Source organism: Blautia marasmi, assembly GCF_900258535.1.
GTDB classification, from domain to species: Bacteria; Bacillota; Clostridia; order Lachnospirales; family Lachnospiraceae; genus Blautia; species Blautia hominis.
Map to the genome: position 1 here is coordinate 2,383,015 of NZ_OIWX01000001.1, position 57,671 is coordinate 2,440,685.

Here is a 57,671-nt window from a genome sequence, read left to right on the forward strand (position 1 = left end):
AAACTTTCCTCCTGCCTCCACTCATAATACGAGCTAATGTTGTTTTTTATGGATGAATTGCTGCCGAAAAATGCTGTGATCCGTCCCCCTTTCCTAAAAAAATCCGTAAAAAATACCACCGGTAATAAACTGCTGATTTCCGGCACAATTCTTCATGCGGAAATTTATAGGCAGCTATTACGGTAGCTGGTAGAGACGCTCAACCAATTATGAGCCTATATAAACTTCACAAATATTTTATTTCCATAAAAAATTTATTAAGACTTTATGATATTAGCATACTACATTTTTATTTAAAAGGCAATACCAAAACCAAGAATTCTTTCGGTTACTGTTCCCGTGCGTTACTGTACACAGGCCACTGTACCGGGAGGCGTTTTCATGCCGGAAGCATGAAAATCCCGAGGCGGCCAGCGCGATATGGTGCAGAATGCTCCATATCTGTGCATCGCGAAGCGTGTTACTGGACACGGAGTGTACAGTAACCCCGTACCGAACTGTTCAGACAGGTATGTCCATTCAATTCTTTCACAAGTGTTAGATTTCCGAAATAATGTGGTAAGAATAAAATGTTAGGATAAAGACAGAGAAAAAAACAAAAGGCTTGGCTGTCCTTATTTACCGGATATACCCGGACAGCAGAAAGGTGGAGATATGGAAGTATTAAAAACAGAGGGGCTTAGAAAATATTACGGTTCAGGGGAGAATCTGGTGAAGGCCCTGGACGGTGTTGACATGTCGGTAAAGCGGGGAGAATTTCTGGCCGTGGTGGGCACCAGCGGGAGCGGAAAGTCAACGCTGCTGCACATGCTGGGAGGACTGGACCGTCCGTCGGGCGGAAAAGTGTATGTGGATGACAAGGACATTTCCACACTGAAGGATGATGCCCTGTGTATCTTCCGGAGACGTAAGATCGGGTTTATTTTCCAGAGTTATAATCTGGTGCCGGTCTTGAATATATATGAGAATATTGTGCTGCCTATCGAGTTGGACGGAAATGAGGTGGATAAAAGTTATGTTAACCAGGTCGTTGAGGTGCTGGGTCTGGGGAGCAAGCTGAACTGCCTGCCCAGTCAGTTGTCCGGCGGACAGCAGCAGAGGGTGGCAATTGCCAGAGCGCTGGCCACAAAGCCGGCAATCATTCTGGCTGACGAGCCTACGGGCAATCTGGATTCCCGCACCAGCCAGGATGTGCTGGGACTGCTGAAAGTCACCGGGGAAAAATTTGGTCAGACAATCGTTATGATCACCCACAATGAGGAGATCGCCCAGATGGCGGACCGTATTATCCGGATCGAGGACGGAAGAATAGCAAAGGGCGGTGAGGCAGATGCGTAAAGTGAAGAACCGGAAAGCTGTCCGCCGGGTGGCTGACAAGACCAGGAAGGCGGCAAAGAGCAGAAATCTTATTGCCGTGCTTGCCATTGCCCTGACGGCTCTGCTCTTTACCTCAGTATTTACCATTGGGGGAAGCATTGTGGAGAAGCAGCAGGAGGCCACCATGCGCCAGGTGGGAGGGAGCGCCCACGGAGGCTTTAAATACCTGACACAGGAAGAATATGATATTGTCAAAAAGGATAAGAAGTTAAAAGAGATATCCTACCGGATCGTTGTGGGCGAGGCAGTAAATGACTCCCTTAAAAAATTAAGGACGGAGATAGGATATTACGAAGATTTAGATGCAAAATTCAGCTTTTGTTACCCGGAGGAGGGACGTATGCCGGAGGCTGAGGACGAGATCGTGACCAGTGACCTGGTTTTAAAAGCCATGGGCATTCCCTGCGAGGTGGGCCAAAAAGTCCCTGTGGAGTTTACGGTGAATGACAGGAAATATGAGATGACATTTACGCTGTCAGGCTTTTTCAAAGGGGACACCATATCCATGTCACAGATCATGCTAGTGTCAAAGAAACTGGCAGATAAAGTGGCGCCCACGCCGGTAGTTTCCGCCATGGAGAATGGTATAGACGCATCGGACTATGCGGGAAGGATCATGGCGGATTTTAATTTCAGCAGCAGTTTTGATTTGACAGGTAAAATGGAGGACCTTGTGAAACGGTGCGGATTTCCTGAGGAGGCGGTAGCAGAAGGCACGAACTGGGCATACCTTGGCATGGATCTTAATATAGAAGATATGCTTCCCATCGCTGCCCTCCTGCTGGTGATACTGGTGTCCGGCTATCTGATCATATATAATATTTTTTATATTAATGTATTTCATGATATCCGCCACTACGGCCTTTTGAAGACCATCGGTACAACGGGAAAACAGCTTCGTAAAATTGTGCGCAGACAGGCTTATATGCTCTGCCTCTACGGTATCCCCCTGGGACTTCTGCTGGGAGGCGTGACCGGAAAGTGGATCCTTCCTATTGTTATGAGGAATCTGGTGTTTTCCAGTACGGCAGACACGAAGGTGTCCCTGGAGTTCTGGATATTTGCGGCATCTGCACTGTTTTCTCTTCTGACTGTGTATATAAGCTGTATCAGGCCGTGCCGCATTGCCTCGTCGGTATCTCCGGTGGAGGCTCTTAGGTATACGGAGGGGCAGGATAGGATATGGAGCAGGGAAAAAGGCAAAAAGACAAAGAAGGTAAATCCCTGGACCATGGCAGCAGCCAATATGCGGAGGAATAAAAAGAAGGTGGTGATCGTGACAACCTCTCTTTCTTTGGGGCTGGTGCTGCTGAACAGTGTGTATGGGCTTGTAAATGGATTTGACATGGATAAATTCATAGCATCCTCCACAGTCAGCGATTTTTCCGTGCGGGATGCCGCTCTCGATAACCCCGCCGCCTACGACAAACCCCTGGAGGGTGTGACCGGGGAATTCCTGGACGCACTGTCAGAGCAGAAAGGGGTGGAGGATGTCTGCAATATTTATATGAATCTCATAAACAGCCCTAATTTTACGGAGGAGGAGCGGGATGCATTTTATGAAAAGATCTTAGATAATCCCAAAGCCAGGCCGTATCTGGAGGAATATTTTGGGGGTGAGGATTTTTGGAAAGCCGTGGAAAACAAATCATTTGACAACATTGACGGCAAAATATTCGGTGTGGGACGTCTTGCTTATGAGAAAATGGAACTTACGGAAGGAGAGCTGGATTGGGAAAAATTTAAGACCGGTAAGTATGTGATAACCTCAATATTCGGCTATCTGGGTTCCGGCGAAGATCAGATGAATTATTATGAGGTGGGAGATAAGGTCACGATCCGTTTGGACGACGGAACCAGCAGGGAGTACGAGGTAATGGCTGTAGGGAAGCTTCCCTATTCCTGCGAGCTGCAGAGCTACAGTGTATTTGAGTGTAATTTCGTGCTTCCGGACCGGGAGTACCTGGATCTTTACGGTGACAGGTTGCCTATGAGAACCCTGTTCAATGTGGAAAAGGATAGGGAGAAAGACGTGGAAAAATGGCTGGCGGATTACTGTGAGAATATAAATTCAGATTTGGATTTCACGTCAAAATCCACGGTGGCCGCTGAGTTTGAAGCGGATAAGAATATGTACGCCATAGTAGGCGGTCTTCTGGCACTTATCCTGGCTTTTATTGGTATTTTGAATTTTATCAATACCATGGTGACTTCGGTCCTGTCCAGAAAGCAGGAGTTTGCTATGATGGAGGCAGTGGGGATGACTGGGAAACAGCTCCGGCAGATGCTGGGGTGTGAGGGCGTGATGTATGCGCTGCTGACAGGTGCTGCCTCTCTGATCCTGGGCGGTATCCTGGATGTAACAGCTGTTCAAAGTATAGGAAATTCCCTCTTTTTCTATAGTTGGCATTTTACTGTAATGCCCATATTAGCCTGCATTCCGGTCCTGGTGGTGATCGTCCTTGTGGTTCCGGCACTTTGCTATAAGAGCATGTGCAGGACCAGTGTCACGGAGAGAATGAGAAAAGCGGAATAAAAATATTGTTATTTTCAGTCTTTTACGATATAATATCAGCAAATGGATATATTATTTGTAAAGGACTGATTTTTTTACCTGAAATCATCCGGAAAGGAGAGGTGGGTATGTGGACAGCAATTACAGCAGGGACCATATCAATCATCTGGCTGATTCTTCTGGCTGTGCTTCTGGTGATTGAGATTATCACACTGGGGCTTACAACCATCTGGTTTGCAGGAGGAGCGCTGGTGGCGTTTTTGGTATCCATAGTTGGCGGACCTTTGTGGCTGCAGATTCTATTGTTTATTGCAGTATCGGTGGTGCTTTTGATCTTCACCAGGCCGCTGGCAGTAAAGTACATGAACAGAAATGTGAATAAAACAAATGTAGACAGTCTTCCCGGCGAGAAAGCCGTGGTTACAAAAACCATAGATAATTTGAGAGGAACCGGGCAGGCTGTGGTAAACGGACTGGAATGGTCCGCAAAATCCAGGGACGAAACAATTATTGATGAGGGAGCAATCGTCAGAATTGTGGCGGTCGAAGGAGTGAAACTTGTAGTAGAGGAGGAAAAATAATATGAATGTGGGTACAGTGTTACTGATTATTGTAGTTGTGCTTTTGCTGCTGGTCATCGCGTCCTGTATCAGGATCGTGCCGCAGGCTCATGCCATGATCATTGAACGTCTCGGCATGTATAAAGAAACCTGGGGAACCGGACTTCACTTTAAGTTCCCGTTTGTAGACCGTATTGCAAAACGTGTGAATTTAAAAGAGCAGGTGGTGGACTTTGCGCCCCAGCCGGTTATCACCAAAGATAATGTTACAATGAGGATTGATACGGTTGTATTCTTCCAGATCACAGATCCGCGTCTCTTTGCTTACGGCGTTGAGAATCCGATCATGGCTATTGAGAATCTGACTGCCACCACACTGCGTAATATCATTGGTGATATGGAGCTGGATTCCACCCTGACATCAAGGGAGATCATCAATACAAAGATGCGTGCATCACTTGACGTTGCAACAGACCCGTGGGGGATCAAAGTAAACCGTGTGGAACTGAAGAACATCATTCCTCCGGCAGCCATCCAGGAAGCCATGGAGAAACAGATGAAGGCAGAGCGTGAGCGCCGTGAATCCATTCTGAGGGCAGAAGGTGAGAAGAAATCAACCATTCTGGTAGCAGAAGGTAAGAAAGCATCCATGATCCTGGATGCAGAAGGTGAGAAGCAGGCAGCTATCCTTCGTGCAGAGGCGGAGAAGGAGAAGATGATCAGGGAAGCGGAAGGACAGTCCCAGGCAATCCTGAAGGTGCAGCAGGCGAAGGCAGACGGTATCCGTTTCATCAAAGATGCCGGTGCGGATGAGAGTGTACTTACCATCAAGAGCCTGGAGGCATTTGAACAGGCTGCTGACGGCAAGGCAACGAAGATCATCATTCCGTCCAACATTCAGGGGATCGCAGGACTTGCAGCGTCTCTGAAAGAAATTGTTACGGATAAGGAAAACTGAAAATACCCGGGGCAGTAGATGATTCAGGATGTACTTCTATTGACGGGGATCAATATGCAGAGGGGCGGTTGCAGTTATGTGACAGCCTCTCTGCGGCATTTTACCCGGAAGTAATTTGGAGCCTGAGGCTGTGCGCAGGCATACAGCAGCCGGTCATAGTGCCGGTCACTGGGTTTCATCACAGGTAAGAGGAGGCATCACTCATATGAAACCGGTAATTGACCTAACAAAAGAATATGGCCTGGTCCTGGAAGGCGGAGGCGCAAAAGGCGCGTATCAGATAGGTGCGTGGAAGGCCATGCGGGAAGCTGGCGTGAGGATAAAAGGTATTGCAGGCACCAGTGTGGGAGCATTGAACGGTGCCCTCATCTGTATGGATGATCTGGCTAACGCGGAGAAGGTCTGGGAAACGATCTCTTATTCCAGCATTATGTCCGTGGAGGATGAGAAGATGGAGCTTTTGTTCCAGCAGAAGAAGCTGGATGTGGATCTGCTGAAGAGTGCCTTTGATTTTATGAAGGAAGGCGGCATTGATGTGACGCCCCTGAAAGAACTCATAGCGGAATGTATTGACGAGGAAAAGATCATCAGCTCCCCCGTGGATCTGTATATCCTTACGTTTAATGTGGATGAGAAGAAGGAGCTTGATATTGATGTGAAACAGTGCAGACCGGAGCTCATAAAGGACTTTTTACTGGCTAGCGCTTATATTTTTCCGCTGTTTAAGAATGAACGTCTTCACGGTAAACGGTATATTGACGGCGGAGCCATCAATAATGTGCCCCTGGGTTCTCTTGTGGACCGCGGATATGAGAACATTATTATGGTAAGGATTTTCGGGATCGGACGGGAGAAGAAGGTAAAGATTCCCGACGGGACCACAATTTATACAGTGGCTCCCAAGGTAAGCCTGGGAAGCATCATAGATTTTGACAGAAGAAAAAGCAGACGCCATATGAAACTCGGGTATTATGACACCATGCGGCTTATATATGGGCTGAAAGGAAAAATATATTATATTGATGAATCAGAAGAAGAGTGTTATTATTTAAAGCAACTGACAGATTTAGATGATTTGGTCTGTGAATATCTCATGGATACTTACCAGCTTTCCAGAGACCCCAAGCTGTTCCTGCGCAATATGACGGAGGTGATCCTTCCGGTTCTGGCGGAGGAGATGAAGCTTTCCAAGGAATGGGATTACCGGGAACTGTATCTGAGTATGCTGGAAGCCACTGCAAAGCTGTGCAGGGTGCCAAAATACAGGATCTATACCTTGTCCCAGCTTCAGGATGCAGTATATGGGAAGCTGTACCGGCTTCACGGTACGGATGTCCCTTCCTTTGTACAGGTGATCTCCAGGGATGTTCTGATCTGACAAAAGAGATGCGCGGCGGGACCGCGGCAAATGAGGAGGAAAAGTAAGATGGATTTAAAAGGACGCAGTTTTCTGACACTGAAAGATTTTACGGCAGAGGAAATTGAATATCTCATTGATCTGGCTGCTGAACTGAAAGAAAAGAAAAAACAGGGTGTTCCTGTAGATACCTTGAAGGGCAGAAATGTAGCGCTTATTTTTGAAAAGACCAGCACCAGGACCCGCTGCTCCTTTGAGGTGGCAGCTCATGATCTGGGTATGGGGACCACATATCTGGATCCCAAAGGTTCCCAGATCGGTAAAAAAGAAAGTACCCGGGATACAGCCAGGGTTCTGGGAAGGATCTATGACGGGATTGAATACCGCGGCTTCGGGCAGGAAATTGTGGAGGAGCTGGCAAAATACGCAGGTGTTCCTGTGTGGAACGGCCTGACAAACGAATATCATCCAACACAGATGCTGGCTGACCTTCTGACTATCCGTGAACATCTGGGCAGAGTGAAGGGGGTTAAGCTGGTATACATGGGAGATGCCCGCTACAACATGGGGAATTCCCTGATGATCCTCTGTGCCAAGATGGGTATGCACTTTGTTGCCTGTGCACCGAAAAAATATTTTCCCAATGAAGCTCTCGTAAAAGAATGTGAAGCATTTGCAGAGGTGTCAGGAGCCACCATCACGCTCACAGAGGATGTGGAGGCCGGTACCAAAGGCGCTGACGTTATTTACACAGATGTATGGGTATCCATGGGTGAGCCGGACGAAGTATGGGAGGAGCGTATCCGTGAGCTGACCCCTTACAAGGTGACAAAGAAAGTTATGGAGAATGCCGGAAGCCAGGCGATCTTCCTGCACTGTCTGCCGGCGTTCCATGACCTGGAGACTGTGATCGGTAAAGAGATGGGACAGCGTTTCGGCCTGACAGATATGGAAGTGACGGATGAGGTGTTTGAATCCGCCCAGTCCGTTGTCTTTGATGAGGCAGAGAACCGTATGCATACGATCAAGGCAGTTATGGCAGCAACGCTGGGGGCATAAGGAGCGATGGAATTAAAGACCAAATGGCTTGGAAAGCCGTGGAACTTTGCAGAGGAAACAGATTCCACCAATGACTGGGCAAAAAGAGAAGCCGGGAAAGGCGCGCCAAGCGGTGCGGTTTTCCTGGTGAGGAACCAGACAAAAGGAAAAGGAAGAAGGGGCAGGAGCTGGGCAGATCCCAAAGGGAGCGGCCTTGCCATGTCCCTGCTTCTGCGTCCGGATATGGCTCCGGAGCGCGCGCCCATGATGACAGTGCTCATGGGACTTTCCGCAGCCCAGGCGGTTGCGGATGTGACAGGTAAGACAGCGCTGATCAAGTGGCCCAATGATCTTGTCATGTCCGGAAAGAAGCTGTGCGGGATACTGACAGAGATGTCCATGCAGGGGTCGAAGATCGCATATGTGGTCATAGGGATCGGCATTAATCTGACTGTGGAGAAGTTTCCGGAGGAGATAAAGGACAAGGCCACATCCCTGAAACTGGAATGCGGCGAGGCACCTCATGTGGAAAGGATGGCAGCAGCGGTCCTGCAACGTTTTGAACAGAATTATGAGCGCTTTCTGGCAGCCGGTGATCTGAGTCCTTTCAAGGAGGAATATGACAGCCTTCTTGCCAGCAGAGGACGTGAAGTGAAGGTTCTGGAAAAGGGACGGGAACTTGTGGGCACCTGTCTGGGGATTGATGAGGCAGGGGAGCTTCTTGTGCGGACACCCGGCGGGGAGTGTAAAACTGTTTTTGCCGGGGAGGTGTCTGTGCGGGGATTGTATGGATATGTGTAATAGTATAAGGAGAGTTTATGTATAAGGATAAAATTGTACTGTGCGGTGCCAATGCGTACGAGAAAAAATATTATTTTAATGAAGACTTTTCAGCACTTCCTCAGTCCATACAGGACGAGCTGCACATTATGTGCGTACTTTATACAGAGGAGATCAGCGGGGTCCTTACCCTGGAATATGATGAGGATGGCAGTCTGGAATTTAAGACAGAGGCTCTTGAATCAGATGCCATGTACGATGAGATTGGCAGTGTGCTGCGTATCAAGCAGCTGCGGGCAGAGAAACAGGAGCTTTTGGAATCCCTGGAACTGTATTACCGGGTATTTTTCCTGGGGGAAGATGCAGAGGAGACACGGAAGGAAGCGGAGGAATAGGACATGCTGTTAGTTATTGATGTGGGGAATACCAATATCACCCTGGGGGTGTTTGACGGCGAAGCGCTGAAGGGAACTTTCCGTATGACCACCAGACAGAACAGGACTTCGGATGAGTATGGGATCCTGATGTGCAACATGCTGGAATACAGAGGGATCCCCAAAGATGCAGTAAAAGATGCGATCATCAGCTCTGTTGTGCCGGATGTGATGCATTCTTTGGCAAGCGGTGTCATAAAATATTTTAACACCTATCCCATCCATGTGGGACCGGGATGTAAGACAGGCATCCGCATTACGTCTGTGAACCCAAAGGAGATTGGCGCGGACAGGATCGTGGATGCTGTGGCTGCCTATGAGCTGTACGGCGGGCCGGTCCTTGTACTGGACTTTGGGACAGCCACCACCTATGACCTGATCACGGAGGACGGCTGCTTTGCGGCAGGCATCACCTCCCCCGGTATTGAGATCAGTGCCAAAGCCCTGTGGCAGGATGCAGCCAAGCTGCCCAAGATCGCCATAGAGAAGCCGGAATCCATACTGGCAAAAGAGACCATCAGCAGTATGCAGGCAGGACTTGTGTACGGCTATATCGGGCAGGTAGAGTATATTATCAGAAAAGTCAAGGAAGAGTCAGGGATTGAGAACCTGAAAGTGGTGGCAACAGGAGGTCTGGGCAAGATCATTGCGGATGAGACAGAAATGATAGATGTGTACGATACACAGCTCACGCTCAATGGCCTCAGGATCATTTTTGAAAAAACGAAGAAGAGCAGAGGTTAATATGAAACTCACGATCGGAAATGTAACCCTTGAGAACAACCTGATACTCGCACCCATGGCAGGAGTCACGGACCTGCCATTTCGTTTGCTCTGCAAGGAGCAGGGTGCAGGGCTTCTGTGTACGGAGATGGTCAGTGCAAAAGCCATTTATTTTAAAAATAAGAATACCAGGAGCCTGATGCAGATTCTGCCTGAGGAGCGGCCTGTGTCCCTTCAGCTTTTTGGGTCGGAACCGGATCTGATGGGACTGATCGCCCGGCAGATCGAGGAGGACCCCTTCGACATTCTGGATATTAACATGGGCTGCCCGGTGCCGAAAGTGGTCAACAACGGAGAAGGCTCCGCACTGATGAAAAATCCAAAGCTTGTGGGGGAGATCGTACGGAAGGTATCCTCCTCTATCAAAAAGCCCCTGACTGTAAAGATCAGAAAAGGATTTACCGGGGAGTCCGTCAATGCGGTGGAGATAGCAAAAATCATAGAGGATGCAGGCGCTTCCGCAGTTGCGGTCCACGGAAGGACCAGAGAACAGTATTATTCCGGCAAGGCGGATTGGGATATCATCCGCAGGGTGAAGGAGGCGGTATCCATTCCTGTGATCGGCAATGGGGATGTGGACTCGCCTGAGAGTGCCCGGCGCCTTCTGGAGGAGACGGGATGTGACGGTATCATGGTAGGCCGTGCGGCCAGGGGGAATCCCTGGATCTTTGACAGGATATCCTCTTATCTGGAGAATGGTACAATGCCTCCGGAGCCATCCATCCCGGAGGTCCGTGATATGATTTTGAGACATGCACAGCTTCAGATCGAATACAAAGGGGAATATACCGGTATGCGGGAGATGAGGAAGCATGTTGCATGGTATACAGCAGGAATGCCCCACTCAGCAGCAGTCAGGCGTCAGGTCAATGAAGTGGAGACTTATGAGCAGCTGGAGCGGCTGGTGGAGACTTTTTACTGAGAAAAGTAACCGGAAATCTGCGCACAGCAGGCTTTTTTACGGGAAACAGAAGATATTTGCCGGGAATGGCAGATTGTTCTTGACATTCTGATAGCTTTTTCTTATAATATTATGACTGTTAAGGTTTATGGAACCTGAAAAAGATGGATTATACTGGGAGAAGAATCTGGGACGCTGTCGGGCCTTTGGTCATGACAGGCCCTCTTCTTACTTTATAATATAGAAGAAAGGGTGTATAAAAAATGGAAGAGAAGAAAAATATTCTAACGTATGCGGGACTGAAAAAATTAGAGGATGAGCTTCATGATCTGAAGGTAAACAGAAGGAAAGAAGTAGCCGGAAAGATCAAAGAAGCCAGAGAGCAGGGAGACCTGTCCGAAAATGCAGAGTACGATGCTGCAAAAGATGAGCAGCGTGATATTGAAGCAAGGATAGAAGAAATTGAGAAAATCTTGAAAAATGCTGAGGTCGTAGTGGAGGATGAAGTGGACCTGGAGGCTATCAGCGTTGGATGTAAGGTAAAAGTATTTGATGTGGAATTTGATGAGGAAATAGAGTTTAAGATTGTAGGTTCCACAGAGGCAAACAGTCTGGAAGGCAAGATCTCCAATGAATCTCCGGTAGGCAAAGCGTTGATCGGAGCAGGCAAAGGACAGACTGTACAGGTGGAAATGCCATCCGGAACTATGGAATATAAAGTTTTAGAGATTGAAAGAAATATTTAACAGCAGTATCATCCGCCTTTATCTGTGCGCGGAATGACGGTTAAAAAATAAGGAGAGTGTGAAAAGTGGCAGAGCAGTCAAAGAATGTACAGGAGCAGGACATCAACCAGTTATTGAAGGTCCGCCGTGAAAAATTAGCTGATTTACAGGCAAACGGAAAAGATCCGTTTCAGATCGTCAAATTTGATGTGACCCATCATAGCCAGGAAATCAAAGATGCTTTTGAGGAACTGGAAGGAAAATCTGTAACTATAGCAGGGCGCATGATGTCCAAACGTGTTATGGGCAAAGCTTCCTTCTGCAATGTTCAGGATCTACAGGGTAACATTCAGTCTTATGTTGCGCGTGACAGTATCGGACAGGAGTTCTACCAGGATTTCAAGAAAATGGACATCGGTGACATTGTGGGCATCACAGGTGAAGTCTTCAAGACTAAGACAGGTGAGATCTCCATCCATGCTTCAGCGGTGACACTGCTCTCCAAGAGCCTTCAGGTTCTTCCGGAGAAGTTCCACGGCCTGACCAACACAGATTTGCGTTACCGTCAGAGATATGTGGACCTGATCATGAACCCGGAAGTGAAGGACACTTTCATCAAACGTTCCAAGATCATCAGCAGTATCCGTAAATACCTGGACGGACAGGGATTTATGGAGGTGGAGACACCTATGCTGGTGGCAAACGCAGGCGGTGCTGCGGCAAGACCTTTTGAGACGCATTTTAATGCGCTGGATGAGGATTTCAAGCTGCGTATTTCCCTGGAGCTGTACCTGAAGAGACTGATCGTAGGCGGCATGGAGCGGGTATATGAGATCGGACGAGTATTCCGCAATGAGGGCCTGGATACCAGGCATAACCCGGAGTTTACGCTGATGGAGCTGTATCAGGCTTTCACAGACTACAAGGGAATGATGGACCTGACAGAGAACCTGTACCGCCATGTGGCACAGGAAGTCCTGGGAACCACCACCATTACTTATAATGGTGTGGAGATGGATCTGGGCAAACCTTTTGAGAGGATCACTATGCTGGATGCTGTCAAGAAGTATGCCGGTGTTGACTTCAATGAGATCCATACACTGGAAGAGGCCAGAGCCGCTGCAAAAGAACACCATGTGGAGTTTGAGGAGAGACATCAGAAGGGTGATATTCTGAGTCTGTTCTTTGAGGAGTTTGCAGAGGAACATCTGATCCAGCCTACGTTTGTTTGTGACCATCCCATTGAGATCTCTCCGCTGACCAAGAAGAAACCGGAGGATCCGGAGTATACGGAGCGGTTTGAATTCTTCATGAACGGCTGGGAGATGGCAAATGCTTACTCTGAGCTGAACGACCCCATTGACCAGTGGGAGAGGTTTAAAGCCCAGGAAGCACTGCTGGCACAGGGGGATGAAGAGGCCAATACAACGGACGAGGATTTCCTCAATGCCCTGGAGATTGGTATGCCTCCTACCGGCGGTATCGGATTCGGAATTGACAGGATGGTCATGCTGCTCACGGATTCGGCTGCGATCAGGGATGTGTTGTGCTTCCCGACGATGAAGAGCATTGGCGGTTCTGACGCTTCTAAAAAAGCTGCTGCATCGGAAAGAACAGTGGCTGCCGAGGCTGAGAAAGCGCCGGAAAAGATTGATTTTTCTAATGTAAAAATCGAGCCACTTTTTGAAGAGATGGTAGATTTTGAGACATTCAGTAAGTCTGATTTCAGAGCTGTTAAGGTAAAAGCTTGCGAGGCTGTACCGAAGAGCAAGAAGCTTCTGAAGTTTATTCTTGATGACGGAACAGATGCTGAACGCGTGATTTTAAGCGGTATTCACGAATATTACGAGCCGGAAGAGCTGGTTGGTAAAACTTGTATCGCAATCACAAACCTGCCTCCAAGGCCGATGATGGGAATTGCTTCTTGTGGAATGCTGATTTCAGCAGTACATGAGGAAGATGGCAGAGAAGGTCTGAATTTATTGATGGTAGATGACAGGATTCCGGCAGGAGCGAAGCTGTACTAAGAGGCTTTGAAAATAAGTATCTGAGTGGTGAAAAGTGTACCATTGTACCAACCAGAACAGAAAATATGTAAAGTTATGTAGATTTAGGGAAATAGAAACGATTTTTTATTCAATCCTCAGAGGTATAGTGCTTCTGAGGATTTTTTAATGTTAGGGGAATAAAAGCAGAGCTTTAGAAAATTTAAAAAGAGATGGACCGGAGTAGTTTCTTACAAAATAATGTGTTATGATATAAAAAAGCGTGGAAAATGCCCTATGGAATAGCCGAGGGCCGAGGGTCAAGTATTGTTATTGCTCCGCAGCTAACAATATTAGATACTATAGAAGAAAGCTTAGATAGTGGAAGCGCTAATAATTTTGGACACAGCGGGGTATAATTAAAAATCCTAATGATTTGCTGGTACTTGTAAAATATGAGGGAAAAGAAACCGGAAAAGAGAATATGGATATGAGTAAAAAAGCTGCTGGGAAAGGACGGTGAACATATGACGGAAGAGAAGATAAAAGAAGTGGTATCCAAATTTTCAGAGGAAGCAAAGAAAATTTATGGAGCAAAGTTATACAAGGTTATTTTGTATGGATCATGTGCTCGTGGTGACTTTGAACAGGACAGTGATATTGATATTATGGTTCTGCTGGATGTTCCGCAAGAGGCGATTGGTTTGGAGAGAAAGCGTATTTTAGAGGTATCGGACAAACTTGATTGGGATTATGATGTTGTGTTGACTCCTGTTTTCCAAAATTACAAATTATATCAGAAGTATATACCAGTATCTAAGTTCTATCAGAATGTGCAGAGAGAGGGTGTTCAGATTGCCTGAATATAGTTCATTGCAAAAAGATTATGCGAAATACCGGATACAGCGGGCAAAAGAAGATTTGGAGGCAGCTCACTTGCTGTTTGACGCCGGAAATTACCGAATAGCAAATAATAGAGCATATTATACGATATTTCATGCTATGAGAGCGGTTTTGGTATTTGATAATTTTGATTCCAGTAAACATAGCGGAGTAATTGCGGAGTTTCGCAGAAGATATATAAAAGAGGGGATTTTCCCGGCTGAGTTATCGAAAATGATAGGTTCGGCATTTACAATCAGGAACGCATCGGATTATGATGATATGTTTCTTGCAAGCAAATCAGATACAGAAGAGCAAATCGCAAATGCTGAATATGTATATAGATTGCTTAGTGGATATATCAGAGATTTATCACAGGAGCGGGGACCTTATACGGGGCGGTCAATACTTTGATAAAGAAGGGATGGATCGCATTATATGACCGGGATGAGAGAAGAAAGACATATTTGATCACAGATAAGGGAAAAGAGATCCTGGAAAAAGAGGTGGGGAGGTTAAAGCAGAATTTAATATTGGGACAGCAGATCATGAAAGGCGGAAGAGGATGAAGGACAACAAAACAATTGACTATTACGACCAAAATGCACAATCTTTTGTGGAAAACACCATAAATGTGGACTTTAAAGATCTCCAGGACGATTTCCTGTCGTGGCTGCCAAAGGCGGGGGCGATTTTGGATTTTGGCTGTGGTTCGGGGAGAGATACCAAATATTTTCTTGAAAAGGGATACAGAGTAAACGCCATTGACGGTTCTGCTGTATTATGCAGGATGGCATCAGAATTTACAGGGATTGAAGTAAAGCAGATGATGTTTGATGAGCTTAATGAGCAGGAGGCTTATGACGGTATCTGGGCTTGCTCCTCTCTGCTTCACGTCCCGGCAGATGAGCTGAGGGATGTATTGTTAAAAATGGCGGCAGCTCTGAAAGATTCCGGTATTGCCTATATATCTTTCAAATATGGAGAATATGAGGGGGAGCGCGGCGGCCGTTTTTTCCTGGATATGACGGAGAATAGTTTCCGGGAATTACTTGCGGAGATCCCGGCATTCAAAATAGAACAGCAGAAGATTACCACAGATACCCGCCCTGACAGGGATGAGAAGTGGTTGAATCTGGTTTTACGGAAAGTGTGAGCAGGTAAGTAAAACACAGATCACATAGCCCATTAGATAAATTGGACAGCAGACAGAAACCAGGGAGGGATTGCTAAATGACAGAAAAAGTTTTGTACGAGGAATTATGCCCCGCGGAATTTCAGGAGCGGCTGCAGGCCTGTCCTGTGGCTTATCTGCCGCTGGGTACTTTGGAATGGCATGGGCCTCATCTGCCCCTGGGAGCGGATGGGATCCAGTCACAGGAATTGTTTATGCGGGCGGCACGTAGAATTGGCGGGATTGTTCTTCCAAAGCTTTTTCTGGGGCCGGACCGGTTTTACAGGGACCCGGAGAGGGAACTGTATGGGATGGATATCTGTACAGGGGGCACCATCGTGCCTTATGAAATGCAGCAGCTTCCGGGAAGTGCGTACTGGATGCCGGATGAAGAATACCGCCGTATGATCCTGCGCATTGGAGCCAATCTGTCCAGAGCCGGATTCACCATTCTGGCAGCCCACGGCCATGGGCCGTCTATCCGGCAGTTTACGGCACTCAAAGAGGAGCTGCGGGATACGTGCGGCTTGATCGGGGTGACTGCCTTTGACTTCGTGGAGGATGACAGACTGAGGTTTCAAAATGACCATGCGGCAGCCAATGAAACGTCCATTACCATGGCGGTAAGGCCGGAACTGGTGCAGCTTGAGCGGATCCGGGACGGCGGGGAGCATCCTGTCGCTGTGGCAGGAGCTGACCCGAGAACAGATGCTTCCGTGGAGTATGGAGCGGAAATACTGGAGGCAAACGTGGATGCTCTGTGCCGGGGCATTGAACAGCTTTTGAAATAAGAACAAATATCCTGCCGCACAGTCCGCTGGGACGGTCTGTACGGCAGGATATTTCCCTATCTCATTGTGATCTTAAACACCACAGGTTTATCGGTTCTGACATTCCGGGTTTCAATCTCCAGTCCGTTTTCCGTACGTTTCCATACCGGAGTCTCCTCAAACCCCAGCACATCCACAGCGTCGATGATGCCGTGGAATTTCGGAAGACAGGAGGCATCCTGCTCTGCCAATGATTTTATGGATATGTGCCCGTCATGGGGATAGTTCAGGCAGATGGCATACAGGTGAGATCCGTTCACGGTGAAGCGGAAATCCTCTTTTGTAAAAACCTTATCCTTTCCATCCGTGAACTGCCCTTCCTCCACCATAGTGGGACCTTCCGCCGCGGTGCGCCAGACATGGGAGCCATAGATCGCTTCCCCGTTGGCTTCCAGCCATTCCCCAATCTCAAGAAGGACAGCCGTATCTTCCGCCGATATGGTTCCGTCCGCTTTGGGACCCACATTCAGAAGTAGGTTTCCGTTTTTGCTGACCACGTCTGCCAGGTCACAGATAATATCCTTTGCCTTTTTGAAATCATTGTTTTCTGTATAACACCAGGAATTTTTCGCAATAGCCGTGTCGGTCTGCCAGTAAAACGGCTGGACGTTTGCAAATTGTCCCCGTTCAATATCTACAAGGGCGGTGCCGAACATAAAGGCATCATGTTTGTAGGCAATGAGGACTTCCTCGTTCCATTCCACTGCCCGGTTGTAGTAATAAGCCGCTATTTTTTGGAGATATGGTTTGGCGCTGCTGTGCTGGATCCACCAGTCAAAATACAGCTCTTTTATTTGATAGCGGTCGATCAGTTCACAAGTCCGGACCATCCAGTCCTCCAGGAAGTCTTTTGTGGGAACCGGTTCACTGAACAGGTCCTGATGGTCACCCTCCGGCATGGCGGGCCAGTAAAAGTCCCCTTCTTTTTCCGCTTCTGTGATATCACTCTCAAAATCCTTTCCGTGTCCCATAAAGAACCAGTGCTCTATGCGGTGGGTAGAAGCGCCGTTTATAAGCCCTTTCTTCTCCATTTCCTGAGTCAGTTCCCCGAGTACATCGCGTTTCGGTCCCATTTCGTAAGCGTTCCAATGAGAAATGTCACTGCGGTACATCTGAAAGCCGTCATGATGCTCTGCCACAGGGACAACATATCTGGCGCCTGCTTTCCGAAACAGGTCAGTCCATGCGGAGGCGTCAAAATTTTCGGCTTTGAACATGGGGATAAAATCTTTGTAGCCAAAATCTTTCTGGCTGCCATATACTTGCTGGTGATGGCGGAATTCAGGACTTCCCTGAATATACATATTTCTGGAATACCATTCATTTCCAAAGGCGGGAACACTGTACACACCCCAATGGATAAAAATACCGAATTTGGCATCTCTAAACCACTTGGGAGTCCGGTGCTGTGACAGAGAATCCCAGTTGTCCCGGTAAGGTCCTCCGGCGATGACATCTTCAATCTGCTGTAAATAAGCTTTTTTACTGTACATAGGCAATTCTCCTTTAGATGGCCATATTTTACTGTCGCCGCGTGTGCAGCTATCTGTCATTATTGTAAAACAGTGATAAGCAAATAAGAAGACAGAGCAGCGTCAAGTTCTATAGCGAAATGTCGTTATTTCCAGGTAACAGTTCAGCCTTCCACTGTCCCGCGAGGCGTTGTCTTGCAATTGCAAGGTAATCCCGAGGCAGTCACGCGCCAGACTGCGGTTTGTGGAGTCTGTACCCTGAAGGGCAGAACTGTGCATGCTTTTGCTGCGGTGAAGCCGGAAGGCTGAATAGTAACATTTCCAGAATAACTGTCCCGGAAACAGAGAAATAGTTTCCATATCTCTGTCAATTCGGTATAATATAGGGAACATAACTGCTCAGCATCTCGGACCAGCGCAGCAGAAGCCCGGTCTTAATGGATACTTAGCAGCGCTTGCCGAGAGCAAGTCCAGATACACTCCGGGAAATATCCCAAAAGGAGAAGAACAATGGCGGATGTAAATTATAAACTTAGCCTTGAGGGCATCCAATTCCATATAGTGTCCGTTGGAAGAGGAAACACCGGACATATCAAAATGCATTCCCACAGTATTGCCAGTTATGAGATCCATTATATAGAATCAGGACAGGGCGTGCTGCGTCTTCGCAGAGATGAATATACGCTGAAAAAAGGGACTTTTTATCTGACGGGACCGGGTATTGCCCATGAACAGATCACAATATCCGAGGAACCTATGAGGGAGATCGTAATGTATTATACGGTTCCCCTGGTCTGCGGGGGCGGGGAGAACCGTAAAAGCCATATAAAGAGAGAGGCATGGCTGGAACAGCTTCTCAGCCAGCGATTCTGGATCGGTGAGGGGCCACGGGAGGTTTGGGAGCCGTTTAAGCGGATCATCAGCGAGATACAGGAAAAACCGCCGGGTTACCGGACACTGGTGCCCTTTTTGGCCGGCGAGCTGTTCATTTCTCTGGGAAGGCTGTACCAGACAGGGACCATGGATACCGGTGATACCTATGTTCCCTGCTCGGATGAGGTAAAGTACCTGCAGATAGAGCGGATTTTTCTGGATGACCCGGTGCATATCACGATCCAGAAGCTGGCAAAGGAGCTGGGGCTGAGTGTGCGCCAGGTACAGCGCCTGATGAAAAGCCATTACGGCATGACTTTCCGCCAGATGCAGATGGAAAATAAACTTGAACTTGTATGCCGCATGCTTGAGGAGAAGGAAAATTCCCTGGAGGAGATAGCAGAGCGGACCGGGTTTTCTTCGGCGGATTATCTTGGATACTGTTTCAAACAGAAATACGGTATACCGCCCGGAAAATACCGGAGGAAAGAGGAGGATAGTGTTTCGTGGCAAAAATACTGATCATTGAAGACGATACAAATATAAATAATATGGTCTCAGAATATCTGAGCGGCAATGGATATGCGTGTACACAGGCATTTTCAGGGAGTGAAGGTTCTCTCAGATTCTCCATGGAAGAGTTTGATCTGATCCTTCTGGATCTTATGCTCCCTGGTATGACAGGTGAGGAGCTGATCAGAATGTTTGCGGGAAAGGTCCCGGTCATTGTCCTTTCCGCGAAAAATGAGCTGGACAGCAAAGTGGAACTGCTTACCGCAGGGGCTAATGACTATATCTGCAAGCCCTTCGATCTAAAAGAACTGCTTGTACGGGTCCAGGTACAGCTCCGCTCCCTGCCTGCCTCAAAACTGCCGGATGCCCAGACAGAACTGCACTATAAAGACTGGATACTTGACCCGGAGACCCGGGAAATGACGGCAGCCGGTCAGCCCGTGGAACTGACACTGCACGAATTCCGCATACTTGAACTGCTGATGAAGCATCCGAAGAAGGTATTTACAAAACAGCTCATATATGAATATGCCTGGGAGGAGGAGTATTTTGTGGAGGACAAGACCATCAATGTCCATATCAGCAATATCCGCTCCAAGCTGAAACCGAGCGGGACGGATTCGTATATACAGACTGTCTGGGGAATGGGCTTTAAACTTTCTTAACCTTTTCTTTTCGTTTTTTACAATCTATGCCTTTATACTTGAGTTTGTAAAGAGGAACTGCTTTTGCAAGACAAAATGCAGGGAAAGAAGAGAGAAGGTAACTATTCAGCAGGTCTGCGTATTCACTGCGCTGACCGTAAGAAAGTGTACCACGGCCAAGCAAAAATTCCATCGCCAAAGGCGATTCTGCATGGATTTTTGCCTGTAACTGTGAGGGTGCTGAACAGTTAAGAGAGGAGACAGAATGAATACAGATTATGCGGTAAGAACCCACGGCTTAACAAAATTTTACGGGCAGAAGCCGGCTGTGGACCATATTGATATGAATGTAAAGAAGGGGGAAATCTATGGATTTATCGGACGAAACGGCGCCGGAAAATCCACAACGCTGAAAATGCTCTGCGGCCTGGCACATCCCACGGAGGGAGAAATTTCATTATTCGGCTCTCCGGTATCTGACCAGACTGCCAGACGCCGTGTAGGAATGCTCATAGAGAATGCGGGCCTTTTTCCAAACTGCACAGCCAGGGAGAATATGATACTGAAGGCCCAATGCCTGGGACTGGTGAATATGGACAGCGTGGACCGTTTCCTGAAGCTCATAAATATGGCGGATACGGGAAATAAAAAGGTTAAACAGTTCTCCATGGGCATGAAACAGAGACTGGGGATCGCAATGGCCCTTCTTGGCAATCCGGACCTTTTGATCCTGGATGAGCCAATCAACGGTCTGGACCCGGAGGGGATCCGCGAAATAAGGGAATGCCTGCTGAAACTAAATAAAGAAGAAGGAAAGACCATCCTCATCAGCTCCCATATCCTGGGAGAATTGAGCAAAATAGCCACCCAATACGGGATCATCAAGGACGGGCAGCTCATTCGGCAGATGACAAAAGAGGATCTGGAAGAGCAGTGCCGTGATTACCTTCTTGTTGAGGTAGAACACGCAGAGCGTGCGGCCGCAGTGCTGGCGGAGAACATTCCGGATGCTTCCTATGAGGTATTTGCGCAGGGGAGGATCCATATCTATGATTATCTGGACAGCGGTAAAGTTACCACACTTCTTGTGCAGAACGGGGTCACAGTGTTTTCCTGCGGGCTTCATCAGATAGACCTGGAACAATATTTTCTTGAACTTATGGACGGAGGTGCAAAAAATGCTTAATTTACTCAGAATGGATCTCAGAAGGATGTTCCGGGGGAAGGCGGCCTATGTGTGCCTTGGTATCCTGGTATTTACAACGGTGTTCACCTACACACTTATGTATGTGATCCAGGACCCGGGGATGCGGGAATTTCTAATAAAACATGGCATGACCATCACGGCCACATCGGGAAATATCAAAGAGTCTTTGAATTCCACGTCCCTTGTGGAACTGTTTCACCAGACCAATGTCAGCGGCGGATTACTGCCGGTTATATCAGGGACCGTGGCTGCGCTGTTTATCTGTACGGATTTTGACAGTGGATTTATTAAGAATATCCTGTCTGTACATGAGAATAAATGGGATTATATATTGAGCAAAAGTGTCTGCCTTTTCCTTGTGAACCTGTTCTTCATCACAGTGACATTTCTGACAGCACTGGGTCTTAACGCTGTATTTGGTGGGTTCTTTTTCTATAACAAGGCAGTTGATATGCTGTTTTATGTTTTTTGCATCTGGATGGTCTCTAATGGATTCAGCGCGCTTATACTGATGATCTGTATGATCACCAGGAGTAAGGCGGCTGGAGTGGCCGGGGCTTTTATACTGTGCAGCGGGCTGGTCGTGCTGCTGGTCAGCTCTCTTCTGAACCTTTTCGGTGCGGGGGAGATCATGAACTATACGCTGTATATGAATCTTGCAGAATGTCCGCTGGGATATGATGGGTTATCTACACTTCGTCCGGTTATTGTCGGAGCGGTCTTCTGTATCATCTATGCTGCGGCCGGAAAAGTGATTTTATCAAAAAAGGATATCTGATTCCTGATAGGAGGGTTTTATGCTTCTGCTGATCGTGGTGCTCATAATATTACTTATTATAATGTTTCTGACATTGCTGCATTACCGCCGGGAGATCGTGCGGCTTACGAGACAGCTTGACGTTATTGAGGACGGAAGTCAGATCGAGCTGTCTGCCTCGGTCCGGTCAAAGGAATTTATGGCGCTTTATCAGAGGCTTGAGACCCTTCTCGGGACCTTCCGTGCCAGCCGTTTCCGGTATGAAAAATCTCAGAAACAGTTAAAGAAGACCATATCCAACATTGCGCATGATATCCGTACTCCCCTCACCAGCGCTGCGGGGTACCTGCAGATGCTGGAGGAGTGCCGGGACATGGATACCCAGAAGCGGTATATCTCCATTGTCCAAAGCCGTCTTGATGAGCTGAAAGAGATGCTGGAAGAATTATTTCTCTACACAAAGCTCACAAATGAGGATTTTGTCTTAGAGTGCGGCCCTACCCCGGTATATCCTGTGCTGTGTGACGCTATGGTGGGTCTGTATCATGTGTTTGATGAGCAGGGGGTGGAGCCGGAGATCCAATTCGATGACGAATCGCTCCTTGTTTTGGCTTCACCGGAAAGTCTGGGACGGATATTCCGCAATCTGATCAATAATGCCCTCCTGCATGGCGCAGGGGGACTTTGTGTTGTCCAGAAAGGGGACAGGATCACCTTCTCAAATCCTGTGGAGAACCCTTCCGCCATTGACCCGGATCAGATGTTTGAACGGTTCTACAAGGCTGACAGTTCCAGAAAAAAGGGGTCTTCCGGTCTGGGACTGGCTATAGTCAGTGAGTTGATGCGGAGGATGGGCGGAGCTGTAAAAGCTGAGATCCATGGAAACTTTCTGGATATAGAATTGACGTTTTCCCTGGCGGACAAAGAGGTTTGACGCCCGGGGCATGGCTCCGTATGTAATTTGCAATATTTTGTATAAGAAATAAAATAAATTAAAATTGGTTTGGTGTTATTATCTTAGAGCAGACAATAAAGGAACCGGGGCAGCTGACCGCGGCCCCGGTTTGGCAAGGAGGACAACGTGAGATTTAAGATCAATACACCAGATCATGAGAAGAGTCCCTACACAGGAATGACGAAAAGGCATTGGGTAGATGCCGCACAGTTTCTGCTGGATGGGATATTTTCAAATATTACGGATTTTGATACGCCTGTGTACTGTCCGAGGACGGAGTTTACAGTCAGCTATCCCAATGAGGGAAGCCCGGAGTGGAAAAAGTATGCGGCCGGATTTGAAGGGCTGGCCCGGAGCTTTCTGATAGCTGCCCCCCTTCTTCACAACAGGCCGGATGCGGTTACAGCAGGGTATTCCGTTAAGGATTATTACAGGGAACATATCCTTCGCGCAGTGACAAAAGGAACCGGGGATTATATGCTTTCTTACAGGGAACTGGAGGAAATGTCAGGTGAAAAGGAGCACTGTTTCCAGCATACCTGTGAGTGCGCGTCCCTAGTCATCGGACTGTGGCAGTGCAAAGAGATTATATGGGATACCTATACCCGGCAGGAAAGGGATAGAATAGCAGGGTATCTGCTGGAATTTGGAAATGCAAGGACGGTTCCCCACAACTGGCGCCTGTTCAATATGCTGATCCTGGGTTTTCTTTGGAGCCAGGGGTATGAGATAGATGAAAATAAGATGAAGGACCATGCGCAGGTCATCCTTTCCTACTATGCCGGAGACGGGTGGTACAGAGACGGGCACCGGTTTGACTACTACAGCCCCTGGGCGTTCCATGTGTATTCAGCGATCTGGAATGTGTGGTATGGGTATGAAAAGGAACCGGAAATAGCGGAGCGATTTGAGACCTATTCAAACAGCTTACTGGAAACATACGAGGGGATGTTTGACAGAGATGCCCATGTGACTATGTGGGGGAGGAGCGGAATCTACCGCAATGCGGCCTCTGCCCCGTTTGCCTCCGTCTTTTTCCTGAGGGAACACCGGGTCGCGCCGGGATTGGCAAGGCGGATCAATTCCGGTGCGCTGCTCCAGTTCATTGAAAATGAAAAGGTATTTGAAAATGGCGTGCCCGTCCTGGGGTTTTATGGGCAATTCCCGCCTATGCTCCAGGATTACAGTTGTGCGGAAAGTCCATTTTGGATGGCAAATCCCTTTCTCTGCCTGAATCTTCCGGATGCGCATCCCTTCTGGACGGAGACGGAGAGCAATGGGGACTGGGAAACCCTTTCGGAAGATTCCTATGCTTCCTATATCATGGACGGCCCCGGAATCGCGGCGTTCCATCAGGGGGCCAACGGGGCCGCAGAGTTCTGTACGGCAAAAAATGTCTTTCACCCTGAGGATGATTATATCAAAGCATACATCCGTCTGGCATTCCACAGCCGCTATCCATGGGAGGACTTTGACTACCGGGGAGCGGAGGCCATGCAGTACAGTCTGAGATATGACCGGGAGGAGCAGGTGCAGATCCCCAATATCATGCTGTACGCAGGAGAAAAAGACGGGGTGCTTTACCGCCAGGAATATTTTGGGTTCCGGTATAATTTCCAGGGGCTGGCCTCCATGGATCTGGCGGATATTCCCCTGGCAAACGGCATCCTGCATGCAGACCGGATGAGGATACATGAAAAGCCGTTTACCCTTACCGTGGGAGCCTATGGATTTCCCGTGGAGGGAAAGACCGTGACAGAGAGAAGAACGGATGAAAATGCTGAGGCGCTGATCGTGAAAAATCAGGACAGGAGCCTGGCCTTTGTAAATTATTGGGGATTTGACAGTATTGAGAGGAAAGAAAGAGTGGGGGTCAATGCTGTTTCTAATAAGAGTGTCCTGCTGTACGGAAGGTGCAGGAGAGAAGAATACTACGAGTACAGACCTTACATGATGATTTATGCTGTCCTGACCATGGAGGGGAGAGACTTCACACAGGAAGAGCTGTTTCCCATTGAGCGGATTGGGTTTGCCGACGCAGGGAAATGCGGGGGCACAGGTCCGGTGGAGATCACCTTACGATCCGGCAGAGTGCTGCAGGTGGATTATGAGGTCATGGAAGGCAGACTGCGTTTATAAAAAGGACCGCTGTACAGCAGCCGCAGATAGGGGCTGCTGTACAGCGGTTTATTTTTTCTCCATCACATATTCCGCATATTTCTGGGGTGTCAGTCCCGTGTATTTGCTGAAAACCCGGATGAAGGTATTGGAACTGTTGAATCCGGTCATGGCGCTCAGGTCTTTTGTCTTGAGGGAAGGGTCTTTTTCCAGCAGGGCTTTTGCCTGGTTGATGCGGTAATTGTTCAGGTAGTCCTTAAAGTTGTTGTCACTGAGCTGCTTAAAAAGGATCCCGCAGTATTTGGGCGATATATTAAACTGGTCTGCCAGGTCGTTGAGCATGATGTTGTCCCGATAGTTCCGGTGTATATAGTCCAGCATACGGGAGAGGACAGCTTTATCCTGGGTATGGGTGCGGCGGTTCTTTTTCCTGATGATCTCCGAAAGGACTGTTTTGATACCGGTTATGGTCACGGAGTCTGCCCAGTGGGTGTACCAGTGCTCATAATCAATGGGGCGGCCGATAAACTCCTCCGGGGTGGTCTTCAACTCCTGGAAGACGCGGTTCACGGTGCCTATGAGGGCATAGACAAAGTTCTGCAGAACCTCCATGGACAGACGTTTATGCACCAGATTCTCACGGATCAGATCATCAAACAGCCCTAGGGCCTGCTCTTGTCCGTCTGTCACTTCCTGGATCAGTCTATTCTCCATAGAGAGAGGGTAGGAGTAGGTGGAAGAATCCAAGTCCGCGATCTGTGCGTGTGTGATGATCTTGTCGTGAGGAAGTGTGGGCAGGTATTCCGCTATTTTCAGGGTTTCCTGGTAGCAGCGGTGCAGGTTTTCAAAGCCCTGCTTCACAGAGCTGAGGACAATCTGCTCCTCCCAGTATTTGCCTTCCTCCTCCGCATCCGGGTAAACGGACATTACATGGGCAGCCAGGGATTTGGCATGTTCGGGGCTGTCTGACATGAGGATAAGCGCGCACCGGTACATGGAGAGCTTTACGAACACCACATCCTTCCTCTTCACACAGCTTTGGAAAATAAGGTTTTTGTAGAGTTCAAGCTGGCAGAAGCTGCTGTCATCCGGGGCATGGGCGGAGTCGGGGGAAATGCAGATAAGCCCCACGCAGAAACGGCTGCTGTCAGGAAAATAGGGTTTCTCCTTAGGTGCCAGATAACCATTGGGATCTGTGAGCAGATTCTGATAATACTGCTGTGCAAGTAAGGCGTTTGTGGTCTTCTTGGTTGCCAGCAGGCTATGGTTCAGGCTCTGCATCTTTGCCAGGTTGTCATTTAGGATCTCAAATTCATCATAGCGCTGTGCCTCCTCTTTGATATGGAGCTGCAGGACCTGATAAAGGGGCCGGTACAGAAGATTTGCCACATAGTAAAATACAGCGCAGAGGAGCACAAAAATAATAAGGACGCAGAGCAGATACAGGAAGATATTTGCCGCGTTCAGGCTGTACCGGTCATAGAGGTATGAAATATCCCAGTTCATGGACAAAAGGCGGGTATTTGCCACATAGTAACCTGACTTTTTAACCACCTTCCTGTTTCGGTCTATCTCTTTCTGCAGGGATTTAAACAGGGAAACATCCGCCTCATCCAGGGAACTGGGGATGAAAAGCCCGTCTGTGTTGGATATCCAATAATTTTTGGGTGTGGCGGTGCCAACAAGAGAGCTTATGGGGATATCTGCCATGTAAATGCATGTGCGGGGCTGTTTATATCCTTTGATCAAATAATAGAGGGAGTCCAGTGTCCCCTTCTCATCATAGTGGGGAATCACGTAGGGGAACATCTTTTTATCAAAATAGTCCTGTATATCGGTCATGTCTTTCTCAGCCAGGTCCTTTTTCTCCAGGAATTCGGACATGGAGAAGGAACCCTCCGGGGACAGGACGGTGGAGTGTGTATGGTCATCAAAATCAATCTGTCCGTTGTTGAGGATCAGATATACCTGAAAGCGGGTGTCCACAGCACCGGCATATTTCAGCAGTGCTTTCTGTGCCTGGGAGGACAGGAGATAAAAGTCCTGTGTGCCCTCTGAGACAGACCAGTCTTTTATGAGGGAGTCATTCACGATGTCTGTCATGGTGTTGGAGATCTCCTTCAGGGAGGATGCGCTCTTCTCCTCCAGAATGGTCCTGGACAAAGTGATGGAGCTTATGTAAGACTCCTCCCAATGCTGCGACAGGAAAATTCCGGAGACAGATGCAAGAACCAGCGTTACCACGGCGGCTAAGAGCATGAATATAAATTTTAATTTTTGGTGGTATATACCGGAAGGCTGTTTCAGCATTTGCGGGACCTCCTTTTCATGGGGATTGTTGTGGATCATGTATGCCTCAGGCAAAGAAGCTGTGCCTCTCAAGGTATAGATTATAATTGCATTTTGATGATTATTCAAGTGAAAGCGCCTGATTTTATGAGGGTTCGGATAAAATGGTGATGTTTTGAAAAATGGTGATATAGCAAAAACGGAGGGATGATTGAAAAACAGGGATTGGAAGAAAACTGTGTATTCCAAAAAACAGGCGAAAAAGAGGTCGGAAAATTTGATGATTTACTTTTAAAAGATTATCCGTTAAGGTTGGTCTATCGACTCGAAGCGCTTCGATATGGAAGAAAGGAGAGAGAAGAGGACATTGGCAAAACAACAAATAAAAACACAGAAGAAAAGAAATTTTTCTGATGTCATAAAGAAAATGGTTTCCGGCAAAGAATTATACCTTTTGCTGCTTCCCGGCATTATCTGGTACCTTCTGTTTGCATACCGGCCTATGACGGAGCTGAAGATTGCATTTTATGATTACAATGTATTCCAGGGAATCAAGGGCAGTACCTTTGTGGGACTGCAGAACTTCATTGAATTTTTTAAGGGGAAGGATTTTCCAAGGGTACTGAAAAATACCCTGATGATCTCTTTCTGGCAGTTACTGATCTGCTTTCCGCTGCCCATCGCGCTGGCTGTCTGTGTGACGGAGATGAAGAATAAGTTCGTCAGCAGGATGACCCAGATGTCCACCCTGCTGACACACTTTATATCTGTGGTGGTAGTCTGCGGTATTGTGATCAACTTCCTGTCACCCAGTACAGGCGTCATCAATCTGGTGCTGCAGAAAATGGGTGTAGACCCGGTTTACTTTATGACAAAGCCGGAATACTTTAAAGGGATATACACATTGATGACCTTGTGGCAGAATGCGGGATTCGATGCGCTTGTGTACATAGCGGCCATCATGGGGATTGACCCGCAGCTTTATGAGGCAGCCACTGTGGACGGGGCTGGGAAGATGAAGAAAATCACCCATGTGACCATTCCGGCCATTGTACCTACCATAGTGACCATGCTGATCCTGAAACTGGGAGGCATCATCAAGGTGGGATATGAGGCGATCCTGCTTCTGTACCAGCCGGCAACTTATTCGGCAGCGGATGTTATCTCTACCTATTCTTACCGCCTGGCATTTGAAAACGGAAACTACGGGCTGTCTGTGGCTGCAGGGCTGTTTGAATCCGTGGTGGCATTCGTCATGGTCATTCTTGCAAACCGATTCAGCAAGAAGATTTCCGACAACGCATTATGGTAAGGGGGAAGTAAGATGGCAGGAAATAAAATAAAACAAGGGCAGGTTATCGGGCTGGGAGAGAAGATATTCAACGCTGTGATGGTCATTCTTGGTGTTCTGATTACCTTTATTGCTCTTTATCCCATATATTATGTACTCATTTCTTCTTTCAGCAAGCCCTTTTTTGTGGAAAACGGGAATGTGCTGCTGAAGATCAAGGAGTTCACCACAGCCAGCTATGAGGCAGTATTTAAGAGGGACGGGCTGTGGACCTCCTACGGAAATGCGATCTTTTACACTGTCTTCGGACTGATGGCAAATATGTTCTTTACCACCACCATGGCGTACGCTCTGTCCAGGAAGTATCTGATCGGAAGAAAGATACTGACGTTGTTCACGGTTTTTACCATGTGGTTCAGTGCTGGGATCATTCCTACTTATATGAACTTCAACAATCTGGGACTGCTGAATACCAGGACAGCGATCATCTTTGGATTTGCCATTGAGACTTATAACCTGATCATCATGAAGAGCTTTTTTGAGCAGGTCCCGGAGGCTTTGGAGGAGGCTGCATTTATTGACGGCGCGGGGCATTTCAGGGTATTCTGGAACATATATCTGCCGCTGTCAAAACCGGCACTTGCCACCGTGGGATTATTTTACGGAATCAGCAGATGGAACGGATACTTCTGGGCCATGCAGCTTTTAAAAGATGACAGCAAGATACCTCTGCAGGTATTCCTGAAAAAACTGATCGTGGAGCGGGTATTCAATCCGTCTGACGCTGCGATCGTGACAAAAGCATCCCTGACGTCACCCACGACTCAGGTATATGCATTGATCATACTGGCGATTGTGCCCATGATCATAGTATTCCCTTTCATTCAAAAATATTTTAAATCAGGCCTCACCGTGGGCGGTGTCAAAGGCTGATCATAAACGGAGGATTATCAGATATGAAAAGAAAACAAATAACAGCATTATTACTGACAGCAGTTCTGGGCGTATCCCTGGCATTTGGGACAACAGGATGCGGAAAAGAGGAGACCGGGAAGGCGGCCGCTTCAAAAGAGGATGGAAGTAAAGAATTCTCGGCCTTCATGTTCCTGTCAGGTACACCTTTTAATTCAGACTGGGAAGTGTGGAAAGAGGTGGAGAAAAAGACAGGCGTGAAGTTGAAAGGCGTGGTTGCCTCCTCCAACTCTGACTATGCCACAGCATTCCAGAATATGGTGGCATCGGGGCAGCTGGCAGATATCATTGCGTGTGACCTGACAACAGATATCGAGAAACTGGGCAAAGACGGCGGCGTGATTCCCCTGAACGACCTGATCGAGGAACATGCGCCGAATATCAAAAAAGCGCTGGATAATGACCCGAATCTGAAATACCAGGCAACTGCAGAGGACGGAAATATCTACAATATCCCACTGGGAAAAGAGCTGAAGTCCTCTCAGTTCTACTGGATCCGCCAGGACTGGCTGGATAAACTGGGGCTGGAGGTTCCTACAACAGTGGATGAACTCCATGATGTACTTACCGCATTCAAGAATGAGGATCCCAACGGCAATGGACAGGCAGATGAGATCCCTCTGTTTGACCGTTCCGCTACCGCTGAGACAGAGATGGGTGAGTACCTGGCCTTGTGGGATTCCAGTGCCTCCTTCTATCCCCGTGACGGAAAGATCACTTACGAACCTCTGACAGACAATTATAAAACAGCAGTGAAGAACCTGGCCCAGTGGTATAAAGAGGGCCTGATCGATCCGGAGATCTTCACGAGAGGTATGTCAGCAAGGGATACACTGCTCAGCAACAATACAGGGGGCTTCACCCATGACTGGGTCAGCACAGGCAATTATAATGATTCTCTGGGCGCAGATATACCGGGATTCAATATGGTGGCGATCGCGCCTTTAAAGGACCAGAACGGAAATGTGAAGGAACGTGACTACCGCTATGCAGAGTGCGGATGGGGCATCTCCTCCCAGTGCAAAGACCCGGAGGGTGCGATCGAATTCATGGATTTTATGTTCACGGAAGAAGGTTCAGACCTGATGAACTGGGGAATCGAGGGCAAGACTTACACTGTAAACGATAACGGGGAGAAGGCCTTTACAGAGGAAGTATTTAACTCCGGGCTGGCACCGGTAGAGTATCTGCGTTCCCTGGGTTCCCAGTACCGTGCGGGATATATCCAGGCAGCAGACTATGAGTATGCAACTATGAATGACGCAGGAAAGGCTGCAAATGAACTGTACGATGCACATGATGAGTGGTTCAGCGCGCCGAAACTGCCGGAACTGAAACTGAGCACAGACGGTATGGATGAATATAAGAGCATTATGTCCGGAATCCAGCCCATTGTATATGAGAAGCTTCAGAGCTGGATCTTAGGTTCCAGTAATATAGATGATGAATATGATGCGTTTATTCAGGAACTGAAGGATAGGGATATTGAAAAAGCGATTGAGATCCAGCAGACAGCATATGACAATTATGTGAAAGTAACAAAATAGGAAACTGCGGAGGCAGTGGATACGGATACAAATGAATAGATGAGGATGCTGCCGCAGAATAGTTCATTCCGTGGGATGTGGTCTCTGGCTGTGCAGCCGGAACCGTATCCTGCAGAGGTGAGCTGTTCTGCGGCAGTTTTATGAAAGGATGACCAGAAGGAGGATATATGAGACAGGAAAAATTACAGAATGCAGCCATGATGGCAGTGGATATATTGAAAGGGAATCTGAAGGAGTATACATACAAATTTCCCGGTTCCAACAGTGAGAAACTTTTTTATCCGATCACAGAAAATGTAGAATGGACCACTGGTTTCTGCACAGGGACTTACTGGCTGGCCTATGAACTGACAGGGGATGAGAGCTTCAGGAGGTCAGCGGAGATACAGGTCAATAGTTTTTATGACAGGATAAAAAAGAAGATAGATGTGGAACATCATGACATGGGATTTTTGTACACTCCTTCCTGTGTGGCAGCCTATCAGCTTACGGGAAATGAGAGGGCAAAAGAGGCAGCCATCCTGGCCGCAGACCAGCTCATCAGCCGTTTTCAGGAGAAAGGGGAGTTTATCCAGGCTTGGGGAGAACTGGGTGCAGAGGATAACTACCGCCTGATCATAGATTGTCTGCTCAATCTGCCTTTATTGTACTGGGCTTTTGAGGTGACGGGGAAAGAGACGTACAGAGATATTGCCATCCGGCATACAAGGACCAGTATCAGGAATCTTGTGAGACCGGATTATTCTACTTACCACACCTACTTCTTTTGTCCTGAGACCGGGGAACCTGTGCGCGGTGTCACCGCACAGGGATACAGGGACGATTCCGCCTGGGCCAGGGGACAGGCATGGGGAATATACGGTACAGCGCTGGCTTACCGGTATACCGGGGACGAGTTGTGCAGGGAATTATTTAGGAAGGTGACAGATTTTTATCTTGAACACCTGCCCGAAGATATGGTTCCCTATTGGGACCTGAGCTTTTGGCAGGGCAGCAGTGAGCCGAGAGATTCCTCTGCCGCCGCAGCTGCAGCCTGCGGGATAATGGAAATGTGTGAAAATGGGGGGCTGAAGGGGGAAGAAAAGTCCTTCTATGGAAATAAGGCAGAGGGGATGCTGGAGAGCCTGATCGACAATTACGCAGTTCTGTCGGACAAGGATGCAAACGGGCTGCTCCTCCACGGTGTTTACGCAAAGAGCAGCCCCTTCAACAGCGTGGCGGACAGGGGCGTTGATGAATGCAATTTGTGGGGGGACTATTTTTATCTGGAGGCATTGACCAGGAAGATAAAACAGTGGAAGACGTACTGGTAGGAAGGATATAAGGTATTGACAGGGAAGTGAAAGGCATCATCCGGTGCCAAAAGGGCAAAAATGATCAAAATTGTGAAACTACTTTGTGCTATAATTGTTTTTGCTGGGAGGTGAAGCGGTTGACACATAAGAAGGAAATCCAGGATGCGTTAAACTATATCGAAATGAACTTGTGCGAAGAACTTTCTCTGGATGAGATTGCGGCTGCAGCGGGTTTTTCTAAGTTTTATTTTCACAGGGTATTTCAAAGCGAAACAGGTATGCCTGTTTATGATTACATTAGAAAGCGTAGATTAGCAGGTGCCGCGGTCCTTCTGCGCACTACGGGTATTTCTATCCTTGATATTGCGGTGACTTTCTGTTTTGAATCCCAGGAGGCTTTCACGAGAGCCTTTAAACGTGTCTATCAGCTTCCGCCGGGCAGATATCGGTCAGCGATTAAGGATTTAGTCATTGAAGGAGGTAATATGGGGAATAACACAGAAATCAAAAATTGGATCGTAACAGGCACTGCCCCCGATAAATACCGGATGGGCATGGATGACAAGGTTTATAATACGGGAACCAGATCAGTCACGATAAAGTCCACTGCCGGGGAGTGGGAAGTGAGTGAATTCGGCACGATCATGCAGCAGTTCAGCGCATCTGCGTTTTTAGGGAAAAGAGTGCGTTTTTCCGGGTTTGTAAAAACACAGGATGTTGCAGGGTGGTGCGGATTATGGATGCGGATCGACACTGCTTTTAGTGAGACACTGAAACTGGATAATATGCAGGACCGTCCGATCACCGGAACGACCCAATGGAACCATTATTCCTGTGTGCTGGATGTGCCTGAGAACGCGGCGATTCTTAACATTGGAATATTATTGTACGGTGAGGGGCAGGTGTGGCTGGATAACGTCAGTTTTCAGGAAGTTGACCACAATACACCAACTACCGATTTTAATGTGGATGCAGTATTTCCGGATCATCCTATGAATTTATCTTTTGAAGAGTAGCGGAGCGATTCCGCTGCTGCTATACGTGAATGAGAATTCCTTTTTCTGCGATTCGGGGATAGGATTTAGGAAAATATAATGATATACTATATTTCATAAAATCCTAATAGAAAGCGCAGCAAACAATGAATAAAATATTACTCATAGAAGATGACAAAGATTTAAACACCGGGCTTACATATGACCTGGAATCAGAAAACTACAAAGTGTTTTCCGCTCTGACACTTGGTGATGGAATGTCCATACTCAGTGAAAACGAAGTGGATCTGATCCTACTGGACGGAAACCTGCCGGATGGTGATGGGTTTGACTTCTGCAGGTCAGTAAAGTCAGAGAGTGACATCCCCGTCATTTTTCTTACAGCCAGGGACATGGACCGGGATGAAATGCAGGGATTTGACTGTGGTGCGGACGACTATATCACAAAGCCGTTTAATATGCCCATACTCCACAGAAGGATCAAAGCAGCCCTGCGGAAGGCTGCTGCGGACGGCGGCGAGCGGATCCAATATGATGACGGGCATCTGAAGATAGATTTTGATGCCATGGCAGCATCCCTGGGCGGGGAGCCTCTGACCATGACACCCACAGAGTTTAAGATCCTGCGTCTTCTCATTGCCAATGCAGAGAGGGTAATGACAAAGACCCTTCTTTTGGAAAAAGTATGGGACAGCACCGGGAATTTTGTGGATGAACATGCCGTGGCTGTGAATATCAACAGACTCCGCAAGAAGATTGAATCCGAAGAACACCCATATATTAAGACCCTGTACGGTATGGGATATCAGTGGAAGGGGAAGAAAACAGAATGGAAAAATTGATCCTGCTCTTTTCCCTCATCTGCCTTTTGATCTCCATACTTATTATGATCAAAGTGAGAAAAAGGCTTGTTGAGTACACAAGCCAAATGAGTGACTGCCTGGATGCCATGATCGCAGGCCGTACGGACCTTGTATTTCAGGAGGAGAAGGACACTCTGACAGGTAAGCTGCATTCCAAGATGCACCGCCTGTATGAGATACTGGACCAGCAGTCCCAGGAAAATAAAATACAGCGCCAGCAGCTTGAAACCATAGTTGCAGATATTTCCCATCAGGTAAAAACGCCCATTGCGAATGTGAGGATGTATCACAGCCTTTTGCAGAAAAAGAACCTGGATGAGGAGAAAAAAGAACAGTTTCTGGGTGCGGCCCAGAGGCAGACAGACAAGCTGGAATTTCTCATGAAGAGTATGATCAAGATGTCCAGGCTGGAGACGGGGATTGTGGAAGTCCGGCCAAAAGAAAATCCCATCCGTGTGCTGCTGGAACAGGCAGTCTGTGACATTGCCCTGAAGGCGGAGGCTAAACAGATTGAAATAGAGATGGAATGTGCCGAAGGTTTGAGGGCAGTATTTGATAAGAAGTGGACGCTGGAAGCAGTCTTTAATATTTTGGACAATGCGGTAAAGTATACCGGACAGGGAGGGAAAATACAGATCAAAGCGCAGATAACCGATTTTTTTGTCCGCATCGGCATAAGGGATAACGGAAAAGGGATTGAGGAATCGCGGCTGACGGAGATATTTAAGCGCTTTTACCGCGAGCCGGAAGTGGCAGACCAGGACGGTGTGGGGATCGGTCTGTACCTGGCACGAGAGATTGTCATGAAGGAAAGAGGATTTATAGAGGTGCGGTCAAAAACAGGGAAAGGCACAACATTTTATGTCAACCTGCCCACGGCACAGTAGAGAGATTATCTCAAACTTGTTACTTTTTTGAGAAGAGTTTGAGATAATCTTTTTGTATGCTATATTCATCAAAGGAAAGGCAGGAAAAAAGAATGGAATATATTTTAGAGACAAAAAATCTGAAGAAATACTACGGACAGGAGCCGAATATCACGAAAGCGCTGGACGGCATAGATGTGAAAGTGGAACGGGGAGAATTCGTATCAATCATAGGAACAAGCGGAAGCGGAAAATCCACACTCCTGAATATGCTGGGCGGACTGGACATTCCCAGTTCCGGAAGTGTAAAGATCAGGGGCAAGGAAATCGGCAGAATGAACGATGAACAGCTCACAGTATTCCGCAGAAGAAATATTGGGTTTGTGTTTCAGAATTATAATCTGGTACCCATCCTGAATGTGTATCAGAATATCGTGCTTCCCATAGAGCTGGACGGCAGTACGGTTGACAAGACTTATGTTGAGGAGATCATACATCTGCTCCACCTGGAGGAAAAGCTGGATAATCTTCCAAACAACCTCTCCGGAGGCCAGCAGCAGAGGGTAGCCATTGCAAGGGCGCTGGCAAGCAAGCCGGCTATCATCCTGGCAGATGAACCAACGGGAAATCTGGATTCCAAAACATCCCTGGAGGTTATGCAGCTTTTGAAAATGACCAGCACAGAGTTTGGCCAGACACTGGTTATGATCACCCACAACCCGGAACTGGCCCAGATCGCGGACCGTATGATCCATATCGAAGATGGAAAAATTGTAGAAAGAAATGAAGATATTTAGGAGGATAGGGCTATGATGCTGAATAATAATAACAGAAAATTTATCAAGACTCTGTCCAATAACTGTCTGAAAGCCAATAGAAACAGGAATGTCATAGCTGTTCTGGCTATTATCCTCACGGCAGTATTGTTTACGGCACTTGCCACAGTGGCACAGGGAACGCAGGTATCCATGAAGGAGCAGATGCTGCGCCAGGCCGGGACGCGGTTCATGGTGTCCATCAAAAATCTGTCCCAGGAGGAAGCAGAAAGTCTGGTGCAGGATTCTGCTTTTTCAACGGCAGGTATGGAGAGATATGTTGCAAACGCTGTTAATAAGGAATTAAATAGTATAATGGTCTCCATCGGATGGCTTGACCGGACAAATGTAGAAAATAGTTTTATGGATCTGGAAAAGGGGCATTACCCGGAGAAAGATAATGAAATAGCCTGTGATTCTGTGGTCCTGGAACTTCTGGGACTGCCAAATGAAACCGGCACATCCTTCACATTGGAATATGAGACCATGGAAGGAATAAAAGAAGCAGAGATGACTGTGTGCGGAATCTGGAAAGGCATGAAACACGAACAGCGCTCCGTCATGATGGTTACGGAAGGTTTTGTTGAGAAAACCGTAAAGGATCTCAGCCCGGAATATGCGGAGCTGGAGAAAAACGCATATGCAGTCAGGGGAACCTTTCCGTCAGAAAAGGATATAAAGGAAAATCTGGACAAATTAGTAGAGAAAATGGGTTACGATCCTGAGGCCCAGCGCGGGGAAGAGGGATTTATAATACACAATACCAACCCGGTCTATGAGACAAAGTCAATGGATTCCGGGCAGACAATGATCACAATGGCTTTAGGGGTCATTCTTATTCTGCTGGCAGGATATCTTATCATCTATAATATTTTTAAGATCTCTATTGAAAAAGATATCCGTTTATACGGGCAGCTTAAGACCATCGGTACCTCACCGAAACAAATCCGGTATATGGTAAACCGTCAGGGAATGATGCTTTCTTTGGTAGGCGTTCCTGTGGGCCTCATTCTGGGATGGCTGCTGGGAAATGCCCTTCTTCCCCTGGTCATGGCAAGTACGTCTTACAGTGATACCATCTTTATTAAGCCGAATCTATGGGTATGGTCATTTGCGGCGGCATTTACACTCCTCACGGTGAGGATAAGCTGCAGCAGACCCGGAAAGATTGCAGGAAAGATCTCTCCGGTGGAGGCTTTAAAATATCACGGTGCCAAAAGCGGAAAGAAGAAACAGAAGAAAGGCATGGATTCCAAAAACCGCATTCTGCAGATGGCAGGCGCTAATCTTGGGAGAAATAAAGGCAAAACAGTATTGGTTATTTTATCCATATGCCTGAGTGTGATTCTGCTGAACAGTGTCTTAAACTTTACAGAAAGTATGGATAAAGAGGCGTATGTGCAGCATGAGACAGCAGCGGATTTTGATGTGCGGAGCGGAAATTTTCTGAAATCCGTGACAGAGGATTATCTAAAGGTGGTTCCTCAGAAGGTAGCGCAGGAACTGAAAGCGCTGGAGGGAATAAAAGATTTTACACAGGTATATGTAAGGATGCTCCCGGAGCAGCAGCTCACAGAGGGCAGAGAGGATTGCGGGAAATTAGTAAAGATAAATGGAGAGACCACACCTGATGACATAATGGAATTTGACAGAAATAGAATGTTATATGGATTTGATGAAAATGCCTTTAAAAGAGCAAAGCTCATAGAGGGGACCATTGACTATGAAAAGCTTTGTACAGGGGATTACGTTGTTGCAAACGGATCTTTGAGTGACAGGGGCGAATATGGGTATGAGATACAGGAGCTTCACGCTGGGGATGTCATAGAGGTGGAAATAGAGGGGGAGATGAAAGAATATACAGTGATGGCTGTCATCGGTACGTTAAACTCTCTGAACATGTCCTACAGCGCAGGCGGTTATGAGGCTATTACCTTTTCAGAATCCGTTTTCCGGGAGATGTTCCCGGAGAACCAGGACCCAATACACTGTCTGTTTGATGTTGAGGACGGTTACTTTGACAGTATCAATTCCTATATGGAGGATTTTACACAGGACAGCGGGCTGGCCCTGCAGTCAAGGCTCACTGCGGAGGAGGAGTTCGCGGAGATGCAGGGGACATACAATGCGGTGGGGATGATCGTAGCATTGATCCTGGGGATCATCGGTGTCCTGAACCTGATCAATGTGATCTTTACAGGAGCTATCGCAAGACAGCGGGAATTCGCATCCATGAGAAGCATCGGAATGACCAGGAAACAGCTCAAGAAGTTATTTGTGTATGAAGGGATCATATATGCAGTCCTGGCAGGGATGGCAGGAGTTGCCATCAGTGCCGTAGTATCGCTGACGCTGGTGAAAAGTTTTGCAAGTGGGTTCTGGTTTGCAAAATATCATTTTATCATCCTTCCTGCTATTGTTACCGCTCTGATCTGTCTTCTGCTGTCAGTGATCATCTCTGCGGTTGTGGATAAGGTTTGGAACAAGGGAAGTGTTGTGGAACAGCTTAGGGAAGTTGAGTAATATCATAACTGGCAGACTATCATTCCCCCTGGGGGATCCCTCATGCAGGGGATTATGATCTGGATGAGTTGTTTGCATGGATTGATGGAACCTGGTAACTATTCAGTAGGTCTGCGCATTCACTGCGCTGACCATAAGAAAGTGTACCACGGCCAAGCAAAAATCCCATCGCCAAAGGCGATTCTGCATGGATTTTTGCCTGTAACTGTGAGGGTACTGAACAGTTACCGAATCTGTAAGAAATAAAGAAGTGAACAAAAAACAGCAGGCGGCTTTTACGGCTTTCCTGCTGTTTATTGATTCCTGTGTATTTTTATTTGGTTATCTGTCATGGCGGTCATATTATTTTTTAGTCGGAACGTAGTATCCGCCGTTCATCATGATGATACCAGGTGCGATAATGTCTACATTTTCAATCAAATAATTTTTAAAACGCTCCCATAAAGTAGCTTTCTTCTCGTTTTTTACTTCCGCTGTCTGCATAGCGCCTGCGGTTCCTGCATATAATGTGTATTTGTTCATAATGGTTTCCCCTTTCATTTTTTGCTTTTCTTTATTACGTGTATTATGTTATCATGAGTTTACGGCGGATTTTAGATATTTTTTTAGCTATTTATTAGGGCGATATTGACACGGATACTTTTAAATATGCCTAAAGTGCTGATATGAGCGGTAACATGTTGACATTTAGGAGGTGCATTTTTGCAGAAAATGATTTATGAGCCACTGTTTGAGCTGGAGAAGACAGGGATCAATATAGCTTATCATACGAAAAAGGGAAGGTACAGCCCCACCCATTGGCATTCCGCTATTGAACTGATTTATGTGCTGAATGGAACAGCCACGATTTCTATAGAAGGAAAAGATCACAAACTGGTGGCAGGGGAGTTTATCGTGGTGGACTCTAACCGGATCCATGAGGCACAGTGTACCAGGGTATCCATGATGGTTGTGATCCATTATTCCAGGGCCAGCATGCAAAATTATATGACTAAGATTGATGAATACCGCATCTACTGCTCCCGGCAGACTTTAAAAAAGGAAAAATTGAACAAATATCTGGAGATCTGCAGCCTTTTGAAACGTCTGCCGCCATTGTATGTGACCCGGCCACCCGGATACCGTCTGCAGAGTCAGGCTGTGGCCATGGAGGTGCTTTTTGAGCTGGTTAATCACTTTTCTGTTTCCACAGATCCCGCGGGACTGGTGAACGATGACACGGTACTGGAGCGTCTGGCGGAGATAACTGCGTATATAGAAGCGCATCACAGGGAGAAGATCGTGCTGGAAGATATTGCATCCCGTTTTTATCTGAGCAGGGAGTATTTCAGCCGGTTTTTCAGGCAGAATATGGGAGTGACGTTTTCTCGTTATGTAAATCAAGTGAGGTTGATGCATATTTATCATGACCTTTGCAGTACGGGGGAGGGCGTTATGGAACTGGCGGAAAAGCACGGGTTTGCAAATTATAAGCTGTTTAACAGAATGTTTTGGGAGATCTATGGGTGTAAGCCCAGTGATGTGAGGAAAAAGTGAAAGAAGAGGTGCTGACATGGATGTAAGGCTGGCTGACCGGAAGGATTTGCCGGAATTGAAATCAATGTATAAAAAGATCGTTGATAATATGAACAGGAATCAGATTCCCATCTGGGATGAAATATATCCCTGTGAATTTTTGGAGGGGGATATTAGGGAAGGCCGTCTGTATGTCTCGGAAAAGGATGGTGACATAGCAGCAGCGTTCGCCTTATGCGAATCCAATGACGGGGAGAGTTCCGTGAAATGGGAAAGTATGAACAGCAAGTCACTCTATATAGACCGCTTAGGTGTGAATGTTAAGTTTCTGCATCAGGGAACTGGCGGGCAGATGCTGCATGAGGCTGCAAAGCTGGCTGCGGAGAAAAATGCGGAGTATCTTCGTTTGTTTGTTGTGGATATAAATGTGCCTGCGGTGAACTTATACTTAAAGAACGGATTCAGGCAGGCGGAAGGTGTATACGAGGAAAATTTTGATGACTTTGTACTGCGGGAATATGGTTTTGAAAAAAAGTTATAGACTATAGGATGCCGCTTTGTTAAGAAGCAGTGCTGCTTTTCTTCTTCTGCATGAACAGCGGGGAGGGGGATTTTATGCCCTTTTACACGTATAAAATACAATAAAAGACCATCGACTATGCCGATGGTCTTATAAAAGGGGCTTTTTTCACAGCCCTATTTTAATATATACGGAAAAATTCCTTTATTGTGATCAGTACCAGAGCACTGCACAGAACAGCGGACAGGATATTCCGGTATTTCGCCCTGGGGATAAAGCGTTCGGCCAGATAGGTGACGCCGCATACCGTGAAATACATCATGGGCACAAGTCCCGGCAGGATATAGCGTCCCTGAGGCTGGAAATCGACACAGTAAGAGTGGTAAAAGTTCAGGACAAACGGGGTAAGAGCGGCGATCAGCATTCCCCAGTTGAACACGGCTTTTCTTTGAATCTCCCCGTTTTTGCGGAGCCGGAACATTTTTTTAAGCTGCATCAGACATCCCAGCAGTCCGCCCAGGAATAGGATGTAATAGAGGATTATGATCCAAGGCTCCACCCAGTATTGGAGCTGGCCGAATACCCCCACAAAGCCGCAAAGGACCCTGACCATCCAGGGGCCGGTGAGCATGGAAAAGACCGAGTAGCCCTGCGCTCTTCCGGAGGAGAGGGCTGTGGAGGGCCGGAACTGCTCCTGCGCATAGCGGTCTGCAAAATCATTGCTGGTGGCAAGTCCCAGCCAGTCACCGTCGTAGATCATATAGTTGCGTACAAACCACCAGCCGCAGACAAGAAGGCCGGCTGCGGCAACCAGAATACCCCGTTTCAGCCAGTATTTCCAGTCGATCTGTTTCTTATCGGTGGTCAGGCAGCTCAGGGTAAAGACAAAGATGCTGCAGAGCAGGAAACCGTAAGCATTCAGGTAGGACATGGCGCAAAGTCCGAGCCAGAGGCCAAGAAGGATGCAGCTGGGCACGTCCCAATTCCGTTCCATGCCCACCAGCCAATAATATATAATGGCAGCACCGCAGCAGATAGCCATGGCATCATTATTTACATAAACACCCATGAACAAAGCCTCAGGAAGAACGGCTACCAGGCAGACAAAGAACCATTTGCTGTATCCGTCAAACAGTTTTTTGCCGGCGCGGAAGACGAAAAATACGGCTCCGGTGGTAAAGCAGGCAGAGACAAGTCTGGCAGCCCACAGAAGCTGCTGCGGGTCTGTGGAAAAAATACTCATTATCTTCATGAACAGGGCTGATATTATGTAAGATAATATAGGAAGAAACGCGTAGGAGGTTCCCCATACGGGATTTCGTATGGAAGGGTCACCGCCGTGGGGGAGTCTGCCGTGTTCGTAGATGTACAAGGGAATATCATAGCGCATTTTTTCATCGGGGCCTGCATCCAGAGGCAGCAAGTGCGCCCAGTATGCACAAAAGATAAATATTCCTGCAAGAAATGCGAATTCGCAGAGAATATAAATACGCGAACGGTTAGAAAGTAAGTTTTTAATTTGTAACTGCATTGGAAATCCTTTCTATCGTATATTGTCAACAGGTCAGTCCTATAGTAACGCATCTTTCCTGAAATGGCAACGATTAATCGTCGACAATTTCTGAAGATTGGTAAAGAATTACATTTATATAAGAAGAAAAAGAGTCGTTTTCAGGTATAAAAAACCATATTTTAGACAATGGGACTTTGCGATTTTTAAAAGACATGTTATAGTGTAACCAGTAACAAGTTAACAGCGGCACAGCCGCGGACAGGAGGAGTATAATGAGAAAAAAAGCATTGGTAATTTTAATGGCAGCAGCCGTGTTTGCGCTGGCGGGCTGCGGGGACAAAACTGACAACAAGGATACCGGTAAAGAAGATAAAAAGCAGGAGGAGACTTCTGCAGAGACAGAGACACCGGGCGAGGCAGAGCCGGAGGTTGATATGGAAGGACCTGCAGCAGAGACGGAGCAGATTTCTGAGAGTGATGGAAGGAAACTCATGGAGACTGCCGTTGCATTTACGGAGGACCTGATCGCTGCAAACCATGATAACCTTGTGAATAACTATGAGTATGAAGAGGGGGATATGAAGACGTCTGTGGAGAATGGAGAACTGGAGCAGGCGATCAGTTCCGCTGCGGCGTCATCCGGAGAATTTAAAGGTACAAAGGCAGCATGGCTGGGAGACCAGGCAGGAGATTACACCAATGTGCAGGTACCGTGTGAGTTTGCGGACCAACCCTGGAATATGTTCATCGCTTTTGCCGCTGACGGCAAGATTGGCGGCGTACGTACGGATGTGTATAAAGAGACACCGTAATCAGCTTTACAGTTACTGTTCACAGTATACTAAAAACGCAGCTCTTTGCACAGTAACGCTTTACAGGCCTGTATTATTGTATCGTAATATCTTGTCTGACAGCAGGATTTGCAGTATGATATCATAAGAGAACATTAATACGGAGGATAAGATTATGTTATGCATTAAAAATGGTCTGGTTTACACGATTGCAGAAAAGGAACCTTTTAAAGGAGATGTCCTGATCGAGGATGGAAAAATCTGTGCCGTGGGTGCGGATCTGGAGATCCCGGAGGGGACAGAAGTCATTGACGCGGAGGGGCTGGAGGTCTATCCGGGGTTCGTGGAGGCCCACTGCCATACAGGGTTGGATGGTTACGGGATTGGCTATGAGGGAAGAGATTACTGTGAACTCAACGATCTGGTGACACCCCAGCTTCGCGCCATTGACGGGATCAACCCTCTGGACCCGTGCTTTCAGCATGCAAGAGAGGCCGGTGTAACTTGCATCGGAACAGGCCCTGGCAGCGCAGATGTGCTGGGCGGAACTTTTGCTGCAGTGAAGACTGTGGGGAAACGGATCGACAAGATGGTAGTGAAATATCCGGTTGCCATGAAGTGTGCGTTTGGGGAGAATCCTAAGAACTGTTATCAGGACAAGGGGGATACTTCCAGGATGACCACTGCGGCACTTTTGAGGAATGAGCTGTTTAAGGCAAAGGCTTATATGGAGAAGAAAGAGGCAGCAGGGGATGATGTCCGGAAGCAGCCGGAATTTAACCTGAAGCTGGAATCCCTGATACCGGTATTGAAGAAGGAAATACCGCTGAAGGCTCATGCACATCAGGCTAATGATATATTTACAGCCCTGCGCATTGCAAAAGAGTTTGGGCTGGATATTACATTGGAGCATGTGACGGAGGGACATCTGATCGCGGATGAGCTGGCTGGGGAGCATGTGCCTATGGCAGTAGGTCCTACACTGACCCATGCCACGAAGTTCGAGCTGCAGAATAAGAGCTGGACTACGCCGGGCGTTTTAGCGTCTATGGGATGCCAGGTGTCTATCATAACGGATGCGCCGGTGATACCGCAGGAATTTCTGCCGCTTTGTGCGGGACTTGCGGTGAAAGCCGGGATGGATGAATTTGATGCTTTGAAGGCGATCACGATCAATCCTGCAAAACATTTGGGGGTTGAGGATAGAGTCGGGTCCCTGGAAGTGGGGAAGGATGCGGATGTTGTTGTGATGAGCGGGAGTCCTTTGAAGGTGGAATCTTTGGTGAAGTATGTGTTTATTGATGGGGTGTTGGTTCATCAGAATTAAGGGGATTTGCAGATTGCGGTGGGGTGGCTCACGGACGGCATGTGTGAAGGGAGGACAGACAGACCCCATCGGTTCCCTTTCACGGGCAGCCTCCGCGGGCAAGTCCTGCTAAGTCAAAACGAGGCCCCGGTCAAGGCACCGGGCAGAACCGCCATCCAGCCTTTATGGCTGAATGGCTCAACTGCCCTGAAATTTCGGATGGTAACCGAAATTTCTCCTTGACCGGGGCCTCGTTTTGCCTAAGCAGGACTAAGCCCGCTCTGGTATGCCCGTGAAAGGGAACCGATGGGGCCTGCCCGCCCTCCCTTCACACATGCCTGGTTGTGGGGACCGGAAGGTCGGAATGTGGGGACGGAAGTGGGGAGGCTCCTGAGGGTCAGGAGCCGAAGAGTTCGTTTAGGAGGGTGGCTATGAAGGTGCGGGGGAGGAGGATTGGGATGGGGAGGTGGTGTTCCAGTTCTTTTTTTAGGGCGATGCTGTAGCCCATGCAGTCGGGGAGGATCAGGGATAGGTTTTCATTTTGCAGGGATTGGGCTTTTTCCTGCAGGAGGGAGCTTTTTAGGTAGGGGGAGAGGGCACGGACACGGACCTGGATGTCGCTCTCTGAAAACCAGCTTTGAGCCTGGGGGATCTGGGATTCGTCCGGGACCAGGAGGCCGATGGGACGGTCGTCCGCCAGTTTTTGCAGGAGGCTGTGAATGAGGGGCTGGGGGATGATCAGCATCCTTTCGTGGCGGAGTTTGGGGAATTTGCCGGTGCAGAGGAGGACGGTGGCCTGACAGCCGTCGGTTTCAGCACGGGTGATGCAGGACTGGACCAGGGGGAGGATGTGTTCCTCACCGATGATGACCTGGGAGGCGTCGCGCATACGGGTGACCAGTACGGAGCTGTCCGGGCCGGGGGCGAAGTTTTGGTTGATGTAGTCTTTGTCAAAGGGGTCCAGGGCACCGTATTCCTCAAGGGTTATGTTGGGAGCCAATAAAGGACAGATGTCCCCGGTAATATCGGTCCGGGGACTCTGTCCTATAGTGACGGCTCCTATTTTTATCTGGGTCCGGGATGCCGGAGTTTGAATTGTATCAGATTTTTTCATAGTGAGCACCTTGTCTTTTTCTGTTGTGGAGCCGTACTGGCTGCATAACAGTATTTTTTGTTCATGATGGCAGAAAGTCTGCCAAGTGGTCTTTTATTATTTGCCGAAGGTCTGGAAGACTTTCATTTCGCCGTAGAGTTCCAGAAGATGAGCGTATTCCTGTTCGTTGTAGAAGGAGATCTTGCCTTCCCCGTATCCTTTGGCTACCTCCACTGCAAATCTTGCTGCGGATTCAACATCCAGGGGATGGCTGGCGCCTGTGGCACAGCCGGCTACCGGCTGTTCGGTGGTGATGGCTACGCCTACAACCGGTGCGTCTGTAGCTGTTGCAGGCTGCAGGATGCTGTTTAAGTGGTGCAGGTCATTGCCGTAAGGGGTGATGTCCTGCTGGGAAACCGGGAATACGTGAGGCAGTTTTCCGGTCACGCGGGTCATAACGTCTAAGAGGTCATCGCTGACTTCCAGAATGTAGCCGCTCTTAATGGTGGGGGAAATGGCAAAGCCGTTGGTGTTGATGACTTTGTTGCCCTTTGTGGTGTCAATGGAAATAATGGCATCCATGCGGGGGTCCACTTCTTTTTCATTGTTGGTCTGCATGTCGATCGGAGAGTCCATAAATGGAACAGGGTAATGTTCCTGTGTAGGAGCATCCGGGCAGATGTGGGTGGCTACAAGAATGTCGCCTTTCAGCACATCGCCGTTTTTGTTCATCTCAGCAAGCTTCAGGCCTGCGGAGAGTGCTGCCAGGGCACCGTCGCCGTCGGAGACGAAGCCTGTCAGTTCCGGGCGTGCGCCCAGACCGCCCAGACGTCCAATAATGCCCAGAGTCGGGGTGCTGCCGCCGCTTGATCTGCCATCACTGCCTTTGATCAATACAGTGATGCAGTCTGTGCTGCCTTTTTCGCTGGTTACGGTTTCCACGGTCACTTCATGTGCGCCGCGCTCTTTTAATAACTCTGTGATCTGTTTTCCGTTTGCTGACGGTGTGTCAAGCATGTCAAATAATTCCAAAACCTGTCTTAAGATCATTACAAATTCCTCCCATAAATGTGCGTTTTTATCCAGTCTATAACAATGACTGTCGAAAATCAATAGGTTTTTTGCTTATTATGTCGAAAAAGGAGTTGCAATTTAAAGCACTAAAAGGTATAATACCTATAAAATTTGTCCCAGGTTATTTTTTGTTGAGGAAAAATTGATATAAATGGGGCAGATAAATAGCTTTATCCTAGTAAAGTGTTACAACGAAGCAGTAAAAGGAGGAAAATTATGAAAAGAAAGAGTTTAGCATTAGCTCTTGCCGCAGTGCTCTGCGTATCCTCCCTGACAGCGTGTGGAAGCTCAGGAAACGACAGCAAAAAAGACACGACTGATAAGGGAACCGAAGCAGGAACAGAATCCGGCGGCGAAACTGAACAGGTGGAAAAAGAACAGATTGAAGTGCCTGACGAACCTACCAAGGGAGGAACCCTTACCGTATCCTTATCCTCTTCACCGAGGAATCTGGACCCGGCGAAATATACAGGTTCTTATGAGGGCCAGGTGATCAACAACGTATGTGACAGAGTTGTTGAGTACAACAAAGATTTATCAGAGATCGTACCTTCACTGGCAGAGGACTGGACAGTCAGCGATGACGGACTTACATACGTGTTCAAGATCCGCCAGGGTGTAAAATTCCAGAAAGGTGAATACCAGGACGGACGTGAGATGACAGCAGAAGATATCGCTTACTCCTTAAACCGTTCCGCAAAAGATTCATCCCTGAATCGTCTGGATATGCTGGAGAACGCAGAAGTGACAGGTGACTGGGAAGTGACATGTACACTGGCTGAGCCTAACGCAGCGTTCCTGACAGCTCTTACCGACGCAGGAAACTCCATTGTCCCGAAAGAGGAAGTTGAGGGATGGGGAGATGATTTCGGTGCACATCTGGTAGGTACAGGCCCGTTTGCAATGGAGTCCTTTGAGCTTGACCAGCAGTCTGTACTGGTGAAAAACCCGGATTACTGGGTAGCAGAACCAAACCTGGACAAACTGGTATTCAAAGTGATCACAGATTCCAACCAGGCAGCCAATGCCCTGAAGACAGGTGAAATTGATATAGCATCCAGTATCACAGGTGAGGCAGTTAAGTCCGTACGTGACGACTCCAAACTGCAGTTAATGGAGATGCCGGGCCTGCATGTGGCTTACATTTACTTCAACCAGGTAAATGGACCTACAGCTGACAAAAAAGTAAGAGAAGCATTGATCAAGGCCATTAACGTGGAAGAAATGACAGCCAGTATCTACCAGTACGGGGAAGCAGTTCCGGCTAAATTATCTCTGCCGCCGGGATCCTGGGGATATGATGCATCCTGTGAAGAACTGGTACCGGATTATGATCCGGAAGGCGCTAAGAAGCTCCTTACAGAAGCAGGATATCCGGATGGATTTGAATGTGACCTTTATATTTCCAATACAGCATTACGTGAGAAAATGGCTACTCTGGTACAGGCATACTTAAAGACAAACCTGAATGTTACAGTAAACATCAACAAGAGCGAGTGGGGTACCTTCAGTGAGTCCGCAGCTTCAGGAAACGCTGATATGTACGGCATGTCCTGGACCTGGTATCCGGATCCTTACTTCTTCCTGAACAAGCTGTTCTCCAGCAAAGAGATCGGAGCTCTCGGCAATGGACAGGGATTCTCCAACGCAGAAGTTGATCAGCTGCTTGACGACGCATTGAAAGCGACAGACCAGAACGAACGTGCAGAAATGTATAAAAAAGCACTGAGGATCGTGACAGAAGAACTGCCGGGTATCTTCTACTCTAACGAGAATGTTATCCACGGCCTGAATCCGGAAGTACAGGATTTTGTACAGAAGGCAGACAACCAGATGTTCTTTGTGACACCGTGGACAAATGTCTGGAAAGTACAGTAATCAGTTAAGTTAAGAGTAAATGAGGTTGCAGGGGGTATTGCTGTTCGCGATGCCCCCTGCTTGTCAGATTAAAATGAAAAGGGCGGTAGAAATTCGTGTTAAAAACCATTTTGAAGAGAATCTTACAAAGTATTCCAACCCTCTTGATCGTAGTGACGGTAACCTTTATTCTGACCAGAATGATTCCAGGTAACCCAGCCCGAAGCTTACTCGGGCCTCAGGCATCTCCGGACGCTATTGAGGAACTGGAAGAGGAGATGGGACTGAATAAGAGTAAGGGAGAACAGTATGTGGATTATATGTTCAATGTCCTGAAAGGGGATTTCGGAAAATCCTATGTATACAACAAATCGGTGACAAGCCTGATCGCGGAGAGGATTCCGAATACACTTGTCATCACCCTTACAAGTCTTGTAATTGCATTGATCATCGGACTTGCCATAGGTGTTTTTTCTGCACTGCACCAGTATTCTATCCTGGATTATGTGTTCATGATCCTGGCTCTGGTGGGTGTGTCTATGCCTATCTTCTGGTTAGGTATGATGCTGGTTATGACGTTCAGCGTAAATCTGGGCTGGTTCCCGGCTCTGGGTATGGGTGATATGAGTCAGGGACTGGGGAATTTTATCAGCCATATGATCCTGCCCTGTTTCTGTCTGGCAACAATACCTACAGCTACATTTGCAAGGATCACCCGTTCCAGTATGCTGGAAGTTGTGAATAATGACTCTATAAAATCCCTCCGTGCAAGAGGTATCAAAGAGAGCGTAGTCATCTGGAAGCATGCACTGAAAAATGCACTGCCGCCAATCGTTACGGTTCTGGGTCTTCAGCTTGCCCAGGCATTTACCGGGGCTATCCTGACAGAGAGTATTTTCTCCTGGCCGGGAATGGGCACCATGATCGTAAGTGCCATTGACAACCGTGATTATCAGCTTATCCAGGGAACCGTCCTGTTCATTGCAGTGGTGTTCGTTGTGGTCAATTTGCTGGTGGACGTGGTCTACATGCTGATCAACCCGAGAGTAAGCTACGAAAGCGGAAAAGGAGGAAACTAAATGAGCGCACAGAATACAGAAGCTTTAGGCGTAAAAGCTCAGGAGGACATGCTGAAAAAAGAGCGCCGGGCCAATAATGTCTGGAATAAACTGAAAAGAAATAAGACTGCTATGATCGGTCTTTTCATCGTGCTGTTTATGGTGTTCATTGCCATTTTCGCTCCCATCATAACAAATGTGGACCCGGATGAGATACATCCTCTGGACACCTTTCTGACTCCGGGGCAGAACGGTCATATCTTCGGAACAGATGAGTTCGGAAGGGACCTGTTTGCCAGGGTACTCTATGGTTCACGTGTCTCCATCATCGTTGCAGTGGGCGGCACCATTGTTGCAGGTATCATCGGGATCCTGCTGGGGCTGGTAGCCGGTTACATGGGCGGATTTATGGATGCTTTTATCATGCGTATTATGGATGGCCTTCTGGCTTTCCCGTTTGTCCTGCTGTCTATTATCCTGATGACAGTCCTGGGGCCGGGAATTGTCAACGTGATCATAGCCATCGGTGTGGGTAATGTGCCCAGTTTTGCCAGGGTTGTGCGCGGTGAAGTGCATATTGTGAAAAATGAAGAATATTGTAACGCGGGAAGAGTTATCGGTGTTTCCAATATGAGAATGCTGTTTTCACACATTCTGCCGAACATCCTCTCCCCGGTTATCGTTTACGCCACACTGGGCGTTGCAGGTGCCATTATTTCTGAGGCTGCCCTGAGCTTTTTAGGACTTGGTATCTCCACACCGACTTCATCTTGGGGAAGTATCCTGCGCCAGGGTAAGGACTGCCTGAACACGGCTCCTCATGTAGCCATGATCTCCGGTCTGTTCATCCTTGTCACAGTTCTTGGATTTAACCTTCTCGGTGATGGTATCCGTGACGTACTTGACCCGAAGATGAAGAAATAAGCAGGAGGTGCCAGATGAGCGATTTTAAAGAGAGAGTACAAAAGAGGGTGGAGGAGATTCTGCCTGAGTTGATCGGACTTTCCAACACGGTTTGGGAACATCCGGAATATAATTTTAATGAATTTCATGCCTGCAGATCCATGTCTGAACTTCTTAAGAAATTCGGATTTCAGGTGACAACAGGTGTGGGCGGTGTTGAAACTTCCGTGAGAGCTGTGTATGACACAGGAAAGGAAGGACCAAATATCGGTATTTTCGGCGAATTTGACGCGGTTCCGGGAATGGGACATTCCTGCGGACATAATCTGATGTGTGCTATGGCAGTTGGAGCAGGCGAAGCGGTCCATTCTGTCATTGATGAGATTGGCGGTAAAGTCACCGTATTCGGAACCCCTGCAGAGGAAGGCGGCGGCGGAAAGATCATTATGCTCAACAACGGTGCCTTTAAGGGGCTGGATATTGCCATGATCCTTCACTCTGCCAGCGATACGGTGGTGAATGATATCTCTTATTCCAGGACAGATGTGATCGTGGATTACTATGGAAAAACATCCCACGCAGCCACATGGCCGGAGGAGGGGATCAGTGCCCTGAATCCTGTGCTGGACCTGTTCCAGATCGTAAATTCCATGCGTCTGGAGCTGGCTGACAAAGGCAAGATCCTTGGTGTCATCTCCAAAGGAGGAGAGGAGCCGATCTATATACCGGATCACTGTCAGGCCAAGTTTACCATTCGTTCCTTCAGCATGAAGTATAAGCTGGAGCTGCTGGAGCGTTTCAAGAAAATCTGTGAGCACGTAGCTGCCATTACCAATACGAGACTGGAGTTTTCTTTTGACGGACTTTCCTATGAGGACATCCGCAACAACCAGTCCCTGGAAAATGCCCTGGAAAAGAATTTTACAGATCTGGGTGAGATTGTGAAGCCCAGGGAGAAAGCGCTGGGCATCGGCTGTACGGATATGGGAAATGTGACCCATGAGATACCGGGACTGCAGTCTTACGTGCTGGTAGTGCCGGAGACCAGAGGCCATACAAAAGAGTTTGAGGACGCCTGCTACAGCGAAGCCGGACACAAGACCATTGCAGTAGGTTCCAAAGCCATGGCTATGACGGCCGTGGATGTTCTGACAGATCCGGAGCTTTTGGAGGCGATCAGAAGAGACTTTAAGGAAATGAAGGAAAAATACGAATAGATGAGGAGTTATTATGAGTGATACCTTACTGACAGTAAAAGATTTAAAGACTTATTTTTTCCTTGCAAGCGGCGTGTCAAAAGCAGTGGATGGTGTCAGTTTTGAGTTGAAAAAGGGAGAGACCATGGGAATTGTGGGAGAATCCGGCTCAGGCAAGAGCGTAAGCTCCTCCTCCATTATACGTCTGCTTCCGCCGCGTACCGGAAAAATCGTAGGCGGCGAGATCGACTTTGACGGCAAAGATGTGCTGAAGCTTACCAAGAAAGAGCTTTTGGACTTCCGCGGCAAGGATATAGCGGTTATTTTCCAGGACCCCATGACAAGCCTGGACCCGGTATTTAAGATCGGAAACCAGATGGTTGAGATGATCTGCGCCCATCAGGATGTGGATAAGAAGACAGCCTGGAATATGGCAGTGGAAGCGCTGAAAAAGGTAGGGATCCCCCAGCCGGAAAAACGTATGGAGGCATATCCGTATGAGTTGTCCGGCGGTATGTGCCAGCGTGTTATCATAGCTATGGCAGTATGCTGTAAGCCCAAACTGGTCATTGCCGATGAACCGACAACCGCTCTTGACGTTACCGTTCAGGCCCAGGTGCTGGCACTTCTGCAGGAACTGCAGGACGAGTATAATACGTCTATCCTGCTGATCACCCATAACCTGGGTGTTGTGTGGGAAATGTGCGATACCGTTATGGTGCTCTATGCGGGCAATACGGTTGAGTATGCGACTACCAAAGAGCTGTATTCCAAACCTATGCATCCGTATACCTGGGGGCTTTTGGATTCCATGCCAAAGCTCTCTGATGAGAATAAAGGGATTCTGAACACCATACCCGGTACACCGCCTGACCTGCGTTTGACAGGAAAATGCTGTAACTTTTACAACCGCTGTCCTTATGTGACAGACAAATGCAGGGATGAAGTTCCGCCTCTGGTAGAAGTGGAGCCGGGACATTTTGTAGCCTGTCACAGGCAGAATCTGGAGAATAAATTAGTCAGAGGGGAAGTGAACGAAGAAAATGAAGGATGAGAAGAAAGTTCTTATGAAGGTCAGGAACCTGACCAAGGAATTTAAGATCAAAGCCAGCAAATTCGGTGAGCAGCCCCAGGTTCTCCATGCAGTAAACGATGTTTCCGTGGATATCTATGAGGGTGAGACATTGGGTATTATCGGTGAATCAGGATGCGGTAAATCCACATTTGGAAAAACTCTCATCCAGCTTCATAAGGCCACTTCCGGAAGTGTGGAGTACAACGGCAGGGATATTTTTTCCTTACAGGGAAAGGAACTGAAGGACTTAAAGAGGGATATCCAGATGGTATTCCAGGATCCATACTCCTCCCTTGACCCCAGAAAAACAGCAGCAAAGATCATCGCTGAACCTTTGGTGGTGCACAAACTGGAGCCTGACAAGAAGAAAAGAGATGACAAAGTGCTGGGACTCATGCGTGAGGTTGGCCTTGACGTACAGCATGTGAACCGTTTCCCTCATGAGTTTTCAGGGGGACAGAGACAGCGTATCAATGTTGCCCGGGCGCTTGCCCTGAATCCCAAGCTGATCATCTGTGATGAGCCGGTATCCGCGCTGGACGTATCCATCCAGGCGCAGGTACTGAACCTGTTTAACCGTCTGCAGAAGGAGTATAACCTGACTTATGTATTTATCTCCCATGACCTGGGCGTTATCAAACATGTAAGTGACAGGATCGCGATCATGTATCTGGGCAGGATCGTGGAGCTGTGTGATGCGGATAAGCTGTATGATAATCCGCTTCATCCATACACAAAGGCACTGCTGTCCGCGATCCCAACGGAATCTCCTTTTGTAAAGAAAGAGAGAATCATCTTAAAAGGGGATATTCCCAGTCCTATCGGGGACCAGACAGGCTGTCCGCTGGCAGGAAGATGTCCGCAGTGCATGGAGCGCTGCCGTAAAGAAATGCCTAAGCTTATGAAGCAGGAGGAGGGGCATCAGGTGGCCTGTTTCCTGTATGATGAGAAATAAAAAATAACGGCTGCCGCCGGGTGCTGCAAAATGCATATCCGGCGGCTGTGTATTTATTCTATTAAGAAAGTGTGAGCGAAAATGAGTAATGTGACAAGAGAAGAAATCCTGAAACTGGCTGAGAGTCAGACAGAAGACTTTATTAAACTGGTATCTGATCTGATCAGGATCCCAAGTGAAAATCCTACCGGAACCCAGAGGGAAGTGGTGGATTTTGTTAAGAATTATCTGAAGGAGGCTGGCATTGCCAGTGAGGAAGTTGCGGCACATCCTGATTTCCCCTGTGTACTTGCAAAGATCGGTAAAGAGGATGGATTCAGTGTTATCTTAAACGGTCATGTGGACGTTGTCCCGGCCGGTGACAGAGAGCAGTGGGAGTTTGACCCGTTCTCCGGGGAAGTGACAGACAAACTGATCCTGGGAAGAGGAACTTCCGATATGAAAGCCGGCGTAGCCGGGCTTCTGTTCGCCATGAAGATCCTCACAGAGTCAAAAGCAGAGTTGAACGGCAATATCCGTCTCCACATTGTTTCCGATGAGGAGAGCGGCGGGGAATACGGTTCCAGATGGCTGTGTGACAATGGGTATGCCAAGGATGCGAATGCCTGCCTGATCGCAGAGCCAACATCAAACAATACCATCGAGATCGGCCAGAAAGGCGGCCTGACTTTGATCATGAAAGCCAACGGTAAATCCGCACATGGAAGTCTGGGCGGATTTAAAGGGGAAAATGCCATCATTAAGCTTTCCAAGGTACTGGATAAGCTGCAGGGCCTGACAAAGATCGAAGGCCATTTTAAGGACAGCCAGGCTCATGCACTGGAGAATTCCAAGCTCATTGCACAGCAGGAGATTGGTGAACCGGGAATCGGTGAGGTTATCAGCCATGTTTCCGCCAATGTTGGTGTGATCCAGGGCGGAACACGTCCCAATATGGTGCCGGATTACTGTGAGGCGATTGTGGATGTACGTCTTCCGATCGGTGTGGACCATGAGGAGATTGAGGAGATGGTGCGCACCATAATCCGTGAGAGCGGTGAGACAGGCATTGAGTACGAAGCGCAGTGGAAGAGCGAAGGCAACTACACAGACGAGGATGCAGCGATCGTGCAGACCGTGAAGAAGAATGCAGAGGCGCTGTGGGGCATTGATGTGATCCCCGCTTACCAGTGGGCATCCAGTGATGCAAGAGAGTACCGCGCACAGGGTATTCCTACCATTCAGTACGGCCCTTCTAATACAGAGGGTATTCACTCTTATAATGAAAATGTGGATATTGAGGATGCAGTGAATGCGGGCAGGATTTATATTCTGTCACTGTGTGATCTGATGGGGATTGAGTAAGAGTATAAAGAAGGATATAGAAGACCGGAAGAGAGATGTGGAATCTTTCTTCTGGTTTTTTTGTGCAATATTACAGATTGCCTATGCTCTGTGTGAGCGTTATAATATAAAGACGGATAGCCGTGTTGCAGGGTGGGCTGGCCTCTATTCTTTAGAATGGGGGTGATGCTATGAAAAATCATTTCGATTTTCAGGATATAATGACCTTTGGTCTGTTCCTTTTGGCGTTGCTTACATTCATTTTTATGTTTTGTAAGTAAGTCTACATAGAAAAACCACCCTGAAACTTTGACCGGTGGACGGGTGGTCTTTCTACTCATTATAACGGTCAACTCACCTTGTGGGCGGCTATCCCTTTATATTTTTAATATACCACCTGTTTGCAAAATTGTAAAGAGTAAGTTTGCAAAAAATGTTTATCCGGGAAAATGGTCAAACATCTTCCGAAACTGCGACGGCGTACAGTTATTGATCTGCTTAAAGGTCCTGTTAAAGGACGGCAGGCTGGAGAACCCGGATTGGAGGGCTACATCCATAATGGAAAGTTCCGGATTCTCCAGCAGCTCCGTTGCGCGTGATACCCGCAGGGATGTAATATATTCCGGCAGGGACATCTGGTAGTACTCCTTGAAGATCCTGGAGAAATGATACTTGCTGAAACCGGCAAAGGCTGCCAGCTCCTCCAGGCTTATCTGTTCTGTATAATGTTCTTTTATGTATTCTGTAACCCCATCAAATTTTCTGTCATAAGCTTTCTGCTGAGGCGTCTTCTGAGCGGAAAGTGAATTTTCAATCTGATAATTATGTTCCCCTATCACAATAAAAAAATGAAGCAGTTCTTCATACATACGCATTTCCTTAAAGCTGATATCACTGTAAAACAAACCCTTGATCTTTATAAGGATATCCAGTGGGTTGTCTGTAAATGATACCGTATCCGTCACATCAATGACAGGCTGGCAGCAGAGGAGCTGCCTGTGGGTGATAAAATCATGAAGCTGGGGCAGCAGCATGTTGGAAAACTGCAGGACCAGGCAGGGTGCCGTGCTGTTTTTAGTCAGTGCGTGCAGGCTGCGGGGCGGTATGATCACCAGTTGGTTTTCTGTGAGCGGATATGTTTCATTTCCAAGGGTGACAGCCATATCGTTGGACAGCGGCGCAACGATTTCCATAAAACTATGCCAATGCATAGGAAAATGTGAGTAGTAATGCCCAAATGATACATTAATGGACATATCATGCTCAAAGTACATTGGTTCTGACAAATCTGCCTTAATCATAATGAATTACTCCTTTGATTTAATGGTAAAAAGCATAATAATATATTGCATATGACAAATGAATCGACAAAATTTAACAAAGTAAGACAAAAAACATCTATACTGGATATTATAAGTTAAATATTGCGATAAATAAATGTATAAAATGCACAAAAATTATGCTGTAAAAATGTAAATATGTGCCAATGGCATATTAATAATTTGCACTTGCTCAAAATATAAGGCAATAAATGGATTATATATAGCAATTATTTAATAGAAAATCCTTTATTGCGATGCTATAGTAAATATATCAAAACCGAAGCGCGTGTAGGTAAGAGCAAGACATAATCATGACAGAAAATAAATGAGTGCAGAACAGAAAGGAAAATAAAATGGGAATTATTGATGGAAAGACCATTTGCCAGGTGGCATTGGTGGTAAAGGACCTGGACAAAACGGTAGAAGAGTATGCAAAACTGTTCGGGGTTCCAAAGCCGGAGGCATTCCGTGTGCCGGAAGAATCTGTGGCACATACACAGTTTAAGGGGGTGCCCAGCAAGACAAGGGCCAGACTGGCGGTTTTCGATTTGGGACAGGTGGTTCTGGAGATTACGGAACCCGATGAGGAGCCCAGTTCCTGGAAAGATTTCTTGGAAAAGAACGGAGACGGTATCCACCACATTGCATTTATGACAGACGACAGGGATGCGGCAGTAAGATACTTTGAGGAAAATGATATGCCGGTCCGCCATTACGGGGAATACGAGGGCGGAAACTACACAGTATTTGACAGCAAGGAAAAACTGGGGACATTTGTACAGGTAAAATACGAACCGAAAAAGTAACGGTACGCAGGTCTGCGTATTCACTGCGCAGACCGTGTGAATGCATTCCGCAGCCAAGCGAAAATCCCGGCGCAGCGGGTCTGCATGGATTTTCACTTGTGACTGTGAGGGGTACGGAACAGTTACCCGAAAGATAAGGTGAATGGGGTAACACTGGAAAGGAGAAACGTATGAAGAAAAAATTAGCAGCAGCATTATTAACGTTATCTATGGCAGCAGGTACACTGGCCGGATGCGGCGATTCAGCAAGTACATCGGCGGACGGAGGAACACAGCAGCCGGAGGAAAAGACAGAACTGAGCGACGAGGCAAAGAAAGCACAGGAATCTGTGAAGACGAATGCGGAAGAACTGAAAGCATTGGGGCTTGAGGTGGAAGATACAGATTTGACCGGAGAATTTACATACTGGTCTGCGTTTACGGGGGATTCTCAGGTGTGGGACCAGAGCCGTGTAGATGCATTCAACGAATTATATAAAGATAAAGGCATTAAGTGTAACGTACAGTTTGTACCGGACGGAGCAGGTATCAACAACGGAAAACTGCTGTCAGCCATTGCGGGCGGTCAGGCACCGGATCTGGTTATCTGTGACAATGCGGTTTCTGCTTATTCCTACGCGGCAAACGGGAGTTTTGAAATGCTGGAGCCGTATCTGGAGCAGGTAGACCTGAATGTGGACAGCTTTTTCAATGGGTGTAAGGATGTTATATATTATAAGGATGAACCGTATCTGATCCCTCAGGACACCAATGTCATGCTGCTGTATTACAATCCAGATATCGCGAAAGAGGCCGGGCTGGATCCGGAGAATCCGCCAAAAACATTAGAAGAACTGGATCAGTGGGCAGAGGCCATGACCATTCAGAAGGATGACGGGACATATGAAAGATTTGGTCTTATCCCATGGCTGGACTTAAAAGATGACGCTTTTACACTTCCATTTTTCTTTGGTGCAGACGTATATGATTCTGAGACCAACAAACTGAATCTGACATCCCCGGAAGTGGTTTCCTGTATGGAATGGCTGCAGTCCTACGGACAGAAATATGACCCGGAGAGAATCCAGTCC

54 protein-coding genes and 1 riboswitch (1 of these 55 running past the window's edge) are annotated in these 57,671 nt (G+C 47.6%); of the genes, 46 read left to right on the forward strand and 8 right to left on the reverse strand.

Annotated elements, in window-relative coordinates:
- Positions 1 to 147: 147 nt before the first annotated feature.
- Positions 148 to 243: riboswitch (purine riboswitch) on the reverse strand.
- A gap of 411 nt (positions 244 to 654) precedes the next feature.
- The 17 genes from C6P39_RS10295 (at position 655) to C6P39_RS10375 (ending at position 16,260) form a co-directional block, all read left to right on the forward strand.
- Entirely contained in the window at positions 655 to 1,338 is a 684-nt protein-coding gene (locus C6P39_RS10295) for an ABC transporter ATP-binding protein (RefSeq protein WP_095175053.1), read from the forward strand.
- Positions 1,331 to 3,913: an ABC transporter permease gene (locus C6P39_RS10300; protein ID WP_104803728.1), complete on the forward strand. Its 2,583-nt coding sequence runs from the start codon at positions 1,331 to 1,333 to the stop codon at positions 3,911 to 3,913. Before C6P39_RS10295 ends, C6P39_RS10300 begins: the two co-directional genes overlap by 8 nt.
- Positions 3,914 to 4,020: 107 nt before the next feature.
- Entirely contained in the window at positions 4,021 to 4,473 is a 453-nt protein-coding gene (locus C6P39_RS10305; protein ID WP_167388469.1) for an NfeD family protein, read from the forward strand.
- A 1-nt stretch (position 4,474) separates the two neighbouring features.
- On the forward strand, positions 4,475 to 5,410 hold the full coding sequence (locus C6P39_RS10310; RefSeq protein WP_095175050.1) for an SPFH domain-containing protein: 936 nt from the start codon (positions 4,475 to 4,477) through the stop codon (positions 5,408 to 5,410).
- A 205-nt stretch (positions 5,411 to 5,615) separates the two neighbouring features.
- Positions 5,616 to 6,788, forward strand: a complete 1,173-nt coding sequence (locus C6P39_RS10315; RefSeq protein WP_104803729.1) for a patatin-like phospholipase family protein — start codon at positions 5,616 to 5,618, stop codon at positions 6,786 to 6,788.
- 48 nt (positions 6,789 to 6,836) lie between these two features.
- Positions 6,837 to 7,826, forward strand: coding sequence for an ornithine carbamoyltransferase (gene argF / locus C6P39_RS10320; protein WP_104803730.1), 990 nt, complete (start codon positions 6,837 to 6,839; stop codon positions 7,824 to 7,826).
- A gap of 6 nt (positions 7,827 to 7,832) precedes the next feature.
- Positions 7,833 to 8,606: a biotin--[acetyl-CoA-carboxylase] ligase gene (locus C6P39_RS10325; protein WP_104803731.1), complete on the forward strand. Its 774-nt coding sequence runs from the start codon at positions 7,833 to 7,835 to the stop codon at positions 8,604 to 8,606.
- Between the two features lie 17 nt (positions 8,607 to 8,623).
- Positions 8,624 to 8,980 carry a DUF6145 family protein gene (locus C6P39_RS10330; protein ID WP_095175048.1) on the forward strand — a complete coding sequence of 119 codons (357 nt, stop codon included), beginning with the start codon at positions 8,624 to 8,626 and terminating at the stop codon, positions 8,978 to 8,980.
- 3 nt (positions 8,981 to 8,983) lie between these two features.
- Positions 8,984 to 9,763 (forward strand): type III pantothenate kinase, encoded by a 780-nt coding sequence (locus tag C6P39_RS10335; protein ID WP_104803732.1) that lies wholly within the window; start codon positions 8,984 to 8,986, stop codon positions 9,761 to 9,763.
- A gap of 1 nt (position 9,764) precedes the next feature.
- Complete coding sequence (dusB, locus tag C6P39_RS10340; protein ID WP_104803733.1) at positions 9,765 to 10,724, forward strand: tRNA dihydrouridine synthase DusB; 960 nt, start codon at positions 9,765 to 9,767, stop codon at positions 10,722 to 10,724.
- 242 nt (positions 10,725 to 10,966) lie between these two features.
- The gene (gene greA, locus C6P39_RS10345; protein WP_095175045.1) at positions 10,967 to 11,449 is read left to right on the forward strand and encodes a transcription elongation factor GreA; all 483 of its coding nucleotides are present in this window, start codon (positions 10,967 to 10,969) and stop codon (positions 11,447 to 11,449) included.
- Positions 11,450 to 11,514: 65 nt separating this feature from the next.
- Positions 11,515 to 13,455, forward strand: a complete 1,941-nt coding sequence (lysS, locus tag C6P39_RS10350) for a lysine--tRNA ligase (protein ID WP_104803734.1) — start codon at positions 11,515 to 11,517, stop codon at positions 13,453 to 13,455.
- A gap of 485 nt (positions 13,456 to 13,940) precedes the next feature.
- A complete protein-coding gene (locus tag C6P39_RS10355; protein ID WP_104803735.1) occupies positions 13,941 to 14,276 on the forward strand; it encodes a nucleotidyltransferase family protein in 336 nt (111 codons plus the stop codon).
- Entirely contained in the window at positions 14,269 to 14,709 is a 441-nt protein-coding gene (locus C6P39_RS10360; RefSeq protein ID WP_242987006.1) for a HEPN domain-containing protein, read from the forward strand. The genes C6P39_RS10355 and C6P39_RS10360 overlap by 8 nt, the downstream gene beginning before the upstream one ends.
- Positions 14,706 to 14,864 carry a PadR family transcriptional regulator gene (locus C6P39_RS10365; RefSeq protein ID WP_242987007.1) on the forward strand — a complete coding sequence of 53 codons (159 nt, stop codon included), beginning with the start codon at positions 14,706 to 14,708 and terminating at the stop codon, positions 14,862 to 14,864. The genes C6P39_RS10360 and C6P39_RS10365 overlap by 4 nt, the downstream gene beginning before the upstream one ends.
- Positions 14,861 to 15,451, forward strand: a complete 591-nt coding sequence (locus tag C6P39_RS10370) for a class I SAM-dependent methyltransferase (RefSeq protein ID WP_104803738.1) — start codon at positions 14,861 to 14,863, stop codon at positions 15,449 to 15,451. The genes C6P39_RS10365 and C6P39_RS10370 overlap by 4 nt, the downstream gene beginning before the upstream one ends.
- 77 nt (positions 15,452 to 15,528) lie before the next feature.
- Positions 15,529 to 16,260, forward strand: coding sequence for a creatininase family protein (locus C6P39_RS10375; RefSeq protein WP_104803739.1), 732 nt, complete (start codon positions 15,529 to 15,531; stop codon positions 16,258 to 16,260).
- Between the two features lie 56 nt (positions 16,261 to 16,316).
- On the opposite strand, the gene C6P39_RS10380 is transcribed toward C6P39_RS10375, so the two are convergent.
- Positions 16,317 to 17,792: an alpha-L-fucosidase gene (locus tag C6P39_RS10380; protein ID WP_104803740.1), complete on the reverse strand. Its 1,476-nt coding sequence runs from the start codon at positions 17,790 to 17,792 to the stop codon at positions 16,317 to 16,319.
- Positions 17,793 to 18,281: 489 nt separating this feature from the next.
- Here C6P39_RS10380 and C6P39_RS10390 point away from each other — a divergent pair, with 489 nt between their 5' ends.
- Both C6P39_RS10390 and C6P39_RS10395 read left to right on the forward strand, forming a co-directional pair.
- Entirely contained in the window at positions 18,282 to 19,166 is an 885-nt protein-coding gene (locus tag C6P39_RS10390; RefSeq protein WP_104803741.1) for an AraC family transcriptional regulator, read from the forward strand.
- Positions 19,151 to 19,822 carry a response regulator transcription factor gene (locus tag C6P39_RS10395; protein ID WP_095175037.1) on the forward strand — a complete coding sequence of 224 codons (672 nt, stop codon included), beginning with the start codon at positions 19,151 to 19,153 and terminating at the stop codon, positions 19,820 to 19,822. The genes C6P39_RS10390 and C6P39_RS10395 overlap by 16 nt, the downstream gene beginning before the upstream one ends.
- Here the strand turns inward: C6P39_RS10395 and C6P39_RS27445 are convergent.
- Positions 19,809 to 20,000 carry a hypothetical protein gene (locus C6P39_RS27445; protein WP_158661524.1) on the reverse strand — a complete coding sequence of 64 codons (192 nt, stop codon included), beginning with the start codon at positions 19,998 to 20,000 and terminating at the stop codon, positions 19,809 to 19,811. The genes C6P39_RS10395 and C6P39_RS27445 overlap by 14 nt on opposite strands.
- 66 nt (positions 20,001 to 20,066) lie before the next feature.
- Between C6P39_RS27445 and C6P39_RS10400 the strand changes: the two genes are divergently transcribed.
- From C6P39_RS10400 to C6P39_RS10415, 4 genes are all read left to right on the forward strand, one after another.
- A complete protein-coding gene (locus C6P39_RS10400; protein WP_104803742.1) occupies positions 20,067 to 20,987 on the forward strand; it encodes an ABC transporter ATP-binding protein in 921 nt (306 codons plus the stop codon).
- Entirely contained in the window at positions 20,980 to 21,786 is an 807-nt protein-coding gene (locus C6P39_RS10405; RefSeq protein WP_095175035.1) for an ABC transporter permease, read from the forward strand. The genes C6P39_RS10400 and C6P39_RS10405 overlap by 8 nt, the downstream gene beginning before the upstream one ends.
- Before the next feature lie 19 nt (positions 21,787 to 21,805).
- Complete coding sequence (locus C6P39_RS10410; RefSeq protein ID WP_104803743.1) at positions 21,806 to 22,699, forward strand: sensor histidine kinase; 894 nt, start codon at positions 21,806 to 21,808, stop codon at positions 22,697 to 22,699.
- 147 nt (positions 22,700 to 22,846) lie between these two features.
- A complete protein-coding gene (locus C6P39_RS10415) occupies positions 22,847 to 24,859 on the forward strand; it encodes a DUF2264 domain-containing protein (RefSeq protein WP_104803744.1) in 2,013 nt (670 codons plus the stop codon).
- Between the two features lie 48 nt (positions 24,860 to 24,907).
- Here the strand turns inward: C6P39_RS10415 and C6P39_RS10420 are convergent, their stop codons facing one another.
- Entirely contained in the window at positions 24,908 to 27,148 is a 2,241-nt protein-coding gene (locus C6P39_RS10420) for a helix-turn-helix transcriptional regulator (protein ID WP_104803745.1), read from the reverse strand.
- Between the two features lie 186 nt (positions 27,149 to 27,334).
- On the opposite strand from C6P39_RS10420, the gene C6P39_RS27450 reads away from it, so the two are divergent.
- The 10 genes from C6P39_RS27450 (at position 27,335) to C6P39_RS10465 (ending at position 38,294) form a co-directional block, all read left to right on the forward strand.
- Complete coding sequence (locus C6P39_RS27450; RefSeq protein ID WP_158661525.1) at positions 27,335 to 27,541, forward strand: hypothetical protein; 207 nt, start codon at positions 27,335 to 27,337, stop codon at positions 27,539 to 27,541.
- Positions 27,495 to 28,439: an ABC transporter permease gene (locus tag C6P39_RS10425; RefSeq protein ID WP_242987008.1), complete on the forward strand. Its 945-nt coding sequence runs from the start codon at positions 27,495 to 27,497 to the stop codon at positions 28,437 to 28,439. Before C6P39_RS27450 ends, C6P39_RS10425 begins: the two co-directional genes overlap by 47 nt.
- A gap of 12 nt (positions 28,440 to 28,451) precedes the next feature.
- Positions 28,452 to 29,351, forward strand: coding sequence for a carbohydrate ABC transporter permease (locus tag C6P39_RS10430; RefSeq protein WP_104803746.1), 900 nt, complete (start codon positions 28,452 to 28,454; stop codon positions 29,349 to 29,351).
- A 23-nt stretch (positions 29,352 to 29,374) separates the two neighbouring features.
- Positions 29,375 to 30,937 carry an extracellular solute-binding protein gene (locus C6P39_RS10435; protein WP_104803747.1) on the forward strand — a complete coding sequence of 521 codons (1,563 nt, stop codon included), beginning with the start codon at positions 29,375 to 29,377 and terminating at the stop codon, positions 30,935 to 30,937.
- A 167-nt stretch (positions 30,938 to 31,104) separates the two neighbouring features.
- The gene (locus C6P39_RS10440; RefSeq protein WP_104803748.1) at positions 31,105 to 32,250 is read left to right on the forward strand and encodes a glycoside hydrolase family 88 protein; all 1,146 of its coding nucleotides are present in this window, start codon (positions 31,105 to 31,107) and stop codon (positions 32,248 to 32,250) included.
- A gap of 110 nt (positions 32,251 to 32,360) precedes the next feature.
- Positions 32,361 to 33,248 (forward strand): AraC family transcriptional regulator, encoded by an 888-nt coding sequence (locus C6P39_RS10445; protein ID WP_334293903.1) that lies wholly within the window; start codon positions 32,361 to 32,363, stop codon positions 33,246 to 33,248.
- Positions 33,249 to 33,373: 125 nt separating this feature from the next.
- The gene (locus C6P39_RS10450; RefSeq protein WP_104803750.1) at positions 33,374 to 34,069 is read left to right on the forward strand and encodes a response regulator transcription factor; all 696 of its coding nucleotides are present in this window, start codon (positions 33,374 to 33,376) and stop codon (positions 34,067 to 34,069) included.
- Positions 34,057 to 34,977, forward strand: a complete 921-nt coding sequence (locus C6P39_RS10455) for a sensor histidine kinase (protein WP_104803751.1) — start codon at positions 34,057 to 34,059, stop codon at positions 34,975 to 34,977. Before C6P39_RS10450 ends, C6P39_RS10455 begins: the two co-directional genes overlap by 13 nt.
- A gap of 92 nt (positions 34,978 to 35,069) precedes the next feature.
- Complete coding sequence (locus C6P39_RS10460) at positions 35,070 to 35,753, forward strand: ABC transporter ATP-binding protein (protein ID WP_104803752.1); 684 nt, start codon at positions 35,070 to 35,072, stop codon at positions 35,751 to 35,753.
- Between the two features lie 12 nt (positions 35,754 to 35,765).
- On the forward strand, positions 35,766 to 38,294 hold the full coding sequence (locus C6P39_RS10465; RefSeq protein WP_104803753.1) for an ABC transporter permease: 2,529 nt from the start codon (positions 35,766 to 35,768) through the stop codon (positions 38,292 to 38,294).
- 342 nt (positions 38,295 to 38,636) lie between these two features.
- Here the strand turns inward: C6P39_RS10465 and C6P39_RS10470 are convergent, their stop codons facing one another.
- Positions 38,637 to 38,816, reverse strand: coding sequence for a hypothetical protein (locus C6P39_RS10470; RefSeq protein ID WP_147737745.1), 180 nt, complete (start codon positions 38,814 to 38,816; stop codon positions 38,637 to 38,639).
- Positions 38,817 to 39,005: 189 nt separating this feature from the next.
- Between C6P39_RS10470 and C6P39_RS10475 the strand changes: the two genes are divergently transcribed.
- Positions 39,006 to 39,830, forward strand: a complete 825-nt coding sequence (locus tag C6P39_RS10475; protein WP_104805903.1) for an AraC family transcriptional regulator — start codon at positions 39,006 to 39,008, stop codon at positions 39,828 to 39,830.
- A gap of 16 nt (positions 39,831 to 39,846) precedes the next feature.
- The gene (locus tag C6P39_RS10480) at positions 39,847 to 40,350 is read left to right on the forward strand and encodes a GNAT family N-acetyltransferase (protein ID WP_104803754.1); all 504 of its coding nucleotides are present in this window, start codon (positions 39,847 to 39,849) and stop codon (positions 40,348 to 40,350) included.
- Positions 40,351 to 40,510: 160 nt separating this feature from the next.
- Here C6P39_RS10480 and C6P39_RS10485 read toward each other — a convergent pair whose 3' ends face one another.
- Positions 40,511 to 41,860, reverse strand: coding sequence for an ArnT family glycosyltransferase (locus C6P39_RS10485; protein WP_104803755.1), 1,350 nt, complete (start codon positions 41,858 to 41,860; stop codon positions 40,511 to 40,513).
- Between the two features lie 254 nt (positions 41,861 to 42,114).
- Here C6P39_RS10485 and C6P39_RS10490 point away from each other — a divergent pair, with 254 nt between their 5' ends.
- Positions 42,115 to 42,654, forward strand: coding sequence for a hypothetical protein (locus C6P39_RS10490; protein WP_104803756.1), 540 nt, complete (start codon positions 42,115 to 42,117; stop codon positions 42,652 to 42,654).
- Between the two features lie 154 nt (positions 42,655 to 42,808).
- Positions 42,809 to 43,960 carry an amidohydrolase gene (locus C6P39_RS10495; RefSeq protein ID WP_104803757.1) on the forward strand — a complete coding sequence of 384 codons (1,152 nt, stop codon included), beginning with the start codon at positions 42,809 to 42,811 and terminating at the stop codon, positions 43,958 to 43,960.
- A 376-nt stretch (positions 43,961 to 44,336) separates the two neighbouring features.
- Here the strand turns inward: C6P39_RS10495 and C6P39_RS10500 are convergent, their stop codons facing one another.
- Positions 44,337 to 45,053, reverse strand: coding sequence for an AroM family protein (locus C6P39_RS10500; RefSeq protein WP_104803758.1), 717 nt, complete (start codon positions 45,051 to 45,053; stop codon positions 44,337 to 44,339).
- A gap of 96 nt (positions 45,054 to 45,149) precedes the next feature.
- On the reverse strand, positions 45,150 to 46,082 hold the full coding sequence (locus tag C6P39_RS10505; protein WP_095175014.1) for a DUF1177 domain-containing protein: 933 nt from the start codon (positions 46,080 to 46,082) through the stop codon (positions 45,150 to 45,152).
- Positions 46,083 to 46,322: 240 nt separating this feature from the next.
- Between C6P39_RS10505 and C6P39_RS10510 the strand changes: the two genes are divergently transcribed.
- From C6P39_RS10510 to C6P39_RS10540, 7 genes are all read left to right on the forward strand, one after another.
- Positions 46,323 to 47,984, forward strand: coding sequence for an ABC transporter substrate-binding protein (locus tag C6P39_RS10510; RefSeq protein ID WP_095175013.1), 1,662 nt, complete (start codon positions 46,323 to 46,325; stop codon positions 47,982 to 47,984).
- A gap of 95 nt (positions 47,985 to 48,079) precedes the next feature.
- On the forward strand, positions 48,080 to 49,042 hold the full coding sequence (locus C6P39_RS10515; RefSeq protein WP_065543601.1) for an ABC transporter permease: 963 nt from the start codon (positions 48,080 to 48,082) through the stop codon (positions 49,040 to 49,042).
- The gene (locus C6P39_RS10520; RefSeq protein ID WP_065543600.1) at positions 49,043 to 49,945 is read left to right on the forward strand and encodes an ABC transporter permease; all 903 of its coding nucleotides are present in this window, start codon (positions 49,043 to 49,045) and stop codon (positions 49,943 to 49,945) included.
- 14 nt (positions 49,946 to 49,959) lie between these two features.
- Positions 49,960 to 51,141: a M20 family metallopeptidase gene (locus C6P39_RS10525; RefSeq protein ID WP_095175012.1), complete on the forward strand. Its 1,182-nt coding sequence runs from the start codon at positions 49,960 to 49,962 to the stop codon at positions 51,139 to 51,141.
- Positions 51,142 to 51,154: 13 nt separating this feature from the next.
- A complete protein-coding gene (locus tag C6P39_RS10530; protein WP_095175011.1) occupies positions 51,155 to 52,174 on the forward strand; it encodes an ABC transporter ATP-binding protein in 1,020 nt (339 codons plus the stop codon).
- Complete coding sequence (locus C6P39_RS10535; protein ID WP_095175010.1) at positions 52,164 to 53,150, forward strand: ABC transporter ATP-binding protein; 987 nt, start codon at positions 52,164 to 52,166, stop codon at positions 53,148 to 53,150. Before C6P39_RS10530 ends, C6P39_RS10535 begins: the two co-directional genes overlap by 11 nt.
- An 81-nt stretch (positions 53,151 to 53,231) precedes the next feature.
- On the forward strand, positions 53,232 to 54,494 hold the full coding sequence (locus C6P39_RS10540; protein ID WP_207657124.1) for a M20 family metallopeptidase: 1,263 nt from the start codon (positions 53,232 to 53,234) through the stop codon (positions 54,492 to 54,494).
- Between the two features lie 416 nt (positions 54,495 to 54,910).
- On the opposite strand, the gene C6P39_RS10545 is transcribed toward C6P39_RS10540, so the two are convergent.
- The gene (locus C6P39_RS10545; protein WP_095175009.1) at positions 54,911 to 55,774 is read right to left on the reverse strand and encodes an AraC family transcriptional regulator; all 864 of its coding nucleotides are present in this window, start codon (positions 55,772 to 55,774) and stop codon (positions 54,911 to 54,913) included.
- Between the two features lie 374 nt (positions 55,775 to 56,148).
- Between C6P39_RS10545 and C6P39_RS10550 the strand changes: the two genes are divergently transcribed.
- On the forward strand, positions 56,149 to 56,601 hold the full coding sequence (locus C6P39_RS10550; RefSeq protein WP_104803759.1) for a VOC family protein: 453 nt from the start codon (positions 56,149 to 56,151) through the stop codon (positions 56,599 to 56,601).
- 170 nt (positions 56,602 to 56,771) lie between these two features.
- Positions 56,772 to 57,671 carry the 5' portion of an extracellular solute-binding protein gene (locus tag C6P39_RS10555; protein WP_095175007.1) on the forward strand. The gene runs 549 nt beyond the window's last position, so the window shows 900 of its 1,449 coding nt (coding positions 1-900); its start codon is at positions 56,772 to 56,774; its stop codon lies beyond the right edge, outside the window.

Bases quoted from the DNA above. Each gene is read 5' to 3' on its own strand.
- C6P39_RS10295 (WP_095175053.1), top strand. From the start codon at position 655: ATGGAAGTATTAAAAACAGAGGGGCTTAGAAAATATTACGGTTCAGGG.
- C6P39_RS10300 (WP_104803728.1), top strand. From the start codon at position 1,331: ATGCGTAAAGTGAAGAACCGGAAAGCTGTCCGCCGGGTGGCTGACAAG.
- C6P39_RS10305 (WP_167388469.1), top strand. From the start codon at position 4,021: ATGTGGACAGCAATTACAGCAGGGACCATATCAATCATCTGGCTGATT.
- C6P39_RS10310 (WP_095175050.1), top strand. From the start codon at position 4,475: ATGAATGTGGGTACAGTGTTACTGATTATTGTAGTTGTGCTTTTGCTG.
- C6P39_RS10315 (WP_104803729.1), top strand. From the start codon at position 5,616: ATGAAACCGGTAATTGACCTAACAAAAGAATATGGCCTGGTCCTGGAA.
- argF (WP_104803730.1), top strand. From the start codon at position 6,837: ATGGATTTAAAAGGACGCAGTTTTCTGACACTGAAAGATTTTACGGCA.
- C6P39_RS10325 (WP_104803731.1), top strand. From the start codon at position 7,833: ATGGAATTAAAGACCAAATGGCTTGGAAAGCCGTGGAACTTTGCAGAG.
- C6P39_RS10330 (WP_095175048.1), top strand. From the start codon at position 8,624: ATGTATAAGGATAAAATTGTACTGTGCGGTGCCAATGCGTACGAGAAA.
- C6P39_RS10335 (WP_104803732.1), top strand. From the start codon at position 8,984: ATGCTGTTAGTTATTGATGTGGGGAATACCAATATCACCCTGGGGGTG.
- dusB (WP_104803733.1), top strand. From the start codon at position 9,765: ATGAAACTCACGATCGGAAATGTAACCCTTGAGAACAACCTGATACTC.
- greA (WP_095175045.1), top strand. From the start codon at position 10,967: ATGGAAGAGAAGAAAAATATTCTAACGTATGCGGGACTGAAAAAATTA.
- C6P39_RS10355 (WP_104803735.1), top strand. From the start codon at position 13,941: ATGACGGAAGAGAAGATAAAAGAAGTGGTATCCAAATTTTCAGAGGAA.
- C6P39_RS10370 (WP_104803738.1), top strand. From the start codon at position 14,861: ATGAAGGACAACAAAACAATTGACTATTACGACCAAAATGCACAATCT.
- C6P39_RS10375 (WP_104803739.1), top strand. From the start codon at position 15,529: ATGACAGAAAAAGTTTTGTACGAGGAATTATGCCCCGCGGAATTTCAG.
- C6P39_RS10380 (WP_104803740.1), bottom strand. From the start codon at position 17,792: ATGTACAGTAAAAAAGCTTATTTACAGCAGATTGAAGATGTCATCGCC.
- C6P39_RS10390 (WP_104803741.1), top strand. From the start codon at position 18,282: ATGGCGGATGTAAATTATAAACTTAGCCTTGAGGGCATCCAATTCCAT.
- C6P39_RS10400 (WP_104803742.1), top strand. From the start codon at position 20,067: ATGAATACAGATTATGCGGTAAGAACCCACGGCTTAACAAAATTTTAC.
- C6P39_RS10405 (WP_095175035.1), top strand. From the start codon at position 20,980: ATGCTTAATTTACTCAGAATGGATCTCAGAAGGATGTTCCGGGGGAAG.
- C6P39_RS10410 (WP_104803743.1), top strand. From the start codon at position 21,806: ATGCTTCTGCTGATCGTGGTGCTCATAATATTACTTATTATAATGTTT.
- C6P39_RS10420 (WP_104803745.1), bottom strand. From the start codon at position 27,148: ATGCTGAAACAGCCTTCCGGTATATACCACCAAAAATTAAAATTTATA.
- C6P39_RS27450 (WP_158661525.1), top strand. From the start codon at position 27,335: ATGATTGAAAAACAGGGATTGGAAGAAAACTGTGTATTCCAAAAAACA.
- C6P39_RS10430 (WP_104803746.1), top strand. From the start codon at position 28,452: ATGGCAGGAAATAAAATAAAACAAGGGCAGGTTATCGGGCTGGGAGAG.
- C6P39_RS10435 (WP_104803747.1), top strand. From the start codon at position 29,375: ATGAAAAGAAAACAAATAACAGCATTATTACTGACAGCAGTTCTGGGC.
- C6P39_RS10440 (WP_104803748.1), top strand. From the start codon at position 31,105: ATGAGACAGGAAAAATTACAGAATGCAGCCATGATGGCAGTGGATATA.
- C6P39_RS10450 (WP_104803750.1), top strand. From the start codon at position 33,374: ATGAATAAAATATTACTCATAGAAGATGACAAAGATTTAAACACCGGG.
- C6P39_RS10455 (WP_104803751.1), top strand. From the start codon at position 34,057: ATGGAAAAATTGATCCTGCTCTTTTCCCTCATCTGCCTTTTGATCTCC.
- C6P39_RS10460 (WP_104803752.1), top strand. From the start codon at position 35,070: ATGGAATATATTTTAGAGACAAAAAATCTGAAGAAATACTACGGACAG.
- C6P39_RS10465 (WP_104803753.1), top strand. From the start codon at position 35,766: ATGATGCTGAATAATAATAACAGAAAATTTATCAAGACTCTGTCCAAT.
- C6P39_RS10470 (WP_147737745.1), bottom strand. From the start codon at position 38,816: ATGAACAAATACACATTATATGCAGGAACCGCAGGCGCTATGCAGACA.
- C6P39_RS10475 (WP_104805903.1), top strand. From the start codon at position 39,006: ATGATTTATGAGCCACTGTTTGAGCTGGAGAAGACAGGGATCAATATA.
- C6P39_RS10480 (WP_104803754.1), top strand. From the start codon at position 39,847: ATGGATGTAAGGCTGGCTGACCGGAAGGATTTGCCGGAATTGAAATCA.
- C6P39_RS10485 (WP_104803755.1), bottom strand. From the start codon at position 41,860: ATGCAGTTACAAATTAAAAACTTACTTTCTAACCGTTCGCGTATTTAT.
- C6P39_RS10490 (WP_104803756.1), top strand. From the start codon at position 42,115: ATGAGAAAAAAAGCATTGGTAATTTTAATGGCAGCAGCCGTGTTTGCG.
- C6P39_RS10495 (WP_104803757.1), top strand. From the start codon at position 42,809: ATGTTATGCATTAAAAATGGTCTGGTTTACACGATTGCAGAAAAGGAA.
- C6P39_RS10500 (WP_104803758.1), bottom strand. From the start codon at position 45,053: ATGAAAAAATCTGATACAATTCAAACTCCGGCATCCCGGACCCAGATA.
- C6P39_RS10505 (WP_095175014.1), bottom strand. From the start codon at position 46,082: ATGATCTTAAGACAGGTTTTGGAATTATTTGACATGCTTGACACACCG.
- C6P39_RS10510 (WP_095175013.1), top strand. From the start codon at position 46,323: ATGAAAAGAAAGAGTTTAGCATTAGCTCTTGCCGCAGTGCTCTGCGTA.
- C6P39_RS10520 (WP_065543600.1), top strand. From the start codon at position 49,043: ATGAGCGCACAGAATACAGAAGCTTTAGGCGTAAAAGCTCAGGAGGAC.
- C6P39_RS10525 (WP_095175012.1), top strand. From the start codon at position 49,960: ATGAGCGATTTTAAAGAGAGAGTACAAAAGAGGGTGGAGGAGATTCTG.
- C6P39_RS10530 (WP_095175011.1), top strand. From the start codon at position 51,155: ATGAGTGATACCTTACTGACAGTAAAAGATTTAAAGACTTATTTTTTC.
- C6P39_RS10535 (WP_095175010.1), top strand. From the start codon at position 52,164: ATGAAGGATGAGAAGAAAGTTCTTATGAAGGTCAGGAACCTGACCAAG.
- C6P39_RS10540 (WP_207657124.1), top strand. From the start codon at position 53,232: ATGAGTAATGTGACAAGAGAAGAAATCCTGAAACTGGCTGAGAGTCAG.
- C6P39_RS10545 (WP_095175009.1), bottom strand. From the start codon at position 55,774: ATGATTAAGGCAGATTTGTCAGAACCAATGTACTTTGAGCATGATATG.
- C6P39_RS10550 (WP_104803759.1), top strand. From the start codon at position 56,149: ATGGGAATTATTGATGGAAAGACCATTTGCCAGGTGGCATTGGTGGTA.